The 56,937-nt window shown below is 64.6% G+C and carries 58 protein-coding genes and 3 tRNA genes (1 of these 61 only partly in view); 44 read left to right on the top strand and 17 right to left on the bottom strand.

Features of this window, described 5'->3' with window-relative positions:
• The 15 genes from VGG51_01015 to VGG51_00945 form a co-directional block, all read left to right on the top strand.
• Positions 1–95 carry the end of a hypothetical protein gene (locus VGG51_01015; GenBank protein ID HEY1881604.1) on the top strand. The gene continues 931 nt to the left of window position 1, outside the view, so only the last 95 of its 1,026 coding nucleotides appear in the window; its start codon lies beyond the left edge, outside the window; the stop codon is at positions 93–95.
• A 68-nt stretch (positions 96–163) separates the two neighbouring features.
• The gene (locus VGG51_01010; protein ID HEY1881603.1) at positions 164–2,326 is read left to right on the top strand and encodes a DUF3553 domain-containing protein; all 2,163 of its coding nucleotides are present in this window, start codon (positions 164–166) and stop codon (positions 2,324–2,326) included.
• Between the two features lie 35 nt (positions 2,327–2,361).
• Positions 2,362–3,090, top strand: a complete 729-nt coding sequence (gene dapB / locus VGG51_01005; protein ID HEY1881602.1) for a 4-hydroxy-tetrahydrodipicolinate reductase — start codon at positions 2,362–2,364, stop codon at positions 3,088–3,090.
• Complete coding sequence (locus VGG51_01000) at positions 3,087–4,097, top strand: aspartate-semialdehyde dehydrogenase (protein ID HEY1881601.1); 1,011 nt, start codon at positions 3,087–3,089, stop codon at positions 4,095–4,097. Before dapB ends, VGG51_01000 begins: the two co-directional genes overlap by 4 nt.
• Positions 4,094–5,317: an aspartate kinase gene (locus VGG51_00995; protein ID HEY1881600.1), complete on the top strand. Its 1,224-nt coding sequence runs from the start codon at positions 4,094–4,096 to the stop codon at positions 5,315–5,317. Before VGG51_01000 ends, VGG51_00995 begins: the two co-directional genes overlap by 4 nt.
• On the top strand, positions 5,314–6,216 hold the full coding sequence (gene dapA / locus VGG51_00990; GenBank protein ID HEY1881599.1) for a 4-hydroxy-tetrahydrodipicolinate synthase: 903 nt from the start codon (positions 5,314–5,316) through the stop codon (positions 6,214–6,216). The genes VGG51_00995 and dapA overlap by 4 nt, the downstream gene beginning before the upstream one ends.
• Complete coding sequence (locus tag VGG51_00985) at positions 6,213–6,941, top strand: WecB/TagA/CpsF family glycosyltransferase (protein HEY1881598.1); 729 nt, start codon at positions 6,213–6,215, stop codon at positions 6,939–6,941. Before dapA ends, VGG51_00985 begins: the two co-directional genes overlap by 4 nt.
• Positions 6,942–6,946: 5 nt before the next feature.
• Positions 6,947–7,975, top strand: a complete 1,029-nt coding sequence (locus VGG51_00980) for an NDP-sugar synthase (protein HEY1881597.1) — start codon at positions 6,947–6,949, stop codon at positions 7,973–7,975.
• Positions 7,976–8,292: 317 nt separating this feature from the next.
• Complete coding sequence (locus VGG51_00975) at positions 8,293–8,874, top strand: hypothetical protein (GenBank protein HEY1881596.1); 582 nt, start codon at positions 8,293–8,295, stop codon at positions 8,872–8,874.
• Positions 8,850–9,953, top strand: a complete 1,104-nt coding sequence (gene ribD, locus VGG51_00970; GenBank protein HEY1881595.1) for a bifunctional diaminohydroxyphosphoribosylaminopyrimidine deaminase/5-amino-6-(5-phosphoribosylamino)uracil reductase RibD — start codon at positions 8,850–8,852, stop codon at positions 9,951–9,953. Before VGG51_00975 ends, ribD begins: the two co-directional genes overlap by 25 nt.
• On the top strand, positions 9,946–10,530 hold the full coding sequence (locus VGG51_00965; GenBank protein HEY1881594.1) for a riboflavin synthase: 585 nt from the start codon (positions 9,946–9,948) through the stop codon (positions 10,528–10,530). Before ribD ends, VGG51_00965 begins: the two co-directional genes overlap by 8 nt.
• Entirely contained in the window at positions 10,517–10,975 is a 459-nt protein-coding gene (locus VGG51_00960) for a thioesterase family protein (protein HEY1881593.1), read from the top strand. The genes VGG51_00965 and VGG51_00960 overlap by 14 nt, the downstream gene beginning before the upstream one ends.
• Positions 10,972–12,006 (top strand): alcohol dehydrogenase catalytic domain-containing protein, encoded by a 1,035-nt coding sequence (locus VGG51_00955; GenBank protein ID HEY1881592.1) that lies wholly within the window; start codon positions 10,972–10,974, stop codon positions 12,004–12,006. Before VGG51_00960 ends, VGG51_00955 begins: the two co-directional genes overlap by 4 nt.
• A complete protein-coding gene (locus VGG51_00950; GenBank protein HEY1881591.1) occupies positions 12,003–13,007 on the top strand; it encodes an alcohol dehydrogenase catalytic domain-containing protein in 1,005 nt (334 codons plus the stop codon). The genes VGG51_00955 and VGG51_00950 overlap by 4 nt, the downstream gene beginning before the upstream one ends.
• Before the next feature lie 7 nt (positions 13,008–13,014).
• Positions 13,015–13,665: a hypothetical protein gene (locus tag VGG51_00945; protein HEY1881590.1), complete on the top strand. Its 651-nt coding sequence runs from the start codon at positions 13,015–13,017 to the stop codon at positions 13,663–13,665.
• A gap of 22 nt (positions 13,666–13,687) precedes the next feature.
• Here the strand turns inward: VGG51_00945 and VGG51_00940 are convergent, their stop codons facing one another.
• Genes VGG51_00940 through VGG51_00920 form a run of 5 tightly spaced genes read right to left on the bottom strand, consistent with a single transcriptional unit; the run spans position 13,688 to position 17,511 of the window.
• On the bottom strand, positions 13,688–14,962 hold the full coding sequence (locus tag VGG51_00940) for a TCR/Tet family MFS transporter (protein ID HEY1881589.1): 1,275 nt from the start codon (positions 14,960–14,962) through the stop codon (positions 13,688–13,690).
• Positions 14,952–15,518 (bottom strand): TetR/AcrR family transcriptional regulator, encoded by a 567-nt coding sequence (locus VGG51_00935; protein HEY1881588.1) that lies wholly within the window; start codon positions 15,516–15,518, stop codon positions 14,952–14,954. The genes VGG51_00940 and VGG51_00935 overlap by 11 nt, the downstream gene beginning before the upstream one ends.
• A gap of 48 nt (positions 15,519–15,566) precedes the next feature.
• Positions 15,567–16,571, bottom strand: coding sequence for a hypothetical protein (locus tag VGG51_00930; GenBank protein HEY1881587.1), 1,005 nt, complete (start codon positions 16,569–16,571; stop codon positions 15,567–15,569).
• Positions 16,572–16,588: 17 nt separating this feature from the next.
• Positions 16,589–16,783, bottom strand: coding sequence for a hypothetical protein (locus VGG51_00925; protein ID HEY1881586.1), 195 nt, complete (start codon positions 16,781–16,783; stop codon positions 16,589–16,591).
• On the bottom strand, positions 16,780–17,511 hold the full coding sequence (locus VGG51_00920; GenBank protein ID HEY1881585.1) for a hypothetical protein: 732 nt from the start codon (positions 17,509–17,511) through the stop codon (positions 16,780–16,782). Before VGG51_00920 ends, VGG51_00925 begins: the two co-directional genes overlap by 4 nt.
• 99 nt (positions 17,512–17,610) lie before the next feature.
• Between VGG51_00920 and VGG51_00915 the strand changes: the two genes are divergently transcribed.
• From VGG51_00915 to VGG51_00885, 7 genes are read left to right on the top strand one after another with little or no spacing between them, the layout of a single operon-like run.
• Positions 17,611–19,020, top strand: coding sequence for a bifunctional 3,4-dihydroxy-2-butanone-4-phosphate synthase/GTP cyclohydrolase II (locus VGG51_00915; protein HEY1881584.1), 1,410 nt, complete (start codon positions 17,611–17,613; stop codon positions 19,018–19,020).
• Positions 19,017–19,511: a 6,7-dimethyl-8-ribityllumazine synthase gene (ribH, locus tag VGG51_00910; protein ID HEY1881583.1), complete on the top strand. Its 495-nt coding sequence runs from the start codon at positions 19,017–19,019 to the stop codon at positions 19,509–19,511. Before VGG51_00915 ends, ribH begins: the two co-directional genes overlap by 4 nt.
• A 2-nt stretch (positions 19,512–19,513) precedes the next feature.
• The gene (gene mtnA, locus VGG51_00905; GenBank protein HEY1881582.1) at positions 19,514–20,530 is read left to right on the top strand and encodes an S-methyl-5-thioribose-1-phosphate isomerase; all 1,017 of its coding nucleotides are present in this window, start codon (positions 19,514–19,516) and stop codon (positions 20,528–20,530) included.
• Positions 20,505–21,488 (top strand): hypothetical protein, encoded by a 984-nt coding sequence (locus VGG51_00900; protein HEY1881581.1) that lies wholly within the window; start codon positions 20,505–20,507, stop codon positions 21,486–21,488. The genes mtnA and VGG51_00900 overlap by 26 nt, the downstream gene beginning before the upstream one ends.
• Before the next feature lie 3 nt (positions 21,489–21,491).
• On the top strand, positions 21,492–22,718 hold the full coding sequence (locus VGG51_00895; protein HEY1881580.1) for an MFS transporter: 1,227 nt from the start codon (positions 21,492–21,494) through the stop codon (positions 22,716–22,718).
• Positions 22,719–22,752: 34 nt separating this feature from the next.
• Positions 22,753–23,142, top strand: coding sequence for a hypothetical protein (locus VGG51_00890; protein HEY1881579.1), 390 nt, complete (start codon positions 22,753–22,755; stop codon positions 23,140–23,142).
• Between the two features lie 40 nt (positions 23,143–23,182).
• Positions 23,183–23,527 (top strand): antibiotic biosynthesis monooxygenase, encoded by a 345-nt coding sequence (locus tag VGG51_00885; protein ID HEY1881578.1) that lies wholly within the window; start codon positions 23,183–23,185, stop codon positions 23,525–23,527.
• 293 nt (positions 23,528–23,820) lie between these two features.
• Here the strand turns inward: VGG51_00885 and VGG51_00880 are convergent, their stop codons facing one another.
• Complete coding sequence (locus tag VGG51_00880) at positions 23,821–24,909, bottom strand: ABC transporter substrate-binding protein (protein HEY1881577.1); 1,089 nt, start codon at positions 24,907–24,909, stop codon at positions 23,821–23,823.
• A complete protein-coding gene (locus tag VGG51_00875; protein ID HEY1881576.1) occupies positions 24,837–25,448 on the bottom strand; it encodes an ABC transporter substrate-binding protein in 612 nt (203 codons plus the stop codon). Before VGG51_00875 ends, VGG51_00880 begins: the two co-directional genes overlap by 73 nt.
• A gap of 61 nt (positions 25,449–25,509) precedes the next feature.
• Here VGG51_00875 and purB point away from each other — a divergent pair, with 61 nt between their 5' ends.
• The 14 genes from purB (at position 25,510) to VGG51_00805 (ending at position 40,937) form a co-directional block, all read left to right on the top strand.
• Positions 25,510–26,928, top strand: a complete 1,419-nt coding sequence (purB, locus tag VGG51_00870; protein ID HEY1881575.1) for an adenylosuccinate lyase — start codon at positions 25,510–25,512, stop codon at positions 26,926–26,928.
• Complete coding sequence (locus VGG51_00865; GenBank protein HEY1881574.1) at positions 26,925–28,124, top strand: phosphoribosylaminoimidazolesuccinocarboxamide synthase; 1,200 nt, start codon at positions 26,925–26,927, stop codon at positions 28,122–28,124. Before purB ends, VGG51_00865 begins: the two co-directional genes overlap by 4 nt.
• Positions 28,117–30,294, top strand: a complete 2,178-nt coding sequence (gene purL, locus VGG51_00860; protein HEY1881573.1) for a phosphoribosylformylglycinamidine synthase subunit PurL — start codon at positions 28,117–28,119, stop codon at positions 30,292–30,294. The genes VGG51_00865 and purL overlap by 8 nt, the downstream gene beginning before the upstream one ends.
• On the top strand, positions 30,291–31,058 hold the full coding sequence (purQ, locus tag VGG51_00855) for a phosphoribosylformylglycinamidine synthase I (GenBank protein HEY1881572.1): 768 nt from the start codon (positions 30,291–30,293) through the stop codon (positions 31,056–31,058). Before purL ends, purQ begins: the two co-directional genes overlap by 4 nt.
• Positions 31,055–31,465, top strand: coding sequence for a hypothetical protein (locus VGG51_00850; GenBank protein ID HEY1881571.1), 411 nt, complete (start codon positions 31,055–31,057; stop codon positions 31,463–31,465). Before purQ ends, VGG51_00850 begins: the two co-directional genes overlap by 4 nt.
• A 52-nt stretch (positions 31,466–31,517) precedes the next feature.
• Positions 31,518–32,540, top strand: a complete 1,023-nt coding sequence (locus tag VGG51_00845; protein ID HEY1881570.1) for a formate--phosphoribosylaminoimidazolecarboxamide ligase — start codon at positions 31,518–31,520, stop codon at positions 32,538–32,540.
• Positions 32,521–33,639 (top strand): hypothetical protein, encoded by a 1,119-nt coding sequence (locus VGG51_00840; GenBank protein HEY1881569.1) that lies wholly within the window; start codon positions 32,521–32,523, stop codon positions 33,637–33,639. Before VGG51_00845 ends, VGG51_00840 begins: the two co-directional genes overlap by 20 nt.
• Complete coding sequence (locus tag VGG51_00835) at positions 33,636–34,778, top strand: DUF1297 domain-containing protein (GenBank protein ID HEY1881568.1); 1,143 nt, start codon at positions 33,636–33,638, stop codon at positions 34,776–34,778. Before VGG51_00840 ends, VGG51_00835 begins: the two co-directional genes overlap by 4 nt.
• 44 nt (positions 34,779–34,822) lie before the next feature.
• Positions 34,823–35,365: a thiol peroxidase gene (gene tpx, locus VGG51_00830; protein ID HEY1881567.1), complete on the top strand. Its 543-nt coding sequence runs from the start codon at positions 34,823–34,825 to the stop codon at positions 35,363–35,365.
• A gap of 10 nt (positions 35,366–35,375) precedes the next feature.
• Complete coding sequence (gene guaA / locus VGG51_00825) at positions 35,376–36,917, top strand: glutamine-hydrolyzing GMP synthase (protein HEY1881566.1); 1,542 nt, start codon at positions 35,376–35,378, stop codon at positions 36,915–36,917.
• 3 nt (positions 36,918–36,920) lie between these two features.
• Complete coding sequence (gene purD / locus VGG51_00820) at positions 36,921–38,189, top strand: phosphoribosylamine--glycine ligase (protein ID HEY1881565.1); 1,269 nt, start codon at positions 36,921–36,923, stop codon at positions 38,187–38,189.
• 78 nt (positions 38,190–38,267) lie between these two features.
• Positions 38,268–38,939 carry a Bax inhibitor-1 family protein gene (locus VGG51_00815; GenBank protein ID HEY1881564.1) on the top strand — a complete coding sequence of 224 codons (672 nt, stop codon included), beginning with the start codon at positions 38,268–38,270 and terminating at the stop codon, positions 38,937–38,939.
• 22 nt (positions 38,940–38,961) lie between these two features.
• Positions 38,962–40,341, top strand: a complete 1,380-nt coding sequence (purF, locus tag VGG51_00810; protein HEY1881563.1) for an amidophosphoribosyltransferase — start codon at positions 38,962–38,964, stop codon at positions 40,339–40,341.
• A 65-nt stretch (positions 40,342–40,406) separates the two neighbouring features.
• Positions 40,407–40,937, top strand: coding sequence for a helix-turn-helix transcriptional regulator (locus tag VGG51_00805; protein ID HEY1881562.1), 531 nt, complete (start codon positions 40,407–40,409; stop codon positions 40,935–40,937).
• 95 nt (positions 40,938–41,032) lie between these two features.
• Here VGG51_00805 and panB read toward each other — a convergent pair whose 3' ends face one another.
• Together panB and VGG51_00795 are read right to left on the bottom strand one after the other, a co-directional pair.
• Positions 41,033–41,860, bottom strand: coding sequence for a 3-methyl-2-oxobutanoate hydroxymethyltransferase (panB, locus tag VGG51_00800; GenBank protein HEY1881561.1), 828 nt, complete (start codon positions 41,858–41,860; stop codon positions 41,033–41,035).
• Positions 41,857–43,395 carry a leucyl aminopeptidase gene (locus VGG51_00795; protein HEY1881560.1) on the bottom strand — a complete coding sequence of 513 codons (1,539 nt, stop codon included), beginning with the start codon at positions 43,393–43,395 and terminating at the stop codon, positions 41,857–41,859. Before VGG51_00795 ends, panB begins: the two co-directional genes overlap by 4 nt.
• A gap of 35 nt (positions 43,396–43,430) precedes the next feature.
• Here VGG51_00795 and purM point away from each other — a divergent pair, with 35 nt between their 5' ends.
• The 3 genes from purM to VGG51_00780 are packed head-to-tail and all read left to right on the top strand — an operon-like array spanning position 43,431 to position 46,064.
• A complete protein-coding gene (purM, locus tag VGG51_00790) occupies positions 43,431–44,480 on the top strand; it encodes a phosphoribosylformylglycinamidine cyclo-ligase (protein HEY1881559.1) in 1,050 nt (349 codons plus the stop codon).
• A gap of 1 nt (position 44,481) precedes the next feature.
• Positions 44,482–45,621, top strand: coding sequence for a GNAT family N-acetyltransferase (locus tag VGG51_00785; GenBank protein ID HEY1881558.1), 1,140 nt, complete (start codon positions 44,482–44,484; stop codon positions 45,619–45,621).
• Positions 45,618–46,064, top strand: a complete 447-nt coding sequence (locus VGG51_00780; protein HEY1881557.1) for a DUF1003 domain-containing protein — start codon at positions 45,618–45,620, stop codon at positions 46,062–46,064. The genes VGG51_00785 and VGG51_00780 overlap by 4 nt, the downstream gene beginning before the upstream one ends.
• Here VGG51_00780 and VGG51_00775 read toward each other — a convergent pair whose 3' ends face one another.
• The 6 genes from VGG51_00775 to VGG51_00750 form a co-directional block, all read right to left on the bottom strand.
• A complete protein-coding gene (locus VGG51_00775) occupies positions 46,065–46,424 on the bottom strand; it encodes a hypothetical protein (protein HEY1881556.1) in 360 nt (119 codons plus the stop codon). It abuts the gene before it with no gap.
• Positions 46,421–46,864: a hypothetical protein gene (locus VGG51_00770; protein HEY1881555.1), complete on the bottom strand. Its 444-nt coding sequence runs from the start codon at positions 46,862–46,864 to the stop codon at positions 46,421–46,423. The genes VGG51_00775 and VGG51_00770 overlap by 4 nt, the downstream gene beginning before the upstream one ends.
• 167 nt (positions 46,865–47,031) lie before the next feature.
• The gene (locus VGG51_00765; protein HEY1881554.1) at positions 47,032–47,268 is read right to left on the bottom strand and encodes a hypothetical protein; all 237 of its coding nucleotides are present in this window, start codon (positions 47,266–47,268) and stop codon (positions 47,032–47,034) included.
• The gene (locus VGG51_00760) at positions 47,265–48,554 is read right to left on the bottom strand and encodes a hypothetical protein (GenBank protein HEY1881553.1); all 1,290 of its coding nucleotides are present in this window, start codon (positions 48,552–48,554) and stop codon (positions 47,265–47,267) included. Before VGG51_00760 ends, VGG51_00765 begins: the two co-directional genes overlap by 4 nt.
• A gap of 3 nt (positions 48,555–48,557) precedes the next feature.
• Positions 48,558–50,087, bottom strand: a complete 1,530-nt coding sequence (locus VGG51_00755) for a hypothetical protein (GenBank protein HEY1881552.1) — start codon at positions 50,085–50,087, stop codon at positions 48,558–48,560.
• A 107-nt stretch (positions 50,088–50,194) separates the two neighbouring features.
• A tRNA-Ala gene (locus VGG51_00750) sits at positions 50,195–50,270 on the bottom strand.
• A 178-nt stretch (positions 50,271–50,448) separates the two neighbouring features.
• Here VGG51_00750 and VGG51_00745 point away from each other — a divergent pair.
• The 3 genes from VGG51_00745 to VGG51_00735 all read left to right on the top strand — a co-directional run bounded on the left by VGG51_00745 (position 50,449) and on the right by VGG51_00735 (position 52,857).
• The gene (locus VGG51_00745; GenBank protein ID HEY1881551.1) at positions 50,449–51,171 is read left to right on the top strand and encodes a hypothetical protein; all 723 of its coding nucleotides are present in this window, start codon (positions 50,449–50,451) and stop codon (positions 51,169–51,171) included.
• Positions 51,172–51,402: 231 nt separating this feature from the next.
• Positions 51,403–51,475: transfer RNA gene (locus tag VGG51_00740), tRNA-Ala, on the top strand.
• Between the two features lie 1,309 nt (positions 51,476–52,784).
• Positions 52,785–52,857: transfer RNA gene (locus VGG51_00735), tRNA-Arg, on the top strand.
• Positions 52,858–52,873: 16 nt separating this feature from the next.
• Here VGG51_00735 and VGG51_00730 read toward each other — a convergent pair.
• On the bottom strand, positions 52,874–54,112 hold the full coding sequence (locus VGG51_00730) for a choice-of-anchor tandem repeat GloVer-containing protein (GenBank protein HEY1881550.1): 1,239 nt from the start codon (positions 54,110–54,112) through the stop codon (positions 52,874–52,876).
• A 348-nt stretch (positions 54,113–54,460) separates the two neighbouring features.
• On the bottom strand, positions 54,461–54,688 hold the full coding sequence (locus tag VGG51_00725) for a hypothetical protein (protein HEY1881549.1): 228 nt from the start codon (positions 54,686–54,688) through the stop codon (positions 54,461–54,463).
• Positions 54,689–55,070: 382 nt separating this feature from the next.
• Here VGG51_00725 and VGG51_00720 point away from each other — a divergent pair, with 382 nt between their 5' ends.
• Both VGG51_00720 and VGG51_00715 read left to right on the top strand, forming a co-directional pair.
• Positions 55,071–55,439 (top strand): hypothetical protein, encoded by a 369-nt coding sequence (locus VGG51_00720; protein ID HEY1881548.1) that lies wholly within the window; start codon positions 55,071–55,073, stop codon positions 55,437–55,439.
• Positions 55,436–56,937 (top strand): prolyl oligopeptidase family serine peptidase (locus tag VGG51_00715; GenBank protein HEY1881547.1); only part of this gene is annotated, 1,502 nt, incomplete at its 3' end. The genes VGG51_00720 and VGG51_00715, both read left to right, overlap by 4 nt.

Genomic DNA, 56,937 nt, shown 5'->3' with positions numbered 1-56,937 from the left:
ACCACAACATGGGCGCGGAATCGACGCTAGCATTGCTCGCGGCGGCCTTCGCGATTGCCGCCCGGCGCGCTCGCGTATTGCGTGCCGTGCGCTGACGGTGCCGAAAACGCCGCAGTTTTTTCCATAAACAGGCGTTAACGACACGTGCGTCGAATCGCTATAAATGCTCCTCGAAACCGAAGTCCTCAACGACGTGCAATCTGCCGCCGTTCGGCAGACCGATGGCCCCGTCTTGATTTTTGCTGGTGCGGGCAGCGGAAAAACCCGCGTACTTACCCATCGCATCGCCTACCTGCTTAAAGAACTGCGCATCGCGCCGGATCGCGTTCTGGCGGTAACCTTTACGAACAAAGCCGCGGGTGAGATGAAAACCCGCCTGCAGAACATGATCGGCACCGATGCCCGCGACGTATGGGTCGGTACTTTTCACTCGATGTGCGTGCGCATCTTGCGCCGCGACGGTTCGCGCATCGGCATCGCGCCGACGTTTGCCGTCATCGACGACGCCGATCAGCGTCAGCTCGTACGCGAGATTCTCGACGATCTCGATTACGACGAGCGCCAGCTTTCGCCCGGCGCCTGTCTTGCGGAGATCGACAAAGCGAAGAACGCGCTGATCTGGCCCGACGAATACGTCGGGCGCCAGACCTCGTTCCTCGGCGAGCGCATCGCCAACGTCTACACCGAGTACCAGCGCCGCCTCAACGAGTCGAACTCGCTGGACTTCGACGACCTCATCGTCCGCGCGATCGATCTGCTCGAGCGCGACAAGGACGTTCGCGAGAAGTACCAGCGCAAGTTCGAGTACGTTTTGGTCGACGAATACCAAGACGTCAATGCCGCGCAGTACCGGCTCGTCGCCCTGCTGGCCGCGCGCTCTGGAAACATCACCGTCGTCGGCGACGACGACCAATCGATTTACTCGTGGCGCGGCAGCGACTACCGCATGATCCTGCGCTTCGAAGAAGACTTCCCGGGCTCCAACGTCTTCAAGCTCGAGGAGAACTATCGCAGTTCGGGGCGGATCCTCGAAGCGGCCAACGCGCTCGTCGCCAACAATCGTTCGCGGGCCGCCAAGAAGCTCTTCACCTCGCGCGACGAAGGCGAGGCGATCTCGGTCTATCCGGCGGCGACCGAGCGCGACGAAGCCCGCTACGTCGTCGAGAAAATCAAGAATCTCGTGCGCGAAGGCTCGGCCTATCGCGATTTCGTCGTTCTCTACCGAACCAACGCCCAGTCGCGCGTCTTTGAAGAAGCGTTGCTGGCCGAGGGAATTCCCTATCGGGTCGTCGGCGGGGTCGGTTTCTACGCGCGTACCGAGATCAAAGATATCGTTGCGTACCTTCGTTACATCGTCAACTCGTCGGACGCGCTTGCGTTCAAGCGGATCGTCAACGTGCCGCGGCGCGGCATCGGCCAGCAGACGCTCTCGGCGCTCGTGCAGTCGGCCGGCTCGGCACGCCTCTCGGTGGGCGAGGCGATCTTCAACGGCGAGCTGCTGCGCACGGCGGTCCCCAAGAAACTCAAGGAGCTGGAGCGCTTTGCGGATCTGATCAGCGACCTGCGCCGGCGCGCACAAGAGTTTAACGTCGCCGATCTGCTCGTCGCAGTCATGGAAGAGTCCGGCTACCTTCGCGAGCTGCAGAGCGAGGATACGCACGACGCTCGGGCGCGCCTGGAGAACCTTCAGGAACTGATCGGCGTCGCGCGCGAGTACGAAACGAACGACGAGGAACCGTCCCTGGCCGGCTTCCTCGCCAACATTGCGCTCGTCAGCGACCTCGATGCGCTCGACGACGAAGCGTCCTACGTCACGCTGATGACGCTGCACAGCGCGAAGGGACTCGAGTTTCCCAGCGTCTTCCTCACCGGCCTCGAAGAGGGGGTCTTCCCGCACAGCCGGGCGCTCACCGAACAGGTCGAACTCGAAGAAGAGCGTCGTCTTGCCTACGTCGGCATCACGCGGGCGATCGATCGTCTCTTCCTTACCTACGCCGCGCGTCGCGCGCTCTTCGGCAACACCTACGCCTATCCGAAATCGCGTTTTATCGAGGAGCTGCCGTCACTGCTGATTCTCGAAAGCGACAGCGTTCCACTGGCGCGCCCGGCCGGCGGCCGGTGGCGCGAAGTCGCCATCCACGAATCCGCGGGTGCGGGCATGCATCTCGGCCTCAAGGCCGGCGACCGTGTGCGCCATCCGAAGTGGGGCGAAGGCCGGATCGAGAGCATCGTCGGTGCGGGCGGGGACGGCTTGGTCACGATCGACTTCCCCAACGTCGGGCAGAAGATGCTGATGCTGAAGTACGCGCCCCTCGAAAAAATCTAGTCCTTCGACAAGCTCAGGATGACAAAGGAGGCCGCATGGTGCCTCAAGGTTTGAGGATCGCGGTCGCTGGAATCCACGGACGCATGGGGACGATCGCGCGAGAAGCGCTCGAGCGCAGCGGCGAGTTTTGCTGTGGTTTGGCACGCCGCTCGGATAGCATCACGGACGTCGTCGATTCCGTCGACGCGGTTATCGCCCGCAAACCCGACGTGCTGCTCGATCTCACGACGCAGCCCGGCAGCTACGACATCTCACTCGCGGCCGTGGCGCGCGGACTTCCGACCGTCATCGGTACCAGCGGATGGAGCGCCGAACAGCGCGCCGTCCTCGCGGCGACCGCCCAAGAGCGCGGCGTCGGCGTTCTGCTCGTCCCCAACTTTTCGCTCGGCGCGACGCTGATGATGCGCTTTGCCGAGCAGGCCGCCCGCTTTTTTCCCGACGCTGAGATCGTCGAGCTCCACCATGCCGGCAAGAAAGACAAACCTTCGGGCACCGCACGGGAAACCGCCGAGCGCATGGAGCGCGCGGGCGGCCGGCTACCCGGAATTCACAGCGTTCGTCTGCCGGGGATGGTCGCCCACCAAGAAGTGATGCTCGGAGGAACCGGCGAGGTGCTGACGATTCGTCACGATTCGCTCAGCCGCGACTCGTTCGTTGCCGGCATGCTGGCCGCCGTGCACGCGGTCGGGAGCCGCCGCGGGCTTTCCGTCGGACTCGACGCGATACTCGACGATGCGCCGCTCTCGTTTGGAACTCCCGCGTGAAGATCGCGGTCGTGGGCGCCACCGGCGCCGTCGGCGAGATGATTCTCGCGGTGCTCGAAGAGCGCGACGTACCGGTCGCACAGCTGGCGCCCTTCGCCTCGCGCGAACGCCGCGCCGCGGTGCGGTTTCGCGGCGACCGGCTCGACGTACGCGCGGCCTCGGACGACGCACTGCGCGGCTACGACGTCGTGTTCTTCGCCGGCGGCGAGGATGCGAGCGAAAAGTATGCTCCGGCGCTGATCGAACGCGGTTCCGTCGTTATCGACAACAGCGCGACGTTTAGGATGCGCCACGGCGTGCCGCTGATCGTTCCGGAGGTCAACGCCGACGAAATGCGTCCGGAGCACCGGCTCTTTCCGGTCGCCAACTGCACGGCGATCCTGCTCTGCACGGCGTTGCGCCCGATTCGCGATGCGGCCGGTTTGAAGACCGTCCACGTGGCGACGTACCAGGCCGCCAGCGGCGCAGGCCGGGCCGGGCTCGACGAGCTCGAGGCCGGCGAACGCGCCGTCGTCAGCGGCGAAGCCGAACCGGAGCCGATCGTCTTTCCCCGCCGCCTCGCGCGCAACGTCGTGCCGCACGTGGGAGACTTCGACGATGAGGGCTGGAGCGGCGAAGAGCGCAAGGTGCGCGAGGAAAGCAAGAAGATGCTCGGGCTTCCCGATCTCGAGATAAGCGTAACATCCGTTCGCGTTCCGGTGCGCACCGCGCACAGTGAAGCGGTCTTCGTGCAGACGCAGCGCGCCACGACCTGTGCAGAGCTGGCGACGGCCTTCGAAAGCGCGCCCGGGATCGTCTTTCATTCGCAGGGCATCGTGACGCCGCGCGACGTCGAAGGAACCGACGAGGTGCACGTCGCGCGTCTGCGCGCCCTTCGACAAGCTCAGGGTGACAGCGGCACGGAGTTTGCGCTGTGGTGCGTTGGCGATCAACTGCGCAAAGGCGCGGCGACCAACGCCGTGCAAATTCTCGAGCTGCTGCTGCAAAAGGGATTTCTCGCCGCATGAACGCGACCGCCCGCATCGCCGTCCTGAAGTTCGGCGGCACCTCGGTCGCGACGCGCGAGCAACGACTCCTAGCGTTCCGGCGCGTGCGCGATGCGTGCGACTCCGGATTTGCAACCGTCGCGGTCGTTTCGGCGATGGGCCGTTCCCCCGAACCGTACGCGACCGATACGCTGCTCTCGATGCTCGGCGGCCAGGCTGGGAATGCGAACGCGGACCTGCTGCTCGCCGCGGGCGAGCTGATCTCGGCGGCCGTCTTCGCGGGCGAGCTGAGCGCCGAAGGCATCGCGGCCGTCGCGCTCTCCGGCGCGCAGGCCGGCATCATCACCAACGATCGTCACGGCGACGCCACAATTGTGCGGGTCGAGCCGAACGCGATTCGCGAACTGCTCGAGAAGCAGGTCGTTCCGGTCATCGCCGGCTTTCAGGGCGTCGCCGAAGACGGGGCGATCACGACGCTCGGGCGCGGCGGCACCGATCTCTCGGCGATCGCTATCGGTCACGCGCTCGACGCGCAGCGCGTCGATATCTACACCGACGTCAGCGGCGCGATGACCGGTGATCCGCGGCGCATCCCCACCGCACGCACCATCGACCGCGCCTCGCTCACTGAGATGAGCGAACTCGCCGATCAGGGCGCAAAGGTGATGCACTCCAAGGCCGCCGAGTACGCCAACCGTACCGGGACCCGTTACGCGGTCAAGGGCCTCACGACCGATCGCGGGACGATCGTCGACGAAGACGTCGATCACCACCGCCCGGTCACCGGCGTCACCTCGTCGGGGCGGGTAACGTGGGTGCGCATCATTCGCGGCGATATCGAATCGCCCGAGCGCCGGATGCAGACCGAGCTCGAGATGTTTCGCCGCGTCGCCGAGGCCGAGATCTCGATCGATCAAGTTACGATCAATCAAGCGGGCGTTGCGTTCGTCGTGGAGGGGGACCGCGGCAGCGACATCCGCCGGTTGCTCAGCGATCTCAACCTTGCGGTGCGGGTGCGCGAGGGATGCTCGAAGCTCTCCGTCGTCGGCATGGGAATGCGCTACGCTCCGGGCGTCGTACACAACGTCGTGGCGGCCCTCTCGAATGCGGATGTCGAGATCATTCACTGCACCGACAGCAACGTGACGATCTCAGTGCTCGTGCCGGCCGCGCAGGCCGAGCGGGCCGAGAATGCCGTTCACGATCAGTTTTGTCTGGAACGAGGAGATCCCGACGAATGAACTCGCAACTCGGAGTGATTCTCACCGCGATGGTGACCCCGTTCGACGAGCACGGTGAACTCGATCTGCGCGAGGCGCAGCGCTTGGCGCGCTGGCTCGTCGAGCGCGGCAACGACGGCCTGATCCTGGCCGGATCTACCGGTGAAGGCCAGACGCTCGAGCCGGGCGAGCGCGTCGAGCTCTATCGCGCCGTCAAAGAGACCGTCGGCAATTCTGCGTATATCGTCGCCAACGCCGGCACGAACTCGACGCGCGAATCCGTCACCGCGGCCCGCGATGCGGCAGCCGCCGGCGCCGACGCAATTCTCGCGGTCGTGCCCTACTACAACAAGCCGACGCAGAGCGGCATGATCGCGCATTTTTCGGCGATCGCGCAGACGACGCCGCTGCCGGTCGTCATCTACAACATTCCCGGACGCACCGGAGCGAACATGCTTCCCGAGACGCTGCTCGAGATCGCCCGGCGAAATCCCAACGTCGCCGGCGTCAAAGAGTCGAGCGGCGATCTCAAGCAGATCGGAATGATCCTGCGCGATCGCGGGGAGCGTTTCATCGTTTGGGCAGGCGACGACCACCTCTTTCTGCCGTGCTTGGCACTAGGGGCCGACGGCGTCGTCGGCGTCGCCTCGCACCTCTGTTCGCGCGAGTACTACGCAATGGTCGACGCTTATCGCAACGGCCGCCCAGACGACGCCGCGCAGATTCACGCTTCGCTGCTGCCGCTCATCGACGCGCTCTTCGCAACGACCAGCCCGATCGCGGTGAAGTGGGCGATGGCGCAGCTTGGCTTTCGCGTCGGCTCGTGCCGGCTGCCGCTCGACGAGATCCCGCCGGCCGTTGCCGATCGGCTGCGCCCGCTGCTGGCCGCCTACGTGTCGCACCCCGTCGAGTCCCGGTGAGCTCGCTTCAAATCCTCGGCTGCCGTCTCGATCCGATCGATGCAGACGAGGCGACGGAGAATATTCTCGACTTGGCGCGAGGCGGCAGCGGTGCGCAGGTCGTAACGCTCGGCACCGAGATGGTCGTGTACGCGCAAAAGGATGCGAAGTTCCGCAGCATCGTCAACGAGAGCGCCCTCTCGCTCTGCGATACGGCCGGCGTGCTCACGGTGGCGCGCTGGCGAGGCGCGCCGCTGCGCGATCGCGTCGCGGGCGTCGAGCTCTTGGAACACCTCTGCGCGGGCGCCGCCGTCGCCGAGATTCCGGTCTATTTTCTGGGCGGTGCCCAAGGTGTCGCCGCCGACGCGGCCGCGATCTTAGAAGTGCGCTTCCCGGGCTTGCAGATCGCCGGAACGCGCGACGGCTACTTCACCCGCGAACAGACGCCGCAGGTCGTCAAGGAGATCGCCGCGAGCGGCGCACGGCTGCTCTTCGTCGGCATGGGCTCGCCGCGCCAGGAGTTTTGGCTGGCCGATCACCTGCGCGAGACGGGATGCGGCGTCGGCATCGGCGTCGGAGGCTCGTTCGACGTGATCTCCGGCCGCGTCGCTCGTGCGCCGCAGATCGTGCAGCGCCTGCGCTTGGAATGGCTCTACCGGCTCGTTAAAGAACCGCGGCGCTGGCGCCGCCAACTCGCCCTTCCGCACTTCGCCGCGCTCGTCGCACTGGATCAACTCCGACCGTGAAAGCGATGATCTTGGCGGGCGGCCTCTCGACGAGGCTCTACCCGCTGACTAAATCTGTCCCCAAGCCGCTCGTGCCGGTCGCGGGAGTTCCCAACGCGATCCACCTGATGCGCTACTTGAAGGCGTTCGGCTTCGACGAGATCGTGATCAACACTCACTATCTCGCCGATGCGATCGCCCAAACGCTCGGCGACGGATCGGAGTACGGCGTGCGTTTGCAGTACTCGTACGAACCGGAGTTGCTCGGGAGCGCGGGCGGGCTGAAGAAGGTCGAGTCGTTCTTCGACGACGGGCCGTTTCTCGTAATCGGCTGCGACGAAGTCACCGACATACCGCTCGACAAGGTGCTCGCCTTTCATCGCGACCGCGAGGCAATTGCGACGATCGGTTTGGTTGAGTGCGAGGAGGTCGATCAGTACGGTGTGGTCGTGCTGGGCGATCGAGGAAAGATCGTCGGCTTTCAGGAGAAACCCGCAAAAGGCACGGAGCGCAGTAAGCTCGCAAACACCGGCGTCTACTTTTTCTCGCCGGAGATCTTCAACCGGATTCCGGCAGACGAGTTTTACGACTTCGGCAAGCAGGTCTTCCCCGCGCTGCAGAGCGCGGGCGAAGCGTTCTATGGCTTCGACGCCCAGGGCGCTTACTGGTCGGACATCGGCACGCCGTCGGAGTACCGGCGGGCGAGCTACGACGTGATTCGCGGCGTCGTTCGCATCCCCCAGACGCGAGCCGACGGCATCGACGCGTCGGCAAAGCTGGGCAGCGACGTGCGCATCGAAGGGCCGGTTCGTATTGGTGCCGCGGTACGCATCGAGGACGGAGCCGCGATCGTCGGCCCGAGCGTCCTCGACGACGGCGTCTGCGTTCGCTCGGGCGCGCTGCTCGAGCGCAGCATCGTCTGGCAGGATTCAACGATCGGTCCCGGCGCAACGCTGCGCGACACCGTCGTCGGCCGCGACTACGACGTCGCGGGCGGCGTCACGCTCGACGACACGCTCGTCGCTACCGACGGGGTGCAAACATCTAGGGTTTGAAGAAGCCTCGTCGACTGCAGCTACGATGTCGCGGGAGGTCTCACCCTCGACGACACGCTGGTCGCCACCGACGGAGTTGCAAACGTCTAGGGTTTGGAGAAGCCCCACTACTGTTGGGTGAGGACCGTCTGACCGAGTGCCGAAGCCGGATGCGGAAGGCGCGAGGCAGACGATAGGAGAGCCACATGGATGTGGCTCGACGAATGTGTCCGAGCCCAATACTAGTGGGGCTTCTTCAAACCCTAGATTTTTGCGTGGAGTGTGTGATGGAGTCGCGTGGATCTTCGGCCGCTGCTCGACTTTGTGTTTCCGGCGCAATGCGCGGGCTGCAACGCGTTCGGCTCGGGCCTCTGCAGTGCGTGCGCGCCGAATGGCCCGGGAATCGAGGCACGGTTTCGGTCGCTGCGTGTCAGCGGGTCGCTTCCTATGAGGGAAGGCTGCGCGATGCGATCCTAGCGCTCAAAGACGGCCGCCGCGACGTCGCCGAGGCGCTTGGCCGCCTCGCCGCGCCGCTGGTCGCGCGCGACGCGGTACTGCTTCCGGTGCCAACGACCCTAAAGCGTCGGCGGTTGCGCGGCATGGATGGCGTGGCGCTGGTAGCGCGCATCGCCGCTAGCGTCGCCGGAGCGCGCGTCGTGCTCGCATTGAGTCAGCGCTCGGGCGACGCCCAGCGCGGCCGCTCCCGCGCCTCGCGCTTGGCGGCGCGCGGACGTTTCGGCGGCGACGCCTCCGAGGTGGCAGGCCGCTGCGTGACACTCTTCGACGACGTTTGCACGACCGGATCGACGCTGCGCGACTGCGCCGGTGCCGTCCGAGAGGCCGGCGGGATGGTGAACCATGCGATAGTCGTTGCCGTGGCGAACAGCCCTGACCCGTGGAGTACTCCGATGGCAAGCTGACACCGCTCGACGAAGTCTACCTGCAGCGCGCCTACGAGCTGGCGGCCCGCGGCATCGGCAGCACCTCGCCCAATCCGCCGGTCGGCGCGGTCATCGTGCGCGAGAACCGCATCGTCGGCGAAGGCTACCATCATCGGGCGGGAGAGGCGCACGCAGAGACGCTAGCGCTCGAACAAGCGGGTCACGCGGCGCGCGGTGCGACGCTCTACGTCTCGCTCGAGCCTTGCGGTCACGTGGGCGCAACGCCGCCGTGTGCCGGCGCGCTGGTCGAGGCCGGTATCGCGCGTGTCGTCGCCGGCGCGCTCGACCCCGCGCAGCACGGCGGCGCGGGCGATCTGCGCCGTCAAGGCGTCGACGTCGTGGTTGCAAACGACGATGCCGCACGCGCCTTGATCGAAGTCTTCGAGCGGGCGGCGAGCCTCGCGCGGCCCTATCTCGCGGTGAAGATGGCGATGTCGCTCGACGGTGCGATCGCTCCCCGTCCGGGCGTTGCGGAATGGTTGAGCGGCGAGCAGAGCCGCGCGTTCGTCCGCAGCCTGCGCATCGCGTACGACGCGGTGATGGTCGGCGCCGGCACCGTTGCGGTCGACGATCCGCAGCTGACCGTGCGTCCGCCGCGCGATCGTCTGCGTCCGTACGTTCGCGTGGTCGTCTGCGAGCGCGAAGGCCTCACCTCGCGTAGTCGAGTCTTCGCGGGAGAGGCGGGTTATGCGCGCACAATCGTGCTCGCCCCCGGGGGCGTAATCGAGACGTTGAGCGAGCTGCGCGAAGTCGCCGAGGTCGTCGCGGTTGGAGCGCCGGATAGCCGCCGCCTCGACCTTGCGCAAGCGCTCGAGGCGCTGCGCGCAAAAGGCATCTTCAGCGTCGTGTGCGAGGGAGGCCCGACGCTGGCAGGGCGGCTGATCGCCGCGCGCCAAGCCGATCGTTTCTATTGGCTGATCGCGCCGCTGTTGTTGCACGGTGAAACCAGCGTCCCGGTGCTGGCCGGCGCGGAACTCCAGGGGAGGCGCTTGCGCTTCGATCGCACCGAGCGAATCGGCGACGATCTGCTCGTCAGCGGAGTCTTTGCCAATGTTTAGCGGGCTGATTCGCTATCGCGGCACGGTCGTCTCGAACAAGTTTCGCAGCGACGGCGGGGCGCGGCTCGTGGTGAACTGCGAGGGCGTCGAGGCGGAGCACCCGGCCCCCGGCGATTCGATCGCGATCAACGGAATCTGCCTGACCGCAACCGCGGTGGCCGCAGCGGCTGTTGCGTTCGACGTGATTCCCGAGACGATAGCCTGCAGCACCACGGGGGACTTGCGGACCGCAGACGTGGTCAACGTCGAGTACGCGCTGCGCGTCGGCGATCGCGTCGGCGGCCATTTCGTCTACGGTCACGGCGATGCCGCGGCCGAAGTGCTTTCGCGCGTTGCCGAGGGCCAAGGCGAGCGAATGCGGCTCGAGCTGCCCGCAGCCTTGACGCGCTCGATCGTTCCGAAAGCGTTCGTCACCGTCGACGGGGTCAGCTTGACCGTCGCCGCCGCCGGCGAAGGCTGGTTTGAGATCGCGCTGATCCCCGAGACGCTGGCGCGCACGACGCTCGCCGCGCGGCCGCCCGGGAGCCGCGTCAACCTGGAGGTCGATCCGATCGCACGGTATCATGGCACGCTATAAAGAGATGCTCCCGGCCGGTGCGCGCACGTTTGAGGCGCGGCTGCAGGTACAGTGGGCCGACGTCGACGTCGTCGGCATCATGTACTTTGCCGCCTATTCCCGTTTTGCCGAGTATGCGGAGATGCAGATGTTCGCCGAGCTCGGCTTTCCCTATGAAAGCGTCTTCACCGAGTACGGCTTCTGGCTGCCGCGCGTCAAGGTCGACGCCGAGTATCACGCGCCGGCGCGCATGAGCGACTGGCTGCGCATGCGCACGCATATCGAGCGCGTCGGTTCGTCGAGCGTACGCTGGAAGACCGTCTTCTTTAACGAACGAACCGGCGAGGCGGGCGCGGCGTGGACCTTCGTCGTCGCGACGATCGACGATGCGACGCGCAAGAGCCGTCCGCTGCCCGAGCCCGTTCGCGCGGCGCTGCTGAGCTGCGTGGCCGAACCGGCGCCGTGATCGACGGCCGTTCGCGCGTTGCGATGCTGGTCGAACCGCAGCGGATCGAGCTGCGGGAAGAGGCCGCGCCGCGGGCCGAGCCGGGCGGCATCGTGGTGCGCGTTCGCGCCGCGCTGACCGACGGTACCGATCTGAAAACCTATCGGCGCGGCCACCCGAAGATGCCGATGCCGACCCGCTTTGGCCACGAGTTTTCCGGCGAGGTTGCCGCGGTCGGCGAGGGCGTGACGGCCTTCGAGCCGGGCGATCCCGTGATGTGCGTCCACACCGCGCCCTGCGGCGCGTGCTTTTGGTGCCGCAACGCGCAAGAGGAACTCTGCGAATCGATCATGCCGGCGATGATCCTCGGTGCGTATTCGGATACGATCGCCGTGCCGCAGCGCGTCGTCGATCGCAACTGCTTCCAGAAGCCCGACGACGTCAGCTGGGTCGAGGGCGCGTTTCTCGAGCCCCTCTCGTGCGTGGTTCATTCAGTCGAACTGCTCGGCGCGCAGGCGGGCTCGGTCGTCGCCGTTGTGGGGACCGGGGGCTTCGGCATCCTCCACGCGCTGCTGCTGCGCGGCCGGGGCGTCGAGGTGCTCCTCTTCGGGCGTAATCCGCAGCGGGCCGCGCTCGCGAGCGAACTCGGCTTGGAGAATTTCGATACACGCGCAATCGTGATGGAAGACGTGATCGCGCAGCGGACTGCCGGTCGCGGGGCCGACGCCGTCGTCGAGTGCACCGGAAGCGCGCAGATGTGGGAACGGGCGCCGGCGCTCGCGCGCCGCGGCGGCCGCGTCTCGTTCTTCGCGGGGCTCCCCTCGGGGACGAACGTATCGTTCGACGCAGCGCGCCTGCACTACGACGAGGTGCAGCTCGTCGCGCCCTTTCACTTCACGCCGGATGACGTTCGTACGGCCTACGAGCTGATCTGCTCGCACGCCCTCCCGCTGAGCGCGCTGATCTCGGGGAGCTATCCGCTCGAACGAATCGCGCAAGCCTTCGAGCGGCTCGATAGCGGCGACGCCGTCAAGCTGGTGATCGAACCGTGACACCCTCGACGATGCGCGCCGCCGTGCTCTACGACGTCGACGACATTCGCATCGAAGAGCGCGACGTTCCCCAGCTGCAAGACGGCGAGCTGCTCGTGCGAACGATCGCCAGCGGAATCTGCAGCGGTGACGTGATGGCCTGGTACATCCGGCGCAAGGCGCCGCTCGTGCTCGGCCACGAACCGGCGGGCGTAGTCGCAGAAGTCGCCGGCGAATCGGCGTTCGCGGTCGGCGACCGCGTCTTCGTGCACCATCACGCGCCGTGCTTCGAATGCCGCGCCTGCCGGCGCGGGGAACACGTTCAGTGTTCCACCTGGCGGGCGACGAAGATCGAGCCCGGCGGGCTCGCGCAGTACTTTCGCGTCTCGCGCGAAAATCAGCGCGACACGCTCGCCCTGCCCGCAAGCGTCCCGTTTCGCGATGCGGCGCTGGTCGAACCGCTCGCCTGCGTCGTGAAGTCGCTGCGCCGCAGCGGAGTTCGTCCCGGCGATCGCCTTTACGTGATCGGACTCGGGGTGATGGGCCAGCTGCACGTGCTCGCCGCCGCGGCGCTGGGCGCCCAGGTCTACGGCAGCGACTTCGTCGAGGAGCGGCGCGACATAGCAAAAGCCAACGGAGCCGTCGCGTTTCATCCCGACGAGGTCGAGCAGGTACTGCCCGAAGGAGCCGACGCGGTCATCTGCGGACCTGGGAGCGTGCCGGCCATGCAGGCCGCCTCGCAAGCGGCCGCCGGCGGAGGAACGATCGTGATGTTTACCCCGTTTCCACCCGACGTCGCGGTGACGCTCGATCCGACACGATTTTACTTCGGAGATCTACGACTCGTCGCGAGCTACTCGTGCGGACCGAACGACACGCGCGACGCGCTCTCGCTGATCGAACGCGGGGTCGTGACCGCGGAGAAGGTCGGCGCGAGCTTCGTTGCACTCGACGACGTACCGCAGGCGTATCGCGAGCTTGCACAGGCGCGCATCGTCAAACCGATCGTCTGCTTCGATTGAGCCGGCGATGAGCAACGATGACGATCGCGTTAGCAAGGTCGTGCGTGGGGTCCGCCTCGATCTCACGATCGCGGTTTGCGCGCTGCTGATCTCGACGCTCGCCGCCGGGGCGTCGTGGTGGCAAGCGCGCGTGATGCAATCGCAGACCCACGTGCTCGAAGAGCAGCTGGGCGCGCAAGTCTGGCCCTATGTCGGCATTACGGGAAGCGTCAACGGCGATACGGTTACGATCGCGGTGAAAAATGACGGCCTGGGGCCGGCGGTCATACGCAACGTGACGGCCTTCGTCGACGGTGTGCCGCAGAGCAGCTTCACCGGCATTCTGCACGCGCTGCTGGGGGACCATTTGGTTGCACGCAAGCCGCGCGGCGAGCGTATTCGGTTGACGATCGACAGCTCGGCACCCGGCTCGGTCGTTCGTCCCGGCGAGCAGGGCCTCGGATTTTCGTTGACAAGCAAGCATTTTGCGCGCCCCTTTCTCAGAGGCTACGAGCGGCTGAATTTCCGCGTCTGCTATTGCGCGATTCTGCCGGGAAAATGCTGGCAGCGGGATTCGGCAGCGATGGAAGATCCCAAGCCCGTTGCGTTCTGCCCGATCGTCCCGAAGGATCTGCTCCACTCCTCGGGCGTCGACGAACTGACCAACCCCAACTTCTAGGAGCGACCGGCTTCTAGCGGACCTATGTTTCGAAGCTCTCGGCGTATTGCGGGGGCACCGGCTCGACCGGCAGCACGACGTCGTCCGCCCGCGAAGTAGCGCGCGAGGCGACGAACAAGGAGAGCGTGTACATCGCTGCGGCGAGCAGCCACGGCGCGCCGATGAGGCCGAACGATCGCCACGGCCCGGCAAACTGGGCGAAGGTCAGGGTGAAGATCGACGGGCCGATCAGCATCGAAAGGCCGCGCACCGAGCCGAGCGCACCCTGCAGCTCTCCCTGCTCTTCGGGTTTTACGCGGCGCGTCATCAGCGCTTGCGACGAGGCTTGGTACATCGGCAGCGAGATGAGAATCGCGGCGACTAAGAACGCGTAGCCGTTGTTCACCCCCATCAGGGCGAGGCCCGCTGCGGCGATCGCGAGGCTCAAGAGGAGCACGCGGCGTTCGCCGAGTTTGGCGACGACGGGACGGACCGCCGTTGCTTGGTTGATCGCGGAGACGACGCCGACCAGCGCCAGCGTGAGTCCGACGCTTCCCGTGCTCCAGCCGAAGGCGGCGATGCAGTAGATCACCCAGACCGTCGGAAAGATTTCGTGCGCGGTGTAGGTGATGAAGTTCACCCACGTGAGGCCCCAGAGCTCGTGATGCGAGCGCAGCAGCTTCAGGCTTCCCACCGGATTGGCGCGCGACCATTCGATTCGCGGCGTGCGCCGCTGCGCGGGCAGCGATTCCGGCAGCACGAAGAGACCGTAGAGCGTGTTGATCAGTGCAAACGCCGCGGCCGCCCAGAACGTCAGGCGGGGGTTGATCGTTCCGACAAGGCCGCCGATCGCCGGACCGAGCACGAATCCCAAACCGAAGGCGCTGCCGACCATGCCGAAGGCGGCGGCGCGCTTTTCCGGCGGCGTGACGTCGGCGATGTACGCGCTTGCCGTCGACATATTCGACGACGCGATGCCGGAGAGCACGCGGCCGGCGAAGAGCCACCAGAGATTCGGCGCTAACGCCATGATCGCATAATCGACGACGCCGACCGCGTTCGATATCAAGATAACCGGGTGGCGCCCGATGCGATCGGAGAGCATGCCCAGCAGCGGCGAGCAGAAGAACTGCATCAGCGCCCAGACGGTCGCGAAGAGCCCGATGATCTCGGCGGCGTGCCCGTAGTTGTTGCCGACGAAGCCGGCGATCAGCTTGGGAAGCACCGGGCCGATCATGCCGAACGTCAGCATGTCGAGCAGGACGGTGACGAAGATAAAGATCGTCGCAGCGCTGCGCGGCCCGTTCCTACGCTGCATAGATCCTCGCAAGCCAGCGATCGACCGCGCGATCGATGCGCGCGCGATCGTGCGTGGCGAGCAGATCGAGCAAGAATCCGCGGAAGCCGGCGATCAAGATCGTCGCTAGCGTCTGCGCCTCCCTTGGCCCCCAGCCGGGAACCTGCGCGCAGCTCTCGAGCGCGCGCAGCCAGCCATTGACCGAGCTGTCGAGATAACCGGGAAAGCGTTTGCGATCCTGCAGCGCCAACGCGTACACTTCAAAAGAAAGCCGCGTAACGGCCTCCCACTGAGGTTTGCTCCACTCGCGCCACAGCGTGCGTGCGACTTCGCCCGGCGCCACGTCGGCGAGTTTAAGGTTGACCATCATCGCTTGTTGGCGGGCACGGGCTTGCCGCACGATCTCGACAACCAGATTCTCCTTCGATTCGAAATAGTGGAGCAGGACCCGAGGGCTCGAGCCGACGGCCTTTGCCAGCGGACGCAGCGAAAGGTCGGCCAACCCGTGACGGCAGACGTAATCCACCGCACGGTCGAGCAGCTCGGCGCGCCGGGCGTCGTCCGGGGTTCTCGACACCGGTTATCCTAGCATACTTGAAACACTCGTTTCAAGTATTAGTGAAGGCTAATTTGGCAGCGTGTTTGGGATTGTCGTGAACCCGCCCGGAAATCCGCCGGTGTAAATCCGATTGTGCCCAGCGTCGGGAAAGGTCCGTTGATCGATGCAGCTGTACGCAAGGCAGACGCGCCGGTGCCGTCTCGCGCGGAGGTCCGGATTCGTGTCGCCGAAGAGTATCCCGTTTGCAGTCGAGTCGAATCGGAACTGCCCTGGACAGTTCGCGTGTAGATTGCGAACGCGCTCGTTCTTGGAGCCGTAAGGACGGCGGTAGACCGTAATCCGCCCTTCCTGGCCGCCGGCGCAGTAGACGTTATCGAGGACGACGAGGTTATCGTTGTTGGGATCCACTCCCACGCCGCTGGGGGCGCCGACTTCGGGCCGCAGCGGGAGTTCGGTGCAGCCCGTCGAGCCGACCGGGAACTCTTCGACGACGCCCGCGTTGTTTTGGGAAGTCCCGTTAACGAAAACGTCCGACTCGTTATCGACCGCGATCGACGAGGGATACTCCATATCCGAGCACGTTAACTGATAGGGTTGCGCCGAGGCCGCCGGATAGACCGCCACCCCGCTCCGACTGAGGGCGTACAGCGTCCCCGCTTTGTCGATCGCCAAGTCTTGCGGCGTTCCGTACGGAACGGCGAGGGTGCCGCTCGCTTTCGTATCGACGTTATAGGTTGTAATGGCCGACGGGATTTCGCTGCTGATGTAGAGCTGGTCTCCGTTTGCAACCATGGCGGTGGAATCCGAGATTCCCAGAGGACGCGAAAGCCAGTGCGCGTCGCGGCTGCCGCCCTCGCGCAGCGGCCAGTACTCCAAACGCCCGGTGTTGTCATCGAGCGCGATCAGCGCGGGCTCGGTCAGGGTTCGGTGAGCTGACGCCGCACCGCCGGCGAAAGCCGACGAGGTGGGCACAGATGGCGCCGGCAGGCTCGTGCCGCTGCCGTTCGCCGAGCATCCGGCCGCCGCGAACAAGCCGAACATCGCGGCCGCGAGTACGAGTCGCGAAAACATAATAGTTCCTTTCCTCTCTAGTTTGGCAGAGCGCTCGGAACGAGCGTGAAGCCGCCGGTGTAAGCGTTGTAGTCGGCGTAGTACTGGCCGTCTACTGGGGACGGGTAAGAAAAGCGATCGATTAGCGGGTAGCTTTCGTCGACGGTCTCATCGGAGATGTAGATGTGCTTCGAGTGCGCGTCTAAGCGAAAACCTCCGGCGCAGTAGCTCACGTAAAACTCATGCGAGGTGGAAGTGCGGGCCGAATAGGGCTTCGGATGATCGTTATCCGGCCTTCGTAGCTGCAGCCGTATCCCGGGTTGTCGACGACGATGAATTCGTCGGTTTTAGGGTCGATTCCAATGCCGCCCAAGTTACTCGGACGACGAACGTGAGGCTTCACGCAGTCGTCGCGCGAGCCGGCGGGGAGCTCAAAAATGTCGTTGCTCGCCGCGACGAAGACGTCTTGCTCGTCTTTGTACGGCTGAGAGGAGCCCTGTGGGAAGACGCCCACCTGGTGACGGCTCAACGCGTAAATCGTACCCGCGCGGTCGACCGCCACATGCGACGGCGCGCCGAAGGGATCCGGCACGGTCGTTTTGGTTTTCGACTTGACGTTGTATTCGATGATCTCAGCGGGCGTCTGACTGGCGATGATGACGACGTCGCCGTTCGAAACCAAAGCGTTCGCGTTGTAGGTCCCGAGGTTGCCGGTAAGCGTGATCGGCGTGCCGGATGGCCCCTCTTTAATGGGCCAGTACAACAGATCCCCGGTGAGCAGATCGATCGTGATCAGGGCTGGCTTCTCGAGATGGGGCCCTGTTTGACCATGCGATGGCCGAGGGGCCGAGTCGTTCGTCGCCGGACCGGGCGGCGCGACGGCTCCCCCGCCAGTGCAGGACGTCGCGATCAGAGAAACGACCACAAGCAAAAGCTGTAGCCGCGACGCGAGTCTACGCATGTGTACACCCTCCTTGGTGGCAATTTTGATGCGTTTGGTCAATAACCTTTGTCAATATTAAGGCTTGACAACTGTAAAGTTAGTCGTACTCTGAGGTGTATGAGCGGCTTTGCAGATGTTCTGAACTCGGCGATGGACGAGGCGCACCTCACGGCGGCCGAGCTGGCGGAGAATGCCGGACTCACCGAGTCGGCGATCTCGCTGCTGCGGGCCGGCCGGCGCGAACCAACCTATCGGACGCTCCGGCGGCTGATCGCGGTGCTGCCGGCCTTGGCCGGCGAGCTCGAGGCTCGGCCCAACCCGTTCGATTCGATCGAGGCGGCCATTGCCGACGTGCGATCCGGCAAGATGGTCGTCGTGCTTGATGACGAGGATCGCGAGAACGAAGGCGATCTCGTGATGTCCGCCCAGATGGTAACGCCTGAGGCGATCAACTTCATGCGCAAGCACGCCGGGGGCCTGATCTGCGTGCCGATGGCCGGTGCGCGGCTCGACGAGCTGCACATTCCACAGATGGTTCGCGAGAACACCGCCGTCCACGAGACCGCCTTCACGGTCTCGGTCGAGGCGCGCGGCATGACGACGACTGGTATCTCCGCGCACGATCGTGCCGCGACCATCAAACGACTGCTCGATCCTGAAGCAAAGTCGGCCGACTTCTTGCGGCCCGGGCACACCTTTCCGCTGCGCGCGCGTGACGGCGGCGTCCTGGTGCGGGCCGGACAGACCGAAGCCGCCGTCGATTTGGCGCGGCTCGCCGGCCTTTACCCGGCCGGCGTCATCTGCGAGATCATGGCCGACGACGGGACGATGGAACGGCTGGAGGGGCTGCGTTCCTACGCCGACCGGCATTCGCTCAAGCTGATCACCGTCAAAGATCTCATCGCCTACCGCATGCGCACCGAAAAGCTCGTGCAGAAGATCGCGGAGTTCGAACTGCCGACGGTCTTCGGAACGTTCAGCGGCATCGCGTACAACACGACGATCGACGAAAACACCCACGTGGCGCTCCTGATGGGCGACGTCCACGACGGTAGAGAGATTCTCGTGCGCGTCCACTCCGAGTGTATGACGGGCGACGCCCTGCACTCGATCCGCTGCGACTGCGCGGCGCAGCGCGACGCGGCGATGGAACTGATCGCCCGCGAGGGGCGCGGCGTCTTCCTGTATTTGCGGCAAGAGGGACGCGGCATCGGCCTTGCCAACAAGCTGCGGGCCTATGAACTCCAGGACCGCGGCGCCGACACGGTTGAGGCGAACATCGCGCTCGGTCTGCCGATCGATAAGCGCGACTACGGAATCGGCTCGCAGATCCTCGCCGATCTCGGCGTGAGAGAGATGCGTCTGGTTACGAACAACCCGAAGAAGATCTTTGGCCTCGAAGGCTATGGCCTTAAAATCGTGGGTCGCACGCCGCTGCAGACCACTCCGACCGCGCACAACAAGCACTACATCGATACCAAGCGCGCGAAGCTCGGCCACATGTTCGATGAGGTTGCGGTCTCGTGAAGTCCGGCTCGCCATCGCAAAACACAAAGCCCGACTGCGCGGGACGGCGCTTCGGCATCCTCGCCGCACGCTTTTACGTCGAGATCGCCGATGGGCTCGTCGACGGGGCGCGCCGCGCCTTGCGGGACTGCGGCGTCCGCGACGAAGACGTCAGCCTCTACGACGTGCCGGGCTGTTTTGAGCTGCCGCTCGCATGCAAAAACCTGATCGAAGCGGAGCGTTTCGACGCGCTGATTGCGCTGGGTGCGGTCGTACGTGGCGAGACGCCGCACTTCGAGTTCGTTGCCGGTGAGTGCGCGCGCGGCATCATGAACGTCTCGCTGCAGAGCGGAACGCCGATCGGCTTCGGGGTGCTGACGACCGAAACGCTCGCGCAGGCGCAGGAGCGCGCGGCCCCTTCGGGCGGAGATAAAGGCTACAGCGCCGCGCTTGCTGCGGCCTCGATGCTTACGCTGACGGCCGGCGCGCCGCGCGCCGGCTTCCGAAGCTAGCGTTGGAAGCGTTCGTTCCGGTCGCGTGGGACGGCGACGCGGTTCTCTACCTCGACCAGCGTCTGCTCCCCCGAGAGGTTCGTTACGAGCGCGCGCGCACCGCTGCGGAGCTCGAAGCGGCTATTCGGAGCCTCGCGGTGCGCGGTGCGCCGTGTATCGGCGTCTTTGCCGCTTACGGCATCGCCGCGCTGCGTCAGGGCATCACCGGCGACGAGGAGTTTTTTGCCGCCGCGCAGCGCGTGCGCCGCTCGCGGCCGACCGCGGTCAACCTCGCCTGGGCCGTCGACCGCGTCCTGGCTGCGCCCGATCCATTGGCCGAAGCCCGCGCGATTCACGAGGAGCAGATCGCGATCGACGCGCTTATCGGAGAGAACGGTTTGGAGCTCGTCCCCAAGAACGCGCGGATCCTGACGATTTGCGATACCGGACCGTTGGCGACGGCCGGCGGCGGCACGGCCGCGGGCGTCATCATCGCGGCGCAGCGCGCCGGGAAGAAGCCGCGCGCGTACACGTGCGAGACGCGTCCGCTGCTGCAAGGCGCGCGCCTGAGCTACCTCGAGTTACGCCAAGCGGGCGTCGATACGACCCTGATCGTCGATTCGGCGGCGGCGATCACGATGAAGCAGCGCGCAATCGACCTGGTGATCGTGGGCGCCGACCGAATCGCTTCGAACGGCGATACGGCCAATAAAATCGGCACCTACGCGCTCGCGATCCTCGCGGCTCACTTCGGCATTCCGTTCTACGTCGCCGCGCCGCGGTCGACGTTCGACTTTTCGATTCGCAGCGGCGAGCAGATTCCAATCGAAGAGCGATCGGCGGACGAAGTAACCAGCTTCCGCGAGGCACGCGTCGCTTCGGAGGAGGCGAACGTCTACAACCCGGCCTTCGACGTGACGCCGGGGCATCTGATCGCGGCCTTCGTTACCGAATGCGGCAGCGTTGCGCCGCCATACGTCGAATCGATCCCCGATCTCGAACTGCGGCCGCGCGTTGAAGTTCTACGAATTTCTCGATAAGCAGCCGGGAATCGGCAAGCTCGTCATCGTCGAAGGCACGGAGCGCGTCTTTGCGGACCGCGCGCTCGAGGTCGTTCTCGACCGCCTATTGCCCGTCGACGTGCGCGAACTAAACCTCTCGCGTTTTACCCCCGACGATCTCGGCGATCTCTCGGCGCTGCGCGAGGCGCTCTCCGCGATGCCGTTTCTGGCCGATCGCCGCGTCGTGATCGTGACCGAAGCGCAGACGATGCGCGCCGATCCCCGTCGCGAGCTCTGGGCGGCGGCGCAAGCGGTTCCCGAAGGGAGCACGCTCGTGCTGCTCGATCTGCTCGCGCCGCGCAGCCAGCGTCCGCAGTCCTTTGGGAGTCTCGCCGGACGCACCGGCCTGCGCATCGATACCACGGCCGACGAAGCGAGCCGCGAGCGCTTCATCGTCGATACGCTCGAACGCCTCGGCGCAAAAGCCGACGCGCGCGCCGTCAATGCGCTCGCCGGCGGCACGGCCGATTTGACTTCCGTGCGCAACGATCTCGAAAAGCTGGCGCTGTCGGCGAAGAAGATCACGGTTAACGACTTGGAACGGGAGGCGCTCGAGATCGGCGACCCCAAGCCGTACGAATACGCAAGCGCGCTCGTCGACGGCAAGACCGCGCAGGCGCTCGCCATCGCCCACGAATTCCTTTCGGAGAACGCGCGCGGAGCCGTCGCGCTGCTCGGCGCGCTGGCGACGGAGTGCGGATATCTCTACGCGCTTTCGGTTCCTGGCGGCGAGCTGCCGGAACGGATGCGATGGCGCGAGCGGTACCTTCGGCCGGTCGCGCGGCGCGTTGGCGAGCGCCGGCTGCAGCGCGCTTTTCGCTACGCGCTGCACGGCATAGAGGCCGTCGTGACGGGGCAGTCCGGCGGCGATCCCGAGGATCACTTCAGCCTCGTGGATCGCATCAGCGTCGACCTCTCCCGTCTTTTCGCCCATTAGCCGATGAGCCCGCGGGTCCGGGCGACGAGCGTTTTCGCCTCGCGCGCCTTTCGGCGATACTTTGTGGGCCAAGCCTTCAGCTACGTCGGCGACGGTCTGCGCATGCTCTCCGTTCCGCTGCTGGCCTACCACCTCACGCACTCCGCCCTCTCCACCGGCACGGCGCTGATCTGTGAGGTCGCGCCATTTTCGGTCTTTTCGCTCGTCGGCGGATCGCTTGCCGACCGCCTCGACCGGCGCAAGCTCATGATCGGCTGCGATGCGGTGCGATTCGCCGTAATGGCGATCTTCGCCGTCACCTATGCGCTGCATGTCCTGACGCTGCCGATGATCTACTCGGGGCTCGTGATCATGTCGATCTGCGCGGCCGGCTTTCTGGGCGGCCAGTCGTCGAGCATTCCGTATCTGCTCGGAAAAGAGAAAATGACCAAAGCGATGGCGGTGCTCATCGCCGCGGAGAACGGCTCAAACCTGATCACGCCGGCGATCGGCGGCGCGATCTTTGCCTACTTCGGGCCGTTGCCCGCGCTGACGGTCAACGCGGTGACCTACCTTGCCTCGCAGGTCTCGCTCGCCTGGATTCCTTCGCTGGGCCCCGAACGAGTGACCGGTCTGCCGTCGCTGCGCAATCTCGTCGCCGATATCAAGCTTGGCTATCGTCAGTTGTGGGGCGACCTCGGAATGCGCGCGCAAGCACTGGTCGCTTTTACTTTCAATGTATTCGGTTTTGGCTGCTACGCCATTCTGATTCCGTTTCTCAAGAAAGGCTTCGATGCGACCGATCAGCAGGTCGGCATCTTTTTCGGCCTCTCGGCGCTGGGCGCGGTGGTCGGCGCGTCGCTGGCGGCACGGTTTGCGGAGCGCTGGCCGTTCGGGCGGGCGCTGGTCGTCGCGTATCTCCTCGACGCCGCGTTCTTCTTGCCGGTCGTCCTGGTCTCGAACATTTGGCTGGCGGCATTCTTCTGGTCGACCTCCAACGCAATCGCGAATTTCGAGATCGCGCAGATCCTCGGCTTCCGCATGCGCGTTGCGCCCGAGGAGATGGTCGGCCGCGTGATGGGCGCAGTGCGGCTCCTCGTCCTTGGCGGAATGGCCCCGGGCATCCTGATCTTCGGGTGGGTCGCGGACCACCACTCGCCGCATACGGCGATGTGGATCGCGACGCTCGGGTATTTCGTCGCCGCCGTCGGTGCCGCGCTCACGCCGGCGATTCGCAACGAAGCTCGCTAGGGATCGTTCAACTGCGCCGCTGAAGCTATCCCGGATGACAACCATTCTGATCGACCACCGCCGCGCTCGATTCTTCGAGCCCGCGCCGGAGGGCCGCCTCACGGAGGGCGAGCATCTCGAACCGCTAGACCCGCACGGGTTCCAACGGCACCTAGAACACCGGAAGGAGGCCGACTATAAGGGTCAGCGCGTCCCGGAAGCAGACGAGTTCTACGAGCGGATCGCGCAGCACGTACGGAACGCGCCCTCGATCCTTCTGCTCGGCGACGGAACGGGAAAGAGCAGCGCGATGAACTACTTGCTGGCGTATCTCAAGGAGCGGCATAAGGAAATCTCCGACCGCGTGGTCGCCGCGCAAGACGCAGACTTGTCGGCTATTTCGCTCGGCGAAATCGAGCAAATTGCGCGACGTTACTCGCAGTAGAGACGTTACTCGCAGTAGAGAGGAAAGGATCATGTCCCCGATGAGCGAGCAGTTCCCAAATGACGAAACAAACGGCGGACCGCGCGCGGTCGTTCATATCTGGTCTGCGGCGCTCGATCCCGACAAGAGTGAGGAGCTAGCGTCGCGCGTGACCGATCTCTTGCGACACGTCACGACCGAAATGGAAGGTTTCATTGAGGGCCGAGTTTTCCAGGCGGACGACGGGACGAGCGTGACCGTCATGTCGACGTGGAAGACGCGTCACCTCTGGGCCAATGCGCTATGGGACGAAAGGGTCGACCGTATCCTGGAGTCGGTCACCGGCTCCGAAGTGCTCGACGTAATGTGCTACGAGCGCTCTCACGTCTTCATAAGCAACGCTTAGCCCCCAGTATCCTCGTCTGCAGGATCTAATTGTCGCGGTGCGAGGGGATCCCAACGAGGACCGTCTGACCGAGCCCCGTACCCCGACGCGGAAGTAGCGCGGCTGCAGCGCTCCTTAGCCGGTAATTTCTTTTTTGGCCGTGTCTAAGCACCGCATCATCGCCCCGTTCCGACGAAGACCGTCTGACCGAGCGCCGCAGCCGGATGCGGAAGGCGCGAGGCAGACGATAGGAGGGCGACATGGATGTCGCCCGACGAATGTGTCTGAGTTGGAACGGGGCGATGATGCGGTGCTTAGATACTCCACTTCCACGCGTTCCACGCTTCATTGACTGGATTAGGTGCAAATCCATGGAAGTCGACGCTGATCGCCTCTTGTTGGCGTTGCCACCAGAAGAAGAGGATCGGATTGTCGATTGCGAGGAGATGCTCGATCCTCGAGTACGCCACGGTACGCATCGCCTGATCGTAGTGCGATAGGGCCAGCGCCTGCGCGGCGTCCATCGCTGCGCTGCAGTAGCGCGGATCGTTGTAACCGTGCGGCGGAAAGTTGTCGCAGGTCAGCTCCGACGAGTTGTCGGGATCGATGCCTGAGTACCAGGAGTAGAGGAGCATGTCGAACTTCCCGCCGTGCTGGATGCCGCCCATTCCCTGCGGCGCGTACAGAATATCGAACGGGTAATACTTGACCTCGAGCGAGATCCCAATCTTTTGCAGCGCAGCTTGAATCAGAATCGCCTCGGAACGGTGCGTCGCAAGCGCGTTGTCCGTGACGAAGAGCAGTTCGAGCGGCTGCCCGTTCCTGCGCACCGCGCCATCAGGGCCGGCGACCCAGCCCGCCTGCGCGAGCAGACGTTTTGCGGCCGCCGGATCGTAGGGCACCGACTTCACGTTTGGATCGAATGCCCAAATCCAGTTCGGCAGATCCTCGGTCGCAACCGTCGTCTGCCCGTACGTCAACCGCTGCGTGAGCGAGACCTTGTCGATGGCGGCGGCGATCGCGCGACGCACGCGCGCGTCGGCGAGGACGGAGTGCGACATGTTGAACTCCACACCCTCGAATCCGTTGGCGTTGACCCAGACGATCTTTGAATCGGTGAGCGTCCGCAGCGTCAGGTACGTTTGGATCGAGGGCTGGAAGATGTAGTCGATCGCGTGCGTGCGCAGCAGGTTGATCGCCGAATCTTCGTTGGGAACGAAGTCGATGACGACTTGCTGCAGCGCGGGTTTCCCTTGAAAGAAGCCGGGGTTTGCGGCGAGCTCGATCCGGTCGCCGCGCCGCCATGCGACGAAGCGGAAGGGCCCGTCGCTCACCGTGGGCGCGGCGTTGAACGGAATCCGGTTGATATCCGGATCGCGCGCCAGAACGTGCGCCGGCACCACGTCGTACGGCTGGTCGCTTTCGGCGAAAAAGGTGTTGACGAAGGGCGAAAGCGCTTTTTGAGATGCACGGTCACGGTCTTCGCGTCGGGCGTGTCGATTGCCGCAACGTCGTCGTACCCGTGGCGTGAGACGACGTTGTTGTTCGGATTTTCAATCGCGTTCCGGCTGAACTTGACGTCGTTAGCCGTTACCGGAACGCCGTCGCTCCAGCGCGCATCGCGGCGAAGATGGTAGGTGATCGTGAGCCCGTCGGCGCTGACGCCGCGATTGGTTTGCGTGGGGACGGCAGCGGCGAGCATCGGCACCAGGTTGCCGCGCGGGTCGGCCGAGAGCAGCGGTTCGAACATCAGCCGCTCGACGAAACCCTCGCCGGTCGTACCGAAGAGCAGCGGATTGAGCGTTTTGGGCTCCTCCGCCAGGGCGATGCGCAGTACGCCGGCGCGCGTCCAGGAGTGCCGCCCTTCAGAAAGGCTGCCGCTTTTGACGCAGCCGGAAAGCGCGCAATTCAGAACGAGCAGCATTGCGCCGGCCGCCTTCATTCGCTTCCTCTACGGTGACGAGGCGCAGGCTTCCCGCGGGGCGAAGGCCGTTTGCAAGCCCATGGATTATCGCACCTACGCCTCGCCGTTCTCGTGGAGATACGGGCGCGCGGAGCTTCGTTCGCTCTTCTCCGAACAGACGCGCCGGCGTCTTTGGCGCGCGGTCTGGGTGGCGCTGGCCGAGGCCCAAGCCTCGCAGGGCCTCATCGCGCAGACCGAACTCGACGATCTGCGGGCCCACGCCGGCGAGATCGATATCGATGCGGCGCTGGCGATCGAACGCGAGATCCACCACGATTTGATGGCTGAGATCCGCGTCTTCGCATCTCAGGCGACGCAGGGCGGCGGCAAGCTGCATCTCGGCGCGACTTCGATGGACATCGAGGATACCGTCGAGACCTATCGGCTGCGCCTCGCGCTGTCGTACATCGGCGTGAGCCTGCGCGAGCTGCTCGCGGCCTTCGCCTCGAAGATCCGCGAAACGGCCGAGCTGGTCTGCATGGCGTTCACGCATCTGCAGCCGGCAGAACCGACGACGCTCGGCTACCGGTTCGCGGTGTACGCACAGGACCTGCTCGTCGACGACGACCAGCTGCGCTTCGTCTTCGATCACCTGACGACCAAGGGTCTGCGCGGCGCCGTCGGGACCGCGGCCTCCTACGAGCGCCTCGCCGGGGAGGGCGGCGGCTCAGCTCAGATCGAGGGCTACGTGCTGGAGCGTTTCGGCCTGCAAGCGCTCGAGATCAGCACGCAGACCTATCCGCGAAAGCTCGACTACCTGCTGCTCAGCGCGCTCGCCGGCCTCGGCGCGTCGCTTTCAAAGTTCGCGGCGGACGTGCGCATTCTCGCAAGCCCCGGCTTCGGCGAGCTCGGCGAGCCGTTCGCGAAGTCGCAGGTGGGCAGCTCCGTAATGCCGTTTAAGCAGAACCCCATTCTCTCCGAGCGAATCGGCTCGCTCGCACGATTGCTTCCCGCATACGCCGACGTGACGTGGCAGAACGCCGCGACGAATTTCTTGGAGCGAACGCTCGACGATAGCGCGAACCGCCGAGTCGTGCTCCCCGAAGCGCTGCTCTGTGCCGACGAACTGATTGCCCTGGCGCGCAGGGTCGTCGACGGATTGCGTGTCGACCAACGTCGCATCGTCGCGAACTGCCGGACTTACGCACCCTTTACCGGAACGCAAACCGTGATGATGGAGGCGGTACGCGCCGGCGGGGACCGGCAAGTTCTACACGAAGCGTTGCGCAATGCATCGGTGCAAGCGTGGGAAGCGGTACGCCGCGGCGAAGAGAATCCGCTCGCGCGCCTGCTCGCCGAAGATCGCGCGCTGACTGCCTTTTTGGATCCGGCGGAGATTCGGCGGCTGCTCGATCCGAGCGGCCACGTCGGCACGGCTCCGCAGCGCGCCCGGCTCTTGGCCGACCGCATCGATCGTCTGCCGGATTTCCCGCAACAGCCTGAAGTGAGCTTGACGTGAACAAAGGGATCGAAATCGCCCGTGGAAAGACGAAGGTGCTCTACGAGAACCCCGGTCAGCCGCATCAGCTGGTCGTAGCGCAAACGGATCAGATCTCGTCGGGTGACGGGGCGCGCCGCAACGTGATCGCGGGGAAGGGACGCTTGGCCGCGCAGACGACCGCGCGCGTCTTCCGGCTGCTCAACCTTTGCGGCCTGCCGACGCACTATCTCACCGGCGGCGAGGACGACGACAACAACGAGATGGTCGTGCGGCGCGCGAACATGATTCCGCTTGAGGTCGTTACCCGCGGCGTCGCAGCCGGCTCGTTCGTCAAGCGCAACCCGGGGCTTGCGCGCGGCACGCTGCTCGTCCCGCGCGTCGTCGAGTTTTTCTTCAAAGACGACGCCAATCACGATCCCCTGATCGCGCCGGACCAGATCATCGCGCGCAATATCGCCGCCGCGCAGGAAGTCGGAATCATGAGCGAGCTGGCGCGGCTGACGTTCGAGATTCTTTCCCACGCCTGGCGGCGGCGCGACGTTTTGCTCGTCGATCTCAAGATCGAGTTCGGACGCCTGGCCGGCGGAGAGAACCAAGGCCAGCTCGTGATCGCCGACGTGATCGACAACGACTCCTGGCGCATCTGGCCGCAAGGCCGCGAAGAGCTGATGCTCGACAAGCAGATGTACCGTAACCTCGAGACGGTCGACGAGAACGCGCTCGAGATGGTCAAACGCGCCTACGAGCGCGTCGCCGACTTTGTCGGGACCTTTCCCGTCATGCGCCCCGGCATGGTCGCGGTCATCTCCGACTCACCGGCGCGCGTCGAGCGCGCGAACGAGATCGTCAACGCGTTGGGGCAGCTCGGCCTGCCCTCGGTTCGCCACGTCGCGAGCCCCGCCACGACGCCGGGCTTCGTGCTGCAGCTGCTCGGGCAACTCGAGGCGAGCTTTGGCCGGCTCGTCATCATCGCCGCCGGCGAGAACGATCTGCTGCGCGCGATGCTCGACGCGTCATCCTCGGCGCCGGTGCTCGACGGCCGCGACGAGACGGGGCGGGTGATGATGGAGTGCGCCAAGCTCTTCGGTTTGGAAGACACGGTGCTCTACGGACGCACGCTTTTGATGCAGGCGAACTCGCGCACCGTGGTGCTGCAGGCCGATGCGTCGCTGCAGCAGCCGCCGCCCATGCCGCAAAAGTCCGCGCTTGGCTAACCTTCGCCAAGACGAACTGGAGCGCATCGCCCACCGGCTCGGGCGAGGTCCGTCGGCGGTCGAACTCGCCGCCTTCGATGCCGCCTGGAGCGAGCATTGCAGCTATAAATCGAGCCGTCACTTCTTGCGGCGCCTTCCCACCGAAACGCTGCGCACGGTACTGGGACCGGGTGAGGACGCGGGCATCCTTCACCTCGGCACGCACGACGGCGTGCGCTATGGAGTGGTCGTCGCGCACGAATCGCACAACCATCCCTCGCAAGTCGTTCCTTTCGAGGGCGCGGCGACCGGAATCGGCGGGATCGTGCGCGACGTCTTGTGCATGGGCGCCGAGGTGATCGGGGTGGCCGATGCGCTGCGCTTCGGGCGATGTGAGGATCTCCAGTCGCACCAGAGCCACGTCGCGCGCGGTGTCGTCGACGGGATCGGCGCCTACGGCAACGCGATCGGCGTTCCGAATCTCGCCGGTGACGTCTACTTCGACGGCGGCTTCGACGAGAACGTGCTCGTCAACGTCGTCGCGCTGGGACTCGTCAAGGAGGAGCAGATCGTTCACTCGTACGCGCCCAAAGGCGCGGGCGGCTGGGCGATCGTGCTCGTCGGCAAAGCAACCGATCCGAGCGGCTTTGGCGGCGCGTCGTTCTCCTCACTGACGCTTGACGCGCGCGATGCCGAGCTCGACAAGGGCGCGGTGCAAGTTCCCGACCCGTTTTTGAAAAACGTGCTGATGCGGGCGAGCTACCGCGCTTTCGCGGCGCTGCGCGAACGCGGCATCGAGGCGGCCTTCAAGGATCTCGGCGCCGGCGGCATCGTCGGCTGCTCGGGGGAGATGACCGGACACGGCGGTTACGGCGCGCACATCGACCTCGACCGAGTGAACGTTGCGGTCGAAAACATGCCGCCCGAAGTCATCGCGGTCGGAGAGACGCAGGAACGCCTGATGTGGGTCGTGCCGCCGCCGTTCGTTGACGACCTGCTGCGGATCTACAACGATGAGTTCAGCCTACCGGAGATCGCGTACAACGCGCGGGCCGTCGCGATCGGCGTCGTGACCGAAGAGCAGCGATACGTCCTGCACTCGAAGGGTCGAGTAGTGATGGACGTCGAGAGCGAGTTTCTCACCGGTTCGATCCGTGACGAGCTGCCGTATACCGAGGTCATCTATCACGAGCCGCCGCAGGAGTTGCCGGCCGTCGACGTCGGCGGGCTCTTTACGCGCGTGCTCGCGCATCGCGACGTCTGTTCGCGCGAGCCGCTCTACCGCCGGTACGATGCGGTCGTTCGGGGGCGTACGGTGCTGCCGCGTGGTGCCGCCGATGCGGGCGTGCTCGCGCCGATCGCCGGCTCCCCGCTCGGGCTCGCGCTGGCCGTAGCAGGCAACCCGCGATACGGGCGCATCGATCCCGGTTATGCCGCGCAGCGCGCCGTACTCGACGCCGTGCGTCGCGTCGTGGCGGTCGGCGCGCAGCCAATCGGGCTCACCGATTGCCTCAACTTTGGAAGCCCGCGCAAACCCGAGCAGTACGGGCAGTTCGTTGCCGCCGTCGACGGCCTCGCGCTGGCGGCAAACGAGCTCGGGCTGCCGTTTGTCTCCGGGAACGTCAGCCTCTATAACGAGTCGGCGGCCGGGGAAGCGGTGCCGGCTTCGGCTATCGTCGCGTGCGTCGGCACGATCGGCGACGTCTCGGTTACGGTCACGCCCGGCTTCAAAGCGCCGGGTTCGGCATTGCTGTGGGTTGGCAGCCGCGAGCTGGCCATCGGCGGCTCCGTCCTTGCCGAGCTTCTTGGGCTCGAGGGCACGCTTCCGGTCATCGAATACGACGCGGAGCGCGCTGCGATCGCCATCGTGGGAGACGCCCACGCGCGCGACGTCTTACGCTCCTGCCGCGCCATCGGCGACGGCGGCATGCTGACGGCGGTTGCCCATCTCGCGTTCGGGGCGTTGCTGGCAGGCCGCGAGATCGGCGCGGAGATCGACTTCGGGAATCCGCTCTGTGAGGCCGGCGGGTTTCTGTGCGAGGTCTCGGGCGACGGCGGCGTCGACGTGACCGGCGCGCTGCAGATCGGACGCACGATCGACGCACCGGAACTCGTTGTGAATGGAACGCGCTTTGGCGTGAGCCATCTCTACGATATCTGGTCGCGCCCGCTGGAGCAGCTCTACCCGTGAAGGCGCGAATCGCGGTACCGGTCTTCCCGGGCACCAACTCTGAAGAAGAGACGCTGAGATTGCTGCGCGATTGCGGCGGCACTGCCGAGCTCGTGCACTGGTCCGATGCCGCGAAGCTGGCGGCCTTCGACGCGTTCGTGCTCTCCGGCGGCTTCGCGTACGAAGACCGCGTTCGTGCGGGCGCGATCGCCGCGCACGACCGGATGATGGATGCCGTCATCGAGTCGGCTCGCGCTGGAAAACTCGTTTTGGGCATCTGCAACGGAGCGCAGATTCTGCTCGAGGCCGGACTGCTGCCGGGGACCGGCGAGATTCGCCGCCCGACCGCGGCCTTTACGCGCAACGCTCCCGAACCGCACTTCGTCTGCCGGCACGTTTATATGAAGCTGGCCGTCCCGCCCGAGCGCAGTCCGATAACCGCCGCGCTCTCCGAGCAGGCGCTCGTGCCGGCCTGGGCCGCCCATGCGGAGGGCCGTCTAGCCGCGACCGGCGAGCATTTGGAGCAGATCGTCGACGGCGGCCACCTCGCCTTCGTTTACGCCCATCCCGACGGCAGCGTCGATGCCGCGGCCGTGCCCAACGGCTCCGCGCTCGGCTGCGCCGGCCTGGTGAATCGCGAAGGCAACGTGCTCGCAGTGATGCCGCACCCGGAGCGCGACGGCTGGGAGTTCAACCACCTCCAGCGGCGGCGCCACGAAGACGTGCTCGCGCCCTCGGGCGGTTCGATTCTCTTCGAAAGCTTCGTGAAAGCACTCGAGCGATGAACGTCGCCGTTGCGATCGCACTGAAAATTCCCGACAACACGGCGTATACTGCGGCGGTCGTGCTGCGCCGGCTGGGGCTGGGCGTCGGGCACGTCGAGCGCAGCGAGATCTGGTTGTTCGACGACGGCGGCGACTCGCACGCGCTGCTGCGGCGCATCGAAGCCGACGAGAGGATCTTCAACCCGAATAAGCACGTCGCGACGATCCTCGCGCGGCCGGCGCCGCGTGCGGGCGAGGTTTGGATCGAATCGCTCGACGCCGAAGCGCACCCGCAGCAGAGTCGAAGGCCCGCCGCGACCGCGTGGCGGCTGCTCGATGCGCACGGTGCGCCGTTCGATGCCGGCGGCTTACGCGCCGCGATCGAGCGGCTTCTCTGCAACCCCGCGATCGAACGCGCAGTATACTGACGCCGTGATGAAAACGGGACATTCCCAGCCAAGGCGAGTAGAGTAAAATCCGATGAACCGGCCGTACACCATCGCGACGCTCGGCTCGCACTCCGCCCTGCAGATTCTCAAGGGCGCTCACGACGAGGGATTCGGGACCCTGGCGATTTCGAACCGCGATACCGAGCGGCTCTATCGCGACTTTGCTTTTGTCGACGACGTCATCGTTTTGGAGCGGTACTCGCAGTTCATGACGCTGATGGACGAGCTCCAACGCCGCAAGTGCATCATCGTTCCGCACGGATCGTTCGTCGCGTACCTCTCGCTCGAAGAGCATAAGAAGATGACGATCCCTTACTTCGGGAATAAGGCCGTGCTCGATTGGGAGGCGAGCCGCGAGCTGCAGCGCGACTGGCTCTCGCGGGCCGGCCTGAAGCTGCCGCGCCAGTTCCGCAGCGGCGCCGAGATCGACCGGCCGGTTATCGTAAAGCTCTACGGGGCGGCGGGCGGTAAAGGATACATGTTCATTAGAGATGCGCAAGATTTCGAGGCCCGCGCCGCCGATCTCAAGGAAGCCTACATCATTCAGGAATACGTCATCGGCGTACCGCTCTACATTCACTATTTCTATTCGCCGCTGCAGAACAAGCTCGAGATCATGTCGATGGATCGCCGCTACGAAACCAACGTCGATTCCCTGGGGCGCATCCCGGCCGCCGCGCAGGAAGGCATGAACGTCGACCCTTCGTACGTCGTCGTCGGCAATCAGCCGGTCTCGCTGCGGGAGTCGATGCTCGCCGAGGCGCTGCGCATGGGCGACGACGTCGTGCGCGTGAGCCAGGAAATCTGCGGACCCAAGGGCCTCTTCGGCGCCTTCTGCATCGAAACGATCATCACGCCCGACATTCAGTTCTACGTGATGGAGATCTCGGCGCGCATCGTGGCTGGAACGAACCTCTTCATCGACGGCTCGCCCTACTCGTATCTCAACTACTCCGAGCCGATGTCGACGGGGCGGCGGATCGCGCGCGAGATCAAGAACGCTCTGCTGACGAACAACCTCCGCCTGGTCCTGGATGATTCGAGCGTCGTATAAGCTGGCCGCGGCGCTGGTCGCGGCCGGAATCCTCGCCGCTCCGGTCGCTGGCCGGGCGGCCCTGATGGCCGATCCCACGGTGCTCTACCAGCAAATGAAGGATGCCTTCGCCAAAGGAAACGCCGACGGTTGGAACTTTCGTTCGCAGTCGGTCTATCTGTCGACGATCTTCAACGCCGGGCGCGCCTACTCGCTGCAGTACCCGACCGATCCCAACTATCCGGTGCTCTGTTCGCTGACGGTCGCGATCGGCAGCGGCTTGCACTACAATCCATTGACCAATCACGACGGCGCCGTCTGGTGGGTGCGCGAGGCCGCCGACTGGGTCAGCAAGCACTCTGAAGATACGGCGACGATCGGGCAGGCCCAGGCGCTGCTTGCGCGAGTCAACTCGGAGAATAGTCCCGAGCAGCTCGCGCGCTACGCCGACGAGGACGCCGCCGCCAACGTTCGCGCCTATCCCGGCGACCGCGACGCGCTGATCGAGCAGGTCGAGGCGAACTGGCGCGGCTGGCTGCTGACGCGCGACCCCCAGTGGCGCTCGCTCGCCCTGACCCGCGCGGCCGCGGCGAGCTTTCCGGTCGCGCACCTGCCGACGACCTGGGGGAACGAGTTCGTGGCCGCGGCACAGAGCGCGGACGCCGGACGCGACGGGTACACCTCGCAGGACGTAACCAACGCACAGACGTTTCTGACGCGATTGAAGGCGGTCGATCCGATTCGCGTGATCGCCACGGTTACCGTGATGCCGCACGACGCCTACCTCTCGATGCTCGCGCCCGCCGACGAGTACTTCGGGCCCTTGGGCATGTCGATTCTCGGAATCGAGAACGAGCTCAAGCACATCAACTTCATGCTCGACTACAACTACGGAAACCGCGAGAGCGATCAGGCCTTCCAGGTTGCCAAGGCGATCGTCGCGATGCAGGAAGTCTATCCGCGCGATCGCGACCTGCCGATGCTCCTCTATTGGTGCTATACGACGCTCCAACGCATGACCGATCAGCAGTCCGGGCGCGCCGCCGGCCAGTTAAAGGCGATCCTTACCGTCGAATATCAGGACAGCCCGCAAGCTCGTAAACTCCTCGGCCCCTCGTGAACGACGCAGCAGCCGCAGCTCTGGCCGCGTACGATCGTTCCGCGCTGACGCTCTGTTCGATCGGCAGCCACTCGGCGCTCGAGGTTGCCTACGGGGCCCGTGCGCAAGGCCTGCGGAATCTGGTAGTCACCGCGCAAGGCCGCGAGCAAATCTACGCGCGTCACTTCGCGCGAAAGGAGTCGCCCGTTGGGCGCGGGTGCGTCGACGAGGTGCTGGAGCTGGCCGCATTTCCCGATATCCTCAACGAAAGCGTCCAACACGAACTGCTCGGGCGCAACGTGATCTTCATCGCCAATCGCTCCTTCGAAGTCTACCTGCACGCGACGTATGGCTACGACGAGATCGAAAACCGGATGCTCGTGCCGTTCTTCGGCAGCCGCCGCCTGCTGCGGGCCGAGGAACGCTCGCTTCACGCCGCCGTCGATCAATACACGCTCTTGCGCCGCGCCGCGATTCGCCATCCGCGCCGGTATGCTTCGCCAGACGAGATCGACCGGCTCGTGATGGTGAAGGCGCCGCACGCGCGCGTTTCGTTCGAGCGCGCCTTCTTTCTCGCGTCCTCTCCCGAGGAGTACTATTCGACGCGCGACCGGCTGCTCGAGGAGGGCATGATTTCGGCCCACGGAATCACCTCGGCGCGGATCGAGGAATTCGCACTCGGCCCTTCGGTGAACTTCAACCTTTTTTACTCGCCGCTGTTGGACGAGCTCGAGCTCTCCGGCACCGACACGCGCCGGCAGACCAATCTTGAAGGTTTTCGCAACGTGCCGCCGTCGGCGTTCGATGCGGTACGCGGGATCGCGATGCGCCTCGAAGAGGCCGGCCACATCGCGGCGACCGTCGTCGAGTCGTTACTGGGACCCGCTTTCGAGATGGGCGAGCGCTTCGTGAAAGCGGCCCGCGAGCTGGTGCCGCCGGGCATCATCGGTCCGTTCGCGCTGCAGTGCATCGTCGCAGCCGGACCGCCCAAAGAGCTCGTGTGCTACGACGTCTCCCTGCGGATCGCCGGCTCGCCGGGCACGCGCTATACGCCCTACTCGGCCTATCGCTGGGGGCGCGACGTTTCGGTCGGGGAACGGATCGCGATGGAAGTCGTGATGGCTCGCGACACCAATCGTCTCGCCGACGTGTTGACGTAAATTCATTCCAAAGCATTACGCCATTTCGAACGAGGAGGAACTCTATGACCGTTGGCAACGTACCGCAGCGAGCCGGCGCAGTCGCCTTCAAAGGCAACCCGATGACGCTGCTCGGCCCGGAGCTGCGCGTGGGAGATCCGGCGCCCGATTTTGAGCTGACCGCCAAAGATCTATCGACCGTGAACCGCGAGGCGCTCCTCGATGCCGGAAAGCGCGCCGCGCTCTTGATCGTCGTGCCGTCGCTCGACACGGGCGTCTGCTCGCTCGAATCGCAGAAGTTTAATGCCCGTCTCGGCGAGCTCCCAGAGGGCGTGAAGGCCTGGGTCGTCAGCATGGACTTGCCGTTTGCGATGACCCGCTGGGGCACCGAACAAGGCGGGGTGGCGCTCGAGATGCTCTCCGATTACCGCGGACGCAGCTTCGGCACCAACTACGGCTTGCTGATCTCCGAACTCGGGCTGCTGGCCCGCGCGACCGTCGTCATCGCCAAGGACGGCACCGTTTCGTACGTCCAGCTCGTACCGGAGGTCGCATCGGAACCCGATTACGACGCGGCCTTGAAGGCCGCTGCGGCCGCCGCCGCTTAGCAAAAGGGCGATGGCGCACACGGTTCTGATTCTCGATTTCGGCGCGCAGTACAGCCAGCTGATCGCGCGGCGCGCGCGGGAATCGGGCGTCTACTGCGAGATCGTTCCCTACGATACGCCGTGGAGCGCGCTCTCGCTGCGCAATCCCGATGCGCTGATTCTCTCCGGCGGCCCCCAGAGTACGCTGGCTGCGGGAGCGCCCGAGATGGACAAAGAGATCGTGCGCGCGGGCGTACCGATCCTGGGGATCTGCTACGGGATGCAGCTGCTCGCGCGCGACGTCGGCGCGGAGCTAATTCAGCTCGATCACGCCGAGTACGGTCCGGCGACGCTGATCGTCGCCGATCGCGCGACACCGCTCTTCGACGGCGTTCCTGAAGAGTCGCGCGTCTGGATGTCGCACGGCGACTCCGTCGTCGAGCTGCCGTCGGGCTATCACCCGCTCGCCGCGACGGCCCGCTGCCACGTCGCCGCGATGGGCAATCCGAAGAAGAAGATCTACGGCGTTCAGTTCCATCCGGAGGTCGTGCACACCGAATACGGGCGCATCATTCTCGACAACTTCCTGCACCAGATCGCCGGTCTGGGCAGCGACTGGGCGATGGAATCATTCTTGGAGACGTCGGTTCAGGAGATCCGCACGCAGGTCGGCGGCGACAAGGCGATCTGTGCGCTCTCCGGCGGCGTCGACTCGGCGGTTGCTGCAACGCTGGTTGCGCGTGCGATCGGCGAGCAGCTGACCTGCGTCTTCGTCGACCACGGCCTGCTCCGCAAAAACGAGGCCGCCGAAGTCGTTGCGGCGTTTCGCGACGTGCTGCACCTCAACGTCGTCGCAGTCGACGCGCGCGAGCGCTTTCTGCACAAGCTCGAGGGCGTCGACGATCCGGAGCGCAAGCGCGTCGCGATCGGCCACGAGTTCATCTCGGTCTTCGAGCAAGAGGCGGCGAAGATTCCCGGCGTCAAATATCTCGTCCAGGGGACGCTCTATCCCGACGTCATCGAATCGAAGACGCCGCAGAGCAAGGCCGGTCAAAAGATCAAGTCGCACCACAACGTCGGCGGCCTCCCCGAAGAGATGAATCTCGCACTGATCGAGCCGCTGCGCATGCTCTTCAAAGACGAAGTCCGCAACCTCGGGCGGGCGCTGGGTCTGCCGGGAGCGATCGTCGGGCGCCAGCCGTTCCCCGGGCCGGGCCTCGCCGTGCGGATCATCGGGGATGTAACGCAAGAGCGGCTCGAAGTCTTGCGCGCGGCCGATGCGATCGTTCGCGAAGAGATCGACGGCGCGACGCTCTCCCCGCACCCTTGGCAGTACTTCGCCGTTCTGACCCCGGTCAAAAGCGTCGGCGTGATGGGCGACGGGCGGACGTACGCGAATCTGGTTGCCGTCCGTGCGATCACGAGCGAAGATGGTATGACGGCCGACTGGGCGCGCCTTCCGCACGAACTGCTCGAGCGAATCTCCGCGCGGATCGTCAACGAAGTGCGCGGCGTCAACCGCGTGGCCTACGATATCACGACCAAGCCGCCGGCCACCGTGGAGTGGGAATAACGCGTGCGCATCCTCGTCGTCGGTAACGGCGCGCGCGAGGACGCGCTCTCGTGGCGGCTGGCGCAATCGCCGTCGTGCAGTGCGATCTTCGCGGCGCCGGGTAATGCCGGCACCGCCTCGCGCGGCGAGAACTGGGAGATCGCCGCGACCGACGGCAAAGGGATAACGCAACGCGCGCTAGGCGAGAAGATCGACCTGGTCGTGCTCGGCCCGGAGACCGCGATCGCCGCCGGCGTCGGCGACCGTCTGCGCGAGGCCGGCATCGCCGTCTTCGGGCCGAATCGCTCCGCCGGACGCTTAGAGTCGAGCAAGATCTTTGCCAAGCGTTTTATGGATCGCCACGATATTCCGACCGCCAAGGCGATCATCGTGCATTCGCTCGATGCGGCGCGCAGCGCGCTCGATGCTTGGCAAGGCGGCGGGGTGGTCGTCAAGGCCGATGGTCTTGCTGCCGGTAAGGGCGTCGTCGTAGCGCCGGACACCGAGGCCGCACGCGCGATCGTCACCGACTGGTACGAGCACGGGAAGGTGCCCGGCGGCGGCCTCGATCTCTTGCTCGAGGAACCGCTTGCGGGACGAGAAGTGAGCGTCTTTGCGATCTGCGACGGGCGCGCGATCCTTCCGTTTGCGGGCGCCTGCGATTACAAGCGCGCCGGGGACGGCGATACCGGTCCGAATACCGGCGGCATGGGCGCGTACTCGCCGCCCGCGGGATTTCCCGACGACCTCTACGACTGCGTGCGCGAGCGCATTCTCGCGCCGCTGCTGCGCGGGCTGCTCGCCGAAGGTGAAGAGTACGTCGGCGTACTCTATTGCGGGTTGATGTGGTGCGCGGACGGCCCGAAAGTCATCGAGTTCAATGCGCGCTTCGGCGATCCGGAGACGCAGGTGCTCGTGCCGCGCATCGGCGGCGATTTCGCCGGGCTGCTGGGCTCCGCAGCGCAAGGCGCGATCGATCTGTCGGCAACGACGGTCCTACCGCACTACTGCGCCGGCGTCGTATTGGCAACCGCCGATTATCCCCGCAGCAGTACGCCGATCGAAGGTCTGAACGCCGGAACCTCGCTTCCCGAGGGCTGCCACGTCTTTTGGGGTGCGTCGAAACGCCGCGATGGAACGATAAGCAGCGGCGGCGGCCGGGTTCTCACGGTCACCGCGCTCGGCGACGACCTCGAGCAAGCGCGTGCGCGCGTCTACGAGAGCGTCAAAGGGCTGGCAACGCGCCTGAAGGCCGGCGGCCTGACCTATCGTACGGATATCGGCAAGCTGTAGGCGGCTTTGGCCTGGGGCGCAGGATGCCCACCCTGCCGACTGCAACTTGGCGCTCCGGAAAGGGATATTAAGGGACGTATGGCTTATCGCTTTCAACCGCAGCCGCCGTATGGCGGCCCGGCTGCTCCGGCGGTGCCGGTCAACTCGATGCTCGCGCAGGTGCTGGGTCTCACGGCGCTGGGCTTATGCGTAACCGCGCTGGCCGCATGGCTCTTCCAGGGCGTACCATACGGGCTCGGCTTGGTCGCGATGATCGTCGGCTTCATTCTGCTCCTGGCGATGAACGCTGCGCGCCGAAACGAGCCGCTCTCGCTGATTCTCTTCTACGCATTCACGTTCTGCGAAGGGATCGGCATCGCGCCGGTCGTCCACCAGTATCTCACCGCCTTCGGGCCCGACGTCGTCGTCAACGCGGCCCTCACGACGGGGCTCGGCATGTTTGCCTTGGCGGCGATCGTCTATGGCACCGGGCTGGACCTGCGCCGCTTTGCGGGCATCTTTACGATCGCCTTGCTCGGTTTAGTGGTCGTCGGCGTCATCTCGCTCTTCGTGCGCTTTATCCATCCGGAGACCTATGCGTGGCTGACGCTGGTGATTTTCTCCGGCCTGGTACTCATCGATTTTGCTCGCTTGCGCGCCGGGGGAGATGGCCTCACGCCCGTCCAGATGGCCACCAGCATCTACCTGGACGCGATCAATATCTTCCTTGCCTTGCTGCAGATTTTTGGCGGGAGACGATCTTCAGACTAGCGGCCTGGTATAATGGTGTGAGATGTGCGGGATAACCGGAGTCTTCGCACCCGGACGCGATGCAGCCCGCCTCGCGTTCTTTGCGCTCTACGCGCTGCAGCATCGCGGACAAGAGTCGGCGGGTATCGCCGCAGCCGACGGCGGGACGATCCGTTCGCACAAAGAGATGGGCCTGCTGGGCGCCATCTTCGATGAAGAGATTCTCAGCGAACTCAGCGGTTACATCGCGATCGGCCACACGCGCTATTCCACGACCGGTTCGTCGATCGTCGTCAACGCGCAGCCGCTGCTCGAACGCACGGAGCTTGGCGACTTTGCGTTTGCACACAACGGGAACCTGACCAACACCGACGAGCTGCGCGAGTCGCTCTCCCCCACGACGGTGCTGCAGGCAACCTCCGATTCCGAAATCATGGCGAAGCTGATCGTCGAGTCGAAAGGCTCGATGTTCGACCGGATCGCCTCGGTACTGGCGCGCGCGCGCGGCGCTTACTCCGTGGTCCTCTGCACGCAAGACGAACTCTATGCTTTCCGCGATCCGTGGGGCGTGCGGCCGCTCTGTCTCGGCGCGCTCAGCGAGGGCGGCTACGTCGTCGCCTCGGAGTCCTGCGCGCTGGGAACCGTCGGCGCTCAGTACGTGCGCGAGATCGAACGCGGCGAGATCGTGCGGATTACCGCCTCCGGACTCGAGACCCTTCGGATGCCGGTCGAGGACGCACAGCAGGCGCTGTGCATGTTCGAATACATCTACTTCGCGCGCCCGGACTCGCGGCTCAACGACCGCTCCGTCTACATGGCGCGCTACGAGATGGGCCGGCAGCTGGCGCGCGAGCATCCGGTCGAGGCCGACGTCGTAATGGCCGTCCCCGATTCCGCCGTCGCCGGCGGCATCGGCTACGCTGCCGAAAGCGGCTTGCCGTATATCGAGGGGCTCATCAAGAACCGGTATATCGGGCGCACGTTCATCAGTCCGGACCAGCGCATGCGCTCGCGCGGCGTCCATCTCAAGTTTAATCCCGTGGTCGAGAACCTGCGCGATCAACGGGTCATCGTCGTCGATGATTCGATCGTCCGCGGCACGACGACGCCGCGCATCGTCGCACTCGTGCGCGAGGCCGGGGCGCGCGAAGTGCACCTGCGCATCACCTCGCCGCCGATCAAGCATCCCTGCTATCTCGGCGTCGACATGGCGACCTACGACGAGCTGATCGCCGCAAACTACACCGTCGACGAGATCCGCCGCAAGACCGGCGCCGATTCGCTCGGCTATCTCAGCCTCGACGGCCTGATCGGTGCGGTAGGGCGTAAGCGAGAAGATATGTGTCTGGGGTGCTTCGTCGGCGATTACCCGAACGTCCCGTCGACCCACGCTCCGTACGAACTCCACGCAACCACCGCCTAGCAGTACCAACTGCCAAGACCACGTGGTTCAAGGGTCTTGCTTACGGCACGCTACAGTCCAAATGGGTGACGCTGGGAAAAAGGATTGCCGCGCGGCGCCGTGCTTTGGGATGGTCGCAGAACGAGCTCGCGCGCCGGGCCGAAGTCAATCACCCAACGCTCTTTAAGATCGAATCCGACCAGCGGCTGAACCCCTCGGTCAGCGTCGTCGTGCGCATCGCGCGCGCCCTTGGGACGAGCGCTGAGACGCTCTACGGGCTCGAGCGCGACGATTCGCGCTTGTTGGTCGAAGCCAACAAATCGGCGATGATTCTCGAGGTTCGTCCCATCGGGCGAAAGCTCAGCGAAGCGGCACGCGCTCGCGCGGCGAGCTTCGTCACCGCCGCGCTCGAGCGGGCCGGCGCGCAGGTCCGCGAGGCCTCGCCTAGCGACGCCGAGGACGAAGCGGAATCACCGTTGCCGGGGCAAGCCGGTCAGTTGGCCAAGGGTGGTCTGGCGCTCGTTGAGGAGCTCGGCTTCCTTCGGCGCCGCGTCGACGCGCTCGAGGTGTGGCGTCGCACGCAAGAAGCACGCGCTCGAAAGCGCGGAGCGCGATGATCAGCGGATCGGATGAGTCGTTCGTTTCCAGCATACGAAAGAGCCTAGCCGCCTAGAGTGCCAACTGGCCGGCACTGTGGCCGGCGCTATCGGTCCTAGGCCGGAAAGGTGCGCTCGGAGACGTCGCGCGCGTAGGCTTGCAGCGCTTGCGTCGCCATTTCGCCGATCTCGGCGTAGCGTTTGGCAAAGCTGGGTGAGTGCGGATACATGCCGAGAATATCGTGGAGCACGAGCACTTGCGAATCACAGTGCGGCCCCGAGCCGATGCCGATCGTCGGGATCGAGAGCATCTCGGTGATTTCGCGCGAGATCTCGTAGTCGACGACCTCGAGAACGATCGCGTAGGCGCCCGCCGTTTCGACCGAGCGCGCGTCGTCGATCAATCGATCGCGGTGCGTGCGCATCTTGAAGCCCGGGCCGAGCCCGGCGGTCTGCGGCGTTACGCCGATGTGGCCGACGACCGGAATGCCGGCGCCGGTGATCGCCCGAATCCGCTCGGCCTGATCGCGGCCGCCTTCGAGTTTGACCGAACACGCGCCGCCCGCTTTCACCAGCGCGATTGCCGAGCGCAGCGCGTCCTCGTTGCTCACTTGATACGAGCCGAAGGGCATATCGGCCATGATATGCGCGCGCGTCGTTCCGCGCGCGACGGCCTGCGTATGATAGATCATGTTCTCGAGCGTCACGGGTGTGGTCTCGTCGTAGCCGAGTACGACGTTGCCCACGCTGTCGCCGACCAAGACGACGTCGATGCCGGCCCGCTCGACGAACTGTGCGAACGGCGCGTCGTACGCGGTCGCAATCGGAAAGATCGTCTTGCCCTTGCGGCGTTTTATCGCTCCCGCCGTCAGGCGGCGGATGGCCGGATTCTTCTCCGGCTCGTACGGACGGGCGCTCTCCCGGCCGTTGCGTGCTGCCTTCACACCTTTATCTCTGCCGTCCTCGCTCCGTTCGGAGAGGCTTTTTCGGCGCCGCCGCGCGCGAGCGATTCTACCAAAGCGATGAACGCGCGGACCGGAGTTCCCGTCGGACCCTTCGCTTGCCACGCCGATTCGTTGTCGAGATAGGCGGTGCCGGCGATGTCGAGGTGAATCCAGGGCGTCGAGTCGACGAACTCGCGCAAGAACGCCGCTGCCGTCAGCGTTCCCGCCGCGCGGCCGCCGGTGTTCTTCAGATCGGCGATATCGCTCTTCATCGCGGTGAGGTAGTCGTCGTAGTACGGCATTTGCCAGTAGCGTTCGCCGGTCGGCTTGGCCGCCGCGAGGAACTCTGCGCCAAAGGCCTCGTTGTTGGTGACGGCCGCGGAGCTCGCGTGCCCGAGCGCGATAACGCAGGCGCCCGTAAGCGTGGCGGCGTCGACGATCTTCGTCGCGCCGAGCTTGTTTGCATACGTCAGCCCGTCGGCGAGAACCAAGCGTCCCTCGGCATCGGTGTTGATCACTTCGATCGTTTTGCCGTTCATCGCGGTGACGATATCGCCCGGTTTGGTCGCTTTACCGCCGGGCATGTTCTCCGTTGCGGGGACGATGCCGACGACGTTGAGTTTGGGTTTTAGCGCGCCGAGCGCCGACATCGCGGCGATCACGCCCGCGCCGCCGGACATGTCGTACTTCATGTCCTCCATGCGCTCCGCGGGCTTGATCGAGATGCCGCCGGAATCGAAGGTGATGCCCTTGCCGACGAGCGCCAGCAGCTCTTTGCTTCCCGGATCGCCGTTGTAGCGCATGATGATGAACTTGGGAGGCTGCGAGCTGCCCTGCGCGACCGATAGAAAGGATCCCATGCCTTCGCGCCGCGCCCGGTCTTCGTCGAAGACTTCGATCTCGAGGCCACCGGCCTGCGCGGCCTTTGTCGCCTCTTGCGCGAGATGTGTGGGCGTCATGTCGTTGGCCGGCGTGAGCGCGAGGCGCCGCGCGAGGTTCACCGCATTGCCGAGTGCGCTGCCGCGCGCAATCCCGCGCTGCAGCTCCGCTTCGTTGAGCGAACCGGCGAGGATCGCGATGTCGTTGGTCACGATGTTGCGCTCGGGCTTCCCCTGATAGAGCGTCGTTTCGAATGCGCCGGTGATCGCGCCCTCGGCAATGAACGAAGCGCACGCCGCCTCGTGGCCCTGGGCTTCGCCGGGCAACGCGAATGCGATCTCCTCGACGTTGCGGCGCCCCAGATAGCGTACGGCGCTTCCGGCGTAGCGGGCGAGAAAGCTGGGCTCGAAGCGCGCGCGTTCGCCGAGTGAAACGGCGAGAACCCGGCGATAGGACTGGCCTTTTGCGTAGACGAGAACGTGCTCGCCGAGGCGTCCGGCGATCTCTTTGCTGGCGAGCGCGTCGGCGATCGTGCCGCCGAGCGCAGTGTCGACTTCCGCGCTGGTGCCTTCCAGCGGGCTATCGGAAAAGAAGGGCACGATGAGCGCTCCGGCACGCGCGTGGTCGGGCGCATCGTGAATAAGACGAACTTGCATGGTGAGCCTTTCGAACGGTGAACTACTGCCAGCCTATGGCGGAAAGCTGGGAGAATCCTCGTCCGGAGCAAAAAGCCGCCCCCGAGAGCTACGCCCGCGCCGGCGTCGACGTGGCCGCCGGCAACGAAGCCGTCGCGCGGTACCGGGAAGTGCTCGGAGCGTGGCGCCACCCCGCGCAACTCGACGTCATCGGCGGTTTCGCCGGCATTTTCCGCCTCCCGGATGAGGGCGGCCGCGCGCTCGTTGCCTCGACCGACGGCGTCGGCACCAAGGTGCTCGTCGCCACCGAGCTGGGACGATACGGCAGCGTCGGGGCCGATCTCGTCAATCACTGCGTCAACGACATTCTGGTCTGCGACGCGACGCCGCTCTTCTTTTTAGATTACCTCGCGGTCGGCAGGCTCGAGCCGCAAGTTGCCGCCGAGATCGTACGCGGCTGCGCGGAGGCCTGCCGCCGCCACAACTGCGCGCTCCTCGGCGGAGAGACGGCCGAGATGCCGGGCCTCTATCAAGCCGGACACTTCGATCTGGCGGGCACGATCGTCGGCATCGTTGAGGTCGAAGCGCTTTCGCGGCTCGGCGGCGTCGAGCCCGGCGACGCGATCGTCGGACTGCCGTCCGTCGGCCTGCACACCAATGGTTACTCGCTCGCTCGTGCGCTGATCGATCGTTCGGAATGGAACGCCGCCTTCGGCGACGGCACGTACGCCGATGCCCTGCTCGCCGAGCATCCCTCTTATTATGCTGACGTCCGCGCGATCGAGCGCGTCGCGCGGGTCAAGTCGATGGCGCATATAACCGGCGGCGGTCTGCTCGAAAACGTCGGACGCACGCTGCCTGCGGGCGTCAAAGCGGTCTTCGAACAGCAGCGCTGGAACGTGCCGCCGATCGTTGCGGAGCTCGTGCGGCGCGGGGATCTTAGCGCGCAGGAGCGCTACCGGGTTTTCAACATGGGCATCGGTTATACGCTGGTCGTGCCGGTGACCGACGCGGCTGCCGCGGTCGGGGCGGTCTCGGGCGCACGCGTCGTCGGCTGGATCGAATCGCGCGCGGGCGACGAACCGCAGGTAGTCATTCACAGCTGACGTGTCGACGCTCGTCAATCTCATCGTCGACCTCGATACGCTCTCCGCTCTCCCTCCTGCACCGCAAGGCGCCATCTCCGCGGCGGCACCCGCCGACGAGCGCACGTTGGCATGGATCGACGAAACGTTCAGCGCAACCTGGAGCTCGGAGGCGGCAGCGGGCGCAACGCTGATCGCGCGCCGCGTGACCACGCCGATCGGCTTTGCGACGATCTGCGCGCAAGGATTGCGCTTTCGCTGGCTCGCGGGGCTGGGCCGCGCGCCGGACGTGGGCCTCTTCGGGCCGTTCGGCGTTGCCGCCGCCGAACGCAAGAGCGGCCTAGGGGTCGCGCTGCTGCGCCGCGCGCTCGCGGGCCTTGCCGATCGCGGCTACGGGCGCGCACTGATACCGGCGGTTAACGGTGAAGCGCTGATCCGCTACTACGCCGACGCGGCCGGCGCGCGCATCGCGGAACGATTCGAGCGCAGCGCGCTGCTGGCGCCGCGGCCGCGCACGCTGGTTTTGGCTTCAGGGAACGGAAGCAATCTACAGGCCGTGCTCGACGCGTCGGGGGCGGGAAGCTTGCCGGTAGAGGTCGTCGCGGTCGTCAGCAACGATTCGCGCGCGTTCGCCCTCGAACGGGCTCGCCGGGGCGGCGTGCCCGCGGTTCGAGCGCTCAGCTGGGATCGTGCGCGAGAGACGCGCGCGCAGTACGACGCGCGCTTGCTCGAGGAGGCGGCTTCGCACGAGCCGGATCTCGTGCTGCTGCTGGGCTGGATGCATTTGCTCGCGGAGCCGTTCGTGCGCGCTTTTCCGGACCTGCTGAACCTTCATCCGGCCTACTTGCCGCTCGACCCGGCGGAGGATTCGGTCGTGATGCCTGACGGTACGCGGATCCCCGCGTTTCGCGGCCCGCACGCGGTGCGCGATGCGCTCGCGGGCGAAAGTTCGTGGATCGGCGCAACCGTTCACCGCGTAACGCCGGCGACCGATCGGGGACCAGTCCTGGCGCGAAAACCGCTTCGCGTCGCACCCGCGGAAGAAGAGGCAGCGCTGATGGAGCGCCTTCACCGCGAAGAGCACAAGCTGGTGAACGCCGCCGTCATCCGCTGGCTCTTCGAACGCCCTCCCAGCGTCGCTCGAAAGGAGAAGTCCCAATGAGTCACACCACCGACGTCGAGGATCACCCGCTCGTCGACGACGTCAACGCCGAGCATCAAGATCAGCTCAGCGAGACTGAGAAGATCTGTCGCCGCATCGCCGATGCGACGGGCGCGCCGATCGCGCTGCTCCTGGCGATCCTCGTTCAACTTCTCTGGATCGGCGTCGGCGCCGCAACGCACTGGGATCCCTTCCCCTTCGTCTTTCTTCTTACGTGCTCGAACGTTTTGCAGTTGATCCTGATCTTCGTGATCGCCGTCGCGCAAAAGCAGCAGACGCAGCACGCCGAGCTGCGCGCGGAAGCCGATCACGACTCGATCTCGCGCCTGCTCTACCATCAGGAACTTCAAAATAAGCTGCTGCTGCAGATCGCGCAGCACGCCGGAATCGACGTTTCGGACCTTGCGGCGCAGGCCAAGATGCTGGCGACGTCGCCGGACTAGCTAGCGCGGATGTCGCGTCCAGTACGTGCCGTTGCTCCAGCGAATCACCGAGAGACCGCTGCCGATGGTGCCGGTGTACGTGGTGCGCGGCCCCACGCCCGCTGAGTTATGCCAGTCCGGCCAGCTCGCCGAAAGCGTGGACGGATCGGTAAATTTGCCGTGCGCGTGAGAGCCAATCTCGTTGGTAAACGAAACGTCAAGCCCACTCTGCTCGATATGGCAGCGCTTTGCAGCATCTCCTTGCGCGTACCACGTACCGCTGATATTGGGCAAGGTTCCGGCATGCACCGCAGCGAGCGTTCCGAAGAGGTACAGTGCGACCAACGCGGCCGCCGTTGCAGATAGGCGTAAGAAGCTCACTTCCTGTTCTCCTGTAGATCGCGACGGGGGGTGCCGCCGATCGAGTCGTGATGTGGCTGGAAGTCCAGAGTGACGGATCGAGGGGCGGGCCGTTCGCAATGACTCGCCTCGAAGATGCCGGAGGCTCTGACGTATTTGCCCCCCACACAGATTGTTTCTTGCGCCGTCCAGTTGCCGGACAACGTGACTCGGCCCATCGGCCCGGTCTTGCCTTTTGCGATCAGCTTACCCTTAGGCCAGGTGCCTCGGGTCAACGTAATTTCCAAATGGGGAATCGGGCTCTTTCCATAGCGTGCTGTGACCATCAGAGTACTGGTTAGCGGGATGACCGCATTAGCGGCCGGTGTGCCGCCTAGGCCGCCCGTCGTGTTGATGCTTCCACATGCAGAAAGCGAAACGAACCCTACGGCGGCGAGACCGACAAGAACGCGAAATTTCATAGAACTCTTCCTCTCAGAAGCAACGAACGGAAACCTGAACACCAGGGAGTACAAACCTCACGTCCTCCATGGCTCGAACCGGGTAGGTAACCGCTATACGCTACGGGGGCAGCAGTCCCCCGCTTGGTCCCCTTGCCAGGCCAGCTTTGAGCGCACGCGGCGCAGCGCTAACGAACGTTCAACGTGCTTCGATACCATCGCTCGAGGTCGTCGTGGAACTGCCCCAGCGCGACCGGATTTAAGTAGATCATGTGGCCTGCCGGATAGAATCCGTAGGCGATGTGTCCCTGCAGCGGCGCTTCCAGCCCCAAGTGGGCCAGCGCGTAGATGGTGGCGAGCCACGGCGTGACCGAGTCGTAGTAGCCGTTTGCGGAAAATACCCGCAGGTTCGGATCCCTCGTCATCGCCTCTTGGAGATCGCGCGCCGAGTTGAGCGGCAGCTCGTCGCGATGCTTGTAGTCCCAGGGGCCGCTTGCCGAGATGGTCGCATACGCTCCCGTGAGTAGAGCAGCGGCGTTTGGTACTTGAGCGTGTCGTGAAAGTACGCGTTCTGTGATGCAACGTATGCCGCGTCGATAGCGGCGTCGGTGGCCTCGAGCTGCGGGTTGGGCGATTCGCGGTCGACGGTATACAGCCAGTAGCGGCCGTCATACGCGCCTTGTGTTCTGCCCTGATTGCGCCGGAACTCCGCCAGGAAGCGCGAGCCGTCGATGCGCAGGTCAGCGCTGCGGATGTAGGCCTCCGAGATGCCGGTGTAATGGTGCAGCTGCGCCACGATTCTATCGTACTCGGCGGGCGGCAGGGTCGCACCCTGGGCGAGCGCGTTGCGGTACTCGCCCATGGCGAAGTCGCGTACCTGATTAACATATTCCGGGAGGCTGCGCGGAGCGCCCGGCACCGCTTTGAAGTACCAGGCCGTGGCGGCTTCGGTCGGTAGAGCGAAAATGTACTGCCAGTCGTCGGTGCTCGCGCCGCCGTACGTGTCGGATGAGGCCAGCCCGAAGTTCAGGATCGACGACTGCAGGACGACGCCGTTGACGCCGATGCCTTGGCTCTGCAGATAATCGACCAGCATCGCCGAGCGCGGTGTGCCGTAAGACTCACCAAAGAGAAACTTCGGCGAGTTCCAGCGGTTGAATCGCTTGAGATAGCGCTCGACGAACTGCGCGAAGGCCTTCACGTCGTTGTCGCTGCCGAAGATCTTCTTGGGGTCCGCGCCGGGCAGGATTCGTCCGTATCCGCTCGCAGCCATGTCGACGAAGACGAGGTCACTCGTATCGAGCAGCGAGTATTGATTTCCTACTAAACGATAGGGCGCGGGCGGCGTCATCGACGCGTTACCCACGACGACGCGGACCGGGCCGAACGAGCCCATCCGCAGCCAGATCGTCGCGCTCCCGGGGCCGCCGTTGTAGAAGAAGGTCACCGGGCGTGTGCGCGGGTTGGCTCCGTTGAGCGTATACGCCGTGTAGAACATCGTCGCGGTCTGCTTCTCGTTCGTATCCCGCAGCGCGATCAACCCCGCGCGCGCGGTGTAGTCGTACCGGTTTGCGTGGAGAACGATCGAGTGCGTCGTTACCGAGTCGGGAACGATCGGCGAGGGTGCGCCCTTGGATTCGGTGGCGGCCGGTGCAGACGCCGCCACGAATGCGAGGAAGGCCGCAGCAGCGGAGTACTTCAGGCTGTGCATCTCCTAGTGCCCCGCCAGCGTGGCGGCATACCAACGCTCGAGGTCGTTGTGCATCGATGCGATTGCCTGCGGCTGCAGGTAGATCATGTGCCCCGATGGATAGAAACCGTACGTGATGTTTTTCTGCAGCGCGGGCAGCACGCCGAGGTGTCCGAGCACGTACATCGTCTCGAAGTACGGAGTGGCAAAGTCGTAGTACCCGTTCGCCGAGAAAATTCGCAGATCGGGGTTATACGAAAGCGCCTCTCCTAGGTCGACCGAGACGTCGGGCTGCGAGATCCCGCGATGCTTGAAGTCCCAGCCGCCGGCAGCGCGGATCTCGCGGTACGCGCTCTTGTTATAGAGCAGCGGCGTACTGTACGCGAGTGGTCCGCGCAGGTAGGAGTTCACCGCCGCCGTGAACGCCGAGTCGATCGCGGCGTCGGCGGGGTCCCAGTCGGGCTGATCCTCGACGCGGTCCAGCGACGGCGTTTGAAAACGCGAGTCGAGCCGTCCGACCGCGACGCCTTGGCCGCGCAGCAGCTCGCTCTCCAGCCGGTTGTACGGAATGCGCAAGTCCGAGTTGCGAATGTATTGGTCGGAGACGCCAAGGTACTGGTGCAGCTTCGAGACGACGTCGGCGTACTCGCCGGGCGGGCAGAAGGCGCCTTTGGAGAGCGCGTCGGCATACTCACCCAGTGCGAAGCGCTCGACGCCAGGCAGCAGCGCACCCAAGGCGGCCGGCGAATTGGGCAGCGTCTTGTGATACCACGCCGTCGCCGCCTCCGTCGGCAAGTAGAGGATGTATCCCCAGTCGTCGCCGCCCACCTCGCCGTTGTCGAGGCCGAAGTTCAAAATCGTCGACTGCAGCACCACACCGTTGATACCGATGCCGGCGTTGCGCTCCAGGTAGTCGACCAGCGCGGCGGAGCGCGTCGTGCCGTAGCTTTCGCCGAAGAGAAACTTGGGTGAGTTCCAACGTCCGAATGTGGTGATATATCGCTGAATGAACTGCGCGAACGCGCGAACGTCCTGATCGAGCCCGAAGAACTCGCTCGGCTTTGCGTCGATTCGGCCGAAGCCGGTTCCGGGCATGTCGATAAACACTAGGTCGCTGCGAGCCAGCAGGCTGTACTGATTGGCGGCGATGTGGTACGGCGGTGGACCGGTCAGCGTGCCGTCCGCCGTTGCAACGCGCACCGGCCCAAAGGAGCCCATGTGCAGCCACATCGTGCTGCTGCCGGGGCCGCCGTTGTAGAGAAAGGTAACCGGGCGGCGGTTCGGATCGCTGCCGTCGAGCGTGTACGCAACGTAAAACATTTTCGCCGTCGGCTTCTCGTCGGGCCCCTTTAGCGTGATCGTCCCGGCACGCGCCGTGTAGGCGAGCGTGGTCCCGTTCATCGCCAGCGTGTGGTGCGTCACCGAGTCCGCGACCTCGGTGCCCGCGGCCGGCGCCGCTGGCGAAGCCTTCGCCGATCCTGCGGCCTGCGCTGCGAGAGACGGCGCCGCGTTAACGAATGCCAGCGCCGCAAGCAATCCGACTAACCGTTTCAAAAAACTCTCCTGTAGGTGTGCACGGAGTTATCGGCCTGTGCGCCGCTCCCTCCAAGGCAGACGCCGGCGGAGGCAACGAAAAAACGCTCGTTAAAACGAGCGTTCTATGGTGGAGGCAAGGAGACTCGAACTCCTGACCCTTACGCTGCCAGCGTAATGCTCTACCAGCTGAGCTATGCCCCCATGAGGCCGGCCGCCGCTACGGCAACCCGCCGGTATTCAGGGCCTATATTGTGACTCCTCCGAGGCGCCTTTTACGTCCTAAAGTCCCAGGGATGTCGGCGCGAGAGCTTAGAAAGGAAGCAAGGGGTCTTTGCAACTCAAAGAGCCTTGGTGCTTACTATTTCGGAGGTTTTACGGAATGACCAACGGTGTACGATTAAATTGCGGCGTCGCGCTCTTCGTAGCGGCGCTGCTCGTCGCGTGCCACGGCATCGGTTCGGGCGGCTACACGCCTTCGGCCGCGCCGGGCGATGCCTCTGCGTCCGATGCGTCCGCGCCGTCGCCGCTAGCTGGAAGCGCGTGCTCGGCGCCCAAGCGGAAAGTGCCCGGAAAATACCTTAGCTATTTTGCGTTCGGTAACGTCAAAGGTACGACGTTTACAGCGGTCACGGGTAATGACGAGGCGCTTTGGGCCTTGGAAAGCTACACCAAGCCGACCCCGACGCCGAAGCCGACCCCGACGCCGAAGCCGACTCCGACGCCGAAACCAACACCAACGCCGAAGCCGCAGAAACTCTACTATTATTACGGCGCGTTTGCGACGAAGAACAAACAGGCCGGCTGCGCGTACCTGTTCACGTCGACCGACGGCAAGCCGCTGCATGGCATAAAGTTCAGCGGCGAGACGGCAGGTTTCCCGAACATCACGGCGGCGTCCAACTCCAAGCTCATCGGCGAGGGACCGATCTCGGCGCTCGTCATCTCGAAGCTGTCGGCCAAAGGCGGCTCCGGTAACATGACGCTCAAGCAGAAGAGTGGCCAAGCCTATACCACAGGGTCGATCACGCTTGTCGGACGACAAGAGATCAACGATGCGATGCGGGAAAAACTGAGGCTCTGGTCCTTCGATCGATCTCCGTAATCAGCATCAACGGTAACGTAGCCGAATGAGGCTGCTTGCGCCGGGGCAGTGCGAATATATTCGTGCCCGCTCCCGGCGCCAGGCTTGCGCAGCCGCAAGCGCAGGCCCGCAACGGAACCCGCTAAGCAAACACGGCTTCGCGAGCGGGAAGCCGTGGGGCGGCGCAGCCGGTTGAGAGCGAAGGTTCAGCGTTCCGGCCGCCCGAAAAAGATGTAGAAAACCAATGCATGTGGGGATGTAGCTCAGCTGGTAGAGCACCTGCTTTGCAAGCAGGGGGTCTGGGGTTCGAACCCCCACATCTCCAGAGTCTCGAAAGCCCTATGCTTCACGGTTTTTTCTTCGCGGCGTGCCGGCGACGTAAGTCGTCCTTCAAGAACGCGCGCCGCTTCGCGCTGCCGGCGTGATGTCGCCAGCGTTCACGGAACGCTTGAAGAGGTTTGTCTCGCGCGATCTGCGGGAGAGTAGTCGGCTTCTGCGACTGCTGTGCGTGCGCTAAGTCGCGAGGCGCCTCAAGTGCTCGCTTCGTGAAGAAGTAAGGTTCTGCGGCACGATGAATCCATCCAGGCATGAATAAACTTGCTATCTTCTTGGCCTGTCGTTCGGCCTCATCGGTTTTGCTTCAGCAGCGTCTGCCTTTCGGTACGTCACTCCCGATCGCGAAAACACAAGGGTCAATGCGGGCGAGGTCGCTATCGATGGTAGCATATTTCACGGCAGTGGCTTTACTGCTACCCATGTATCGGCGGGGACATACGATATCACGTTTGACAGGGGCCAGTTCAAAGGAAACTGCCCCGTCATGGTAGCTACCGCCGAACTTATCAATGACGTCGCCGACGTCAGGCGTCTCTCATGCCGTAGAGAGTTTCAGGTTCTCCTTTCTCGCGATTCTGCTTTCGTGTTTATTGCGCGCGATACCGACTAATGAAGAAAGGCTAGATGGCTGCGTTAGAGAAGGCTTGGGTAAAAATGCAAGAAGAAGCCCTTCGAATCGCCGGCTGGCCGAAGGATCACCCCGCGCGTGCAGCAGTACTCAGGGCCGTTGTAAAAAACCTTCGACGCAAAAAACGAGAGGCTCCCGGCCGCGCGTCATTTCGAACGCCGTTCGATCACACTCGCATTCTCACCTCAGAGATTAGCCGTATCATTAACGGACCCGGGAGGCAGCTTAAAAGTTCTGCGAAGGAACAGTCGAGGGATGTTGCGTAGGGGCTCGCGCGCTCCTTCGCTAGACGATCCTACGAGAGACCATGAGGAACAACGCGAATATCCATACACTGCGTGCAAACGGTGCCGTTATACTCTGGGGTGCGACCCTGTTGGCGATCGCTATCTACGTTTGTTTTGCCGCGTTCGGGGCGTTTAGTCACGCGCGCGATTCCGACGGCCCGCACTTTGTAACCCGCATCAACCGCTTGACGCACCAGGTGGAGTTATGTCGCGTCGAACGAAACCGGGCTGTCTGCCCGCCCGTATCTCCGAGCACAAGTACCAGCACGAGCACCAGTATCAACCCGAAGTAACGTACCGTGCAGTCGTCGGAGAATCGGGTTCGAGCGGGCTTTCTCTCGCGTTGCCGCGAATACTGACCCAAGGTCGCAAATGGACGCCACGCGGTCGTAGCTCAATGGATAGAGCAACAGGCTTCGAACCTGTAGGCTGGGGGTTCGAGCCCCTCCGACCGCGATCTTTAAACTCCGATTCAAGGTGTTAGTTCAAAGATTGTTCCTAAGCCTTTTCGACCGCCGGAGGATGTCGTTCCGTAGAGCGTTCCGTTTTGGTCCAGCAGGGGTCCCGTAGGAGCAACGCCGTCAGGAGAGGCCAAGAAATTGTGAAGGACGGCGTAACCGGCGCCCGACGTCTTGATTTTGAAGGCTGTTCCGCATCCGTATCCGGTGCAGGAGAACGAACCGCCTCCTATCGTGGTGCCATAGAGTGTATCTCCCACGGCGATCAAGCGGTTCGGCCCGTTTCCATCATATCCGCCCCTGAAATGGTGCAGGATGTGTTCGCCGCCCGATGCACTGACTTCAAAGATTGTTCCGCAGCCGTCGCCGACGGCGTCGCAAGAGTAGCCTCCGCCTCCGCTCGTGTTACCGTAAAATCTACCGTTTAAATAGATCAGGCTCGCCGGCCCAACACCGTCGTTGCCCCCTTTGAAGCGATGGACCGAGCGAAATCCACGGCCCGAAGGTTTCATCGCGTAGAGGATACCGCATCCTTGAGGGCATGATTCCGAGTAGCGACCTCCTATAGCGGTGCCGCCGTACAGCAAGCCATTCGTCGCGGTCAAACCGGACGGGAAAGCACCCTCGCGGTTCTGTTTATTAGCGTTGAAGACGTGAATCACGTGTTCCGTGCCCAAGGCCGTGAGGCTGAAGATAACTCCGCACCCGTGAGAATAAAAAGTGCACCCCGACACACCGCCTTGATTAGTGGTACCGTAGAGCACGCCGTCAAGTGCGACAAGAGTAGCGCTCGGATACGCGCCGTCACCTGCGTCTTGCCCTTTGAAACTATAGACGACGCTCTCGGCGCCGGTGGCGGGATCGAACGCAAAGACGGTCCCCAGGTTTTTTTCGCCGCCGGCTCCCGTCGTACCGTAGAGCAGGCCATTTAACGCCAGCAGATTCCCCAACGGCTGCTGACCATCGGGAGCTCCCTTAAAACTGTAGAGTACTTCTTCCCGGCCCGATGCGCTAACTCGATACACTGTCCCGCATTTGTTGGCCTGGTTACAGCTTTTTGCATCGCCGCCCTCGGCCGTGGTCCCGTAAAGCGCGCCGTTCAGCCCCGTTACTCCCCCCAAAGGTTCCTGGCCGTCCCGGCGAGAGTAGCCTTTGAAGCGATAAAGGACGGTTTCGCCCGAAGCAGTCGTCGCCGGCGCGAGCGATGTCGTTCTCGCCGGCAAGGCGCTACGGCCTGGGCCTCCGCACCCCATTACGAGAGTTGCACAAATGCAGGCTCCGGCGACCGTCTTTGCGTTCCCCATATCGTCTCTTACACTGACATGTCCCGGAGCAAGCAAGTGAGGTCCATTAGTCCCTTGCCGCGCTGGGCCATCTGGGGCGGGTATTCCGAATCTTCGATTTGCGCCGCGCAGAGGTTTCCAACCTGTAGGCGGGGGTTCGAGCCCCTCCCGACCGCGATTTAGAAAACCGTACCACCGTAAGGCTTAATAACGGTGGCGTGCGGCTTCAGAGATCCGAAAGAGTGCAAGTGGGTGACGGATGGGTGACGAATAGCCGGGAAAATCGGAAAAACGCAGCGTACTTGAAGCGGATCGCCCTTAGCGTCCGGCGCTCGTGCTCGTACTGAGGCTCGTGCTCGTACTTGTACTGCCGTGTACCGTTCCGCAGTTCGAACTCCACGATGCAACTCCGCACCACACCTGCTGCGCGGTCTGCCATAAGCCGCCCTCGCTTGAGAGGTATGCATCGCCTAAGAACGATTGCACGATGACCGCTAGGAAGAAGAGCAGTCCAACGACGCCCGCTCCGAGGACGATCCTCGCCAAAGGCGAGGGCTTACGCCTCACGTGCATCGCTGGGAATCCGTGTTCGTCTTGCATTCAATCCTCGCCATTGAAGTGGACGCTACGATTCGTACAGCTGCTATGCTACAACAGCAAGTGGCATCTTACCCCGCCGGATAACAAAGGTAAACCACGGCTTAACATCCCATAATATGAGGAAAGCATGCGAGCGCATTCCATCTTCGCACGAAGGCGAACTTCTCGTGATCCGCGTGCGCGAACGCGCAATCGACGGTGCAGCGAATATTGCTGCGGGCCGCGCGCTAGCGCAAGCCTTCGGCGTGCCGCCGAGCGCCGTGCGGCTCGTCCGAGGAGCGGGCGCTCGAAGGAAGCGATTTGCAATCGCCGTTAGAAAGGAGACCCGATGATCACCGGAATGCACGTGCTCCTTTTCAGCCGGCACGCACGAGAAGTGCAGCGATTCTTGAGCGATGTGCTCGAGATGCGCTCGGTCGATGCGGGCAACGGATGGCCGATCTTTGCCGCACCCCCGGCCGAGTTGGCCGTTCACGAGACCGAAGAAGAGCCCGAACATGAAGTCTATCTGATTTGCGACGACGTGCACGCGATGAAAGAGCGGCTCGCTGCGCGCGGGGTTGAAACGGAGCCGGTCACCGAACGAGGATGGGGTCTGGTGACGACGATCGTTCTGCCCGGCGGCGAACGCCTTGGACTCTACGAGCCGCGCCATCCCTCGCCGCTCACGTTGACGATTGAAGGCCGTGCGCAGTGAGGTGGCTGCTGCCGGTACTCCTTGCGGCACTCTGCAGCGGCGCGGCGGCGCCGGTGGCCGCTGCGCCGACCATGACTCAAGTACTGACGGCGTCCTTTGCCCTGCACGATCTCGGCGGCGTGAACCTTGCGCCGGCCGGCGACGCGGTCGCCTGGGACGAGAGCTTTCACAATCCAGCCAACCTGCTGCACTCGCCGCGTTACACCTCGATCTACGTCGCGCCGCTGCGAAACGGAAAGCAATTCCGCCTGACGGCCGGCAGCGCCAGCGGTTTCTACGACGAGGAGAACCCGGTTTGGTCGCCAGACGGCAGTAAGATCGCGTTTCTCTCCGATGCCCGCTCAAAGGGACAATCGCAGATTTTCGTCGCGCGTTCTGACGGATCGGGCGCGCGGCAACTCGGCCGCCTGAGCGGAAACGCGCAACGCCTGACGTGGGCGCCCGACGGCAGGGCGCTCGCCATCCTCTATATTCCCTCGGCGCATCGCAAGGCCGGCGCGCTGGCGCCGGGAGCGCGCGATGTCGGCGTCATCGGCTCGACCGTCGACGAGCAGCGGCTCGCCATCATCGACGCATCGAGCGGCAACATCCGGCTCGTTACGCCCGGCGATAGCTACATTTACGAGTATGGGTGGTCGCCGGACGGCCGGCAGATCGCCGTGACCTACGCAAAAGGCAACGGCGACAACAACTGGTGGATCGCGCGGCTTGCGCGCGTCGACGTGGCGGACGGAGCGCTGCACGACCTCTACGCACCGGCGCTTCAGCTCAACGATCCGCAGTGGTCGCCCGATGGGAAAAGCATCGCTCTCATCGGCGGCATCATGAGCGACTTCGGCTCGACCGGCGGCGATCTCTACCTCGTCGACGCGCAGAGCGGGGCCGCGCGAAACCTCACCGACGGCGACCGCTTCTCGGTGCAGTCGCTACGCTGGAACGACGCCGCGAGCCTCGACGTCGTCGCGCACGTCTCCGGAACGATGCAGTTGATGCAAATCGACGCGGCCACCGGAAAGCAAAGCCATCCGGTTACGCCGGGGGAAGAGTCGCTCTGGAGCTGGTCGACCGCGCACCACGGCGCCGTGATCGCGCTGGTGCGGGCGTCGTTCGACGACGCGCCCGAAATCTGGGCGGGAAGCCCCGATTCGCTTCGTCAGATCTCGCAGAGCAACGCAAACGCGCGGCGCCTCTACGGAAAGGCGGTCTCGCTGCAGTGGAAAAGCGACGGCCTGGATGTTCAGGGCTGGCTGGTCTATCCGCTCGATTTCGACGCCAATAAGACCTATCCGATGGTGACGATGATTCACGGCGGTCCCTCGGCGGAGACGGTGCCCGGTTTCGGCAACCGCAATGTCAGCGCGCTGTGCTCCGCCGGCTACTTCGTGTTTATGCCGAATCCGCGCGGCAGCTTCGGTCAGGGTGAAGCGTTCACCCGCGCTAACATCAAGGATTTCGGGTACGGCGATTGGCGTGACGATCTCTCCGGCGTCGATGCGGC

This window comes from Candidatus Cybelea sp. (assembly GCA_036489315.1).
Lineage (GTDB): Bacteria > Vulcanimicrobiota > Vulcanimicrobiia > Vulcanimicrobiales > Vulcanimicrobiaceae > Cybelea.
This window is presented reverse-complemented; position numbering and strand designations above follow the sequence as displayed.

What these genes read in the sequence shown, in the direction of transcription:
- VGG51_01010 (HEY1881603.1), top strand. Translation starts at nt 164, where the DNA reads ATGCTCCTCGAAACCGAAGTCCTCAACGACGTGCAATCTGCCGCCGTT.
- dapB (HEY1881602.1), top strand. Translation starts at nt 2,362, where the DNA reads ATGGTGCCTCAAGGTTTGAGGATCGCGGTCGCTGGAATCCACGGACGC.
- VGG51_00995 (HEY1881600.1), top strand. Translation starts at nt 4,094, where the DNA reads ATGAACGCGACCGCCCGCATCGCCGTCCTGAAGTTCGGCGGCACCTCG.
- dapA (HEY1881599.1), top strand. Translation starts at nt 5,314, where the DNA reads ATGAACTCGCAACTCGGAGTGATTCTCACCGCGATGGTGACCCCGTTC.
- VGG51_00980 (HEY1881597.1), top strand. Translation starts at nt 6,947, where the DNA reads ATGATCTTGGCGGGCGGCCTCTCGACGAGGCTCTACCCGCTGACTAAA.
- VGG51_00975 (HEY1881596.1), top strand. Translation starts at nt 8,293, where the DNA reads ATGCGCGGGCTGCAACGCGTTCGGCTCGGGCCTCTGCAGTGCGTGCGC.
- VGG51_00965 (HEY1881594.1), top strand. Translation starts at nt 9,946, where the DNA reads ATGTTTAGCGGGCTGATTCGCTATCGCGGCACGGTCGTCTCGAACAAG.
- VGG51_00960 (HEY1881593.1), top strand. Translation starts at nt 10,517, where the DNA reads ATGGCACGCTATAAAGAGATGCTCCCGGCCGGTGCGCGCACGTTTGAG.
- VGG51_00945 (HEY1881590.1), top strand. Translation starts at nt 13,015, where the DNA reads ATGAGCAACGATGACGATCGCGTTAGCAAGGTCGTGCGTGGGGTCCGC.
- VGG51_00940 (HEY1881589.1), bottom strand. Translation starts at nt 14,962, where the DNA reads ATGCAGCGTAGGAACGGGCCGCGCAGCGCTGCGACGATCTTTATCTTC.
- VGG51_00930 (HEY1881587.1), bottom strand. Translation starts at nt 16,571, where the DNA reads ATGTTTTCGCGACTCGTACTCGCGGCCGCGATGTTCGGCTTGTTCGCG.
- VGG51_00920 (HEY1881585.1), bottom strand. Translation starts at nt 17,511, where the DNA reads ATGCGTAGACTCGCGTCGCGGCTACAGCTTTTGCTTGTGGTCGTTTCT.
- VGG51_00915 (HEY1881584.1), top strand. Translation starts at nt 17,611, where the DNA reads ATGAGCGGCTTTGCAGATGTTCTGAACTCGGCGATGGACGAGGCGCAC.
- VGG51_00895 (HEY1881580.1), top strand. Translation starts at nt 21,492, where the DNA reads ATGAGCCCGCGGGTCCGGGCGACGAGCGTTTTCGCCTCGCGCGCCTTT.
- VGG51_00890 (HEY1881579.1), top strand. Translation starts at nt 22,753, where the DNA reads ATGACAACCATTCTGATCGACCACCGCCGCGCTCGATTCTTCGAGCCC.
- VGG51_00885 (HEY1881578.1), top strand. Translation starts at nt 23,183, where the DNA reads ATGAGCGAGCAGTTCCCAAATGACGAAACAAACGGCGGACCGCGCGCG.
- VGG51_00875 (HEY1881576.1), bottom strand. Translation starts at nt 25,448, where the DNA reads ATGAAGGCGGCCGGCGCAATGCTGCTCGTTCTGAATTGCGCGCTTTCC.
- purB (HEY1881575.1), top strand. Translation starts at nt 25,510, where the DNA reads ATGGATTATCGCACCTACGCCTCGCCGTTCTCGTGGAGATACGGGCGC.
- VGG51_00850 (HEY1881571.1), top strand. Translation starts at nt 31,055, where the DNA reads ATGAACGTCGCCGTTGCGATCGCACTGAAAATTCCCGACAACACGGCG.
- VGG51_00845 (HEY1881570.1), top strand. Translation starts at nt 31,518, where the DNA reads ATGAACCGGCCGTACACCATCGCGACGCTCGGCTCGCACTCCGCCCTG.
- VGG51_00840 (HEY1881569.1), top strand. Translation starts at nt 32,521, where the DNA reads ATGATTCGAGCGTCGTATAAGCTGGCCGCGGCGCTGGTCGCGGCCGGA.
- tpx (HEY1881567.1), top strand. Translation starts at nt 34,823, where the DNA reads ATGACCGTTGGCAACGTACCGCAGCGAGCCGGCGCAGTCGCCTTCAAA.
- guaA (HEY1881566.1), top strand. Translation starts at nt 35,376, where the DNA reads ATGGCGCACACGGTTCTGATTCTCGATTTCGGCGCGCAGTACAGCCAG.
- VGG51_00815 (HEY1881564.1), top strand. Translation starts at nt 38,268, where the DNA reads ATGGCTTATCGCTTTCAACCGCAGCCGCCGTATGGCGGCCCGGCTGCT.
- purF (HEY1881563.1), top strand. Translation starts at nt 38,962, where the DNA reads ATGTGCGGGATAACCGGAGTCTTCGCACCCGGACGCGATGCAGCCCGC.
- VGG51_00795 (HEY1881560.1), bottom strand. Translation starts at nt 43,395, where the DNA reads ATGCAAGTTCGTCTTATTCACGATGCGCCCGACCACGCGCGTGCCGGA.
- purM (HEY1881559.1), top strand. Translation starts at nt 43,431, where the DNA reads ATGGCGGAAAGCTGGGAGAATCCTCGTCCGGAGCAAAAAGCCGCCCCC.
- VGG51_00780 (HEY1881557.1), top strand. Translation starts at nt 45,618, where the DNA reads ATGAGTCACACCACCGACGTCGAGGATCACCCGCTCGTCGACGACGTC.
- VGG51_00770 (HEY1881555.1), bottom strand. Translation starts at nt 46,864, where the DNA reads ATGAAATTTCGCGTTCTTGTCGGTCTCGCCGCCGTAGGGTTCGTTTCG.
- VGG51_00765 (HEY1881554.1), bottom strand. Translation starts at nt 47,268, where the DNA reads ATGACGAGGGATCCGAACCTGCGGGTATTTTCCGCAAACGGCTACTAC.
- VGG51_00760 (HEY1881553.1), bottom strand. Translation starts at nt 48,554, where the DNA reads ATGCACAGCCTGAAGTACTCCGCTGCTGCGGCCTTCCTCGCATTCGTG.
- VGG51_00745 (HEY1881551.1), top strand. Translation starts at nt 50,449, where the DNA reads ATGACCAACGGTGTACGATTAAATTGCGGCGTCGCGCTCTTCGTAGCG.
- VGG51_00730 (HEY1881550.1), bottom strand. Translation starts at nt 54,112, where the DNA reads ATGGGGTGCGGAGGCCCAGGCCGTAGCGCCTTGCCGGCGAGAACGACA.
- VGG51_00720 (HEY1881548.1), top strand. Translation starts at nt 55,071, where the DNA reads ATGATCACCGGAATGCACGTGCTCCTTTTCAGCCGGCACGCACGAGAA.